Raw genomic sequence first — 56785 nt, 5'->3', positions numbered from 1 at the left:
CCAACCCGCGCGACCGCGCGGTCGATTGGGAGAGCGACATTGTCCAGAAATTCCGTGGCGATGGGAGCGTCACCGAGTTGGTCGGCGAGCGTGACACGCCAACCGGCCGCATGCTCTACATCGCGCGGCCAATCACCATCACGGACCCGGCGTGTCTAGCCTGCCACAGCGTTCCCGCGGCGGCGCCCGCGTCGATGATCAAGATCTACGGCGACAGCAACGGCTTCGGCTGGAAACATATGGAAACCATTGGCGCACAGGTCGTCTCGGTACCCATGTCGCTGCCGCTGGCCAATGCTCGGCGCACCTTCGCGACCTTCATGATTTCGCTGGGGAGCGTCTTCCTGGCCACTTTCGTGGTCCTCAACCTGATGCTCTCGCTATTGATCATCCAGCCGATTTCGACGCTCTCGGCGGCAGCCGACAAGGTGTCGACGGGGGACTTCGACGTCCCCGAGTTCCCGGCGCAGGGTGGTGATGAAATCGGCGTGCTGGCCAACTCGTTCAACCGCATGCGCCGCAGTCTGCAAAAAGCGATCAAACTGATCGAATCCTGAACGCGGAGTGGCCAGGCCATGACTATCCCGGAACGCATCGGCAAGTACGAAATTCGTCGCGAGCTCGGCAAGGGCGCGATGGGCACGGTTTACGAAGGTTTTGACCCGGTCATCGAGCGCCCGGTAGCGATCAAGACGATTCTTGCCGAGTACCTGGCGAACGTCGAAGTGGATTCGGCGGTGATGCGCTTCAAACGCGAGGCGCAAGCCGGCGGCAAGCTGCATCACCCGGGAATCGTCGGCGTCTACGAGTTTGGCGAGGACGAGAAGATGGCGTTCATCGTCATGGAGTACGTGCAGGGGAAGGAGCTGCGCAAGCTGATGCGCGAGCGCGGGCGCTTCGAGTTGATCGACGTCTTCGAGGTGATGAAGCAACTACTCGCCGCGCTCGACTATTCGCACAAAAGCGGCGTCGTGCACCGCGATATCAAGCCCGGCAACCTGATGGTGCTCAGCGGCATGAAAATCAAGGTCATGGACTTCGGCGTCGCCAGGGTCGAGAGCTCCTCGCTTACCCGGGTTGGCTCGGTGGTCGGGACGCCGACGCATATTGCTCCCGAGCAGCTGCTCGGTCTGCCCACCGATGGTCGCTGCGACCTCTGGGCGGCCGGGGTGATCCTCTACGAGCTGCTTACCGGACACGGGCCATTTGTCGCTGAAACGCCGGTTACGGTGATGCACAAGGTCCTCCACGCCGACCCCGCGGCGCCGTCGTCGATCGTCGCTTCGCTGCCGCCCGCCTTCGATGCGCTCGTCGCCCGCGCACTGGCGAAAAAGCCGGACGAGCGCTACCAGAGCGCGCGCGACTTCGCTGGCGCCCTGGTGAGCGCTTTCCTGAAGAGCCGGCCGGGGAGCGCAGCCGGGCAAGTGGCGGAGAAACCCGCGCGCAGCCTTGCCGTTGACAGCGCGCCGACGGCGCCGCAGATGACGCTGCCTCCGGAAACTCTGGCCGAGATCGAGTCGTCGCTGGTCAAGTCTATCGGCCCGCTGGCCAAGCACCTGGTGCGCAAGAGTGCCGCGCACGCCAGGAGCGTCGAGGAATTCAATACCGAGCTGGCGGACAATATTCCCGAGGGTAGCGAGCGCTTTGAATTCCTCAGACGCATCGAGCGGCTGGAGAAGGCACCGTCTGCGTCAATCCCGCCCGTAGCCGCCAAGTCGCCCACGACAAGCACGAGTCCTGCCGACACCACAGCAGCCCAGACGGCCGGGGTCGTCTTCGACCCGGTGATGCTTGCCACCGCCGAGAAGCGCCTCGCGCAGTACGTCGGGCCGCTCGCCAAGGTGCTCATCAAGCGGGCGGCCAACGATTCCGGCGACCTCGGGGAACTGTACCGAAAGCTCGCCGAACATATCGACTCGGAACGCGAACGTGGCGACTTCCTCAAGGGTCTCGGCTAGCAGCGCTTAGCCGCGGGTAGCGCCTGCTGCCCGCAGCTGCCAGCTAGCGCGTGATCGGCTTGTAGCGAATCCGCTTCGGCTTGGCGGCCTCCGCGCCAAGGCGGCGGATTTTCTCTTCCTCATACTCGTGGTAGTTGCCGTTGAAGAAGGACCATTGCGATTCGCCTTCGCAGGCCAGGATGTGCGTGCAGATGCGGTCAAGAAACCAGCGGTCGTGTGAAATGACCAGCACGCTGCCGGCGAATTCGAGCAAGGCGTCTTCGAGGGCGCGCAGCGTTTCGACGTCCAGGTCATTCGACGGCTCGTCGAGCAGCAGGACGTTGCCGCCAGCGATCAGCGTCTTGGCCATGTGCAGGCGACCACGTTCACCGCCGGAGAGCTGGCCGACCCGTTTTTGCTGATCGGAACCCTTGAAATTGAAGCGGCTGATGTAGGCCCGCGCCGATGTTTCGTACTTGCCGACGGTGAGCACGTCGGCGCCCCCCGAGATCTCCTCGAAAACGGTCTTCTCACCGTCCAGGCAATCACGGCTCTGGTCGACATAGGCGAGTTTGACCGTGCTGCCAATTTCGACTTCGCCGGAATCAGGGGTTTCGGCACCGATCAGCATCCGGAAGAGGGTGGATTTGCCGGCCCCGTTGGGGCCGATGATGCCGACGATGGCACCGGGCGGGACGCTGAAGCTGAGCTTGTCGATCAGCAGGCGGTCGCCAAAGGACTTGCTGACCTCCTTGAACTCGATTACCTGGTTGCCCAGGCGCTCGCCGACCGGGATGAAAATCTCCTGCGTTTCGTTGCGCTGCTGGTATTCGACGCTGCTCAGTTCGTCAAAGCGCGACAGCCGTGCCTTGCTCTTGGCCTGGCGTGCTTTTGGGCTTTGCCGTACCCATTCCAGTTCCTGTTTCATGGTCCGGATGCGGCCTGCTTCCTGCTTGGCCTCGGTTTCCAGGCGTGCTTCCTTCTGCTCCAGCCAGCTCGAGTAGTTGCCTTTCCAGGGGATGCCCTGGCCGCGGTCGAGTTCGAGAATCCACTCGGCGGCGTTGTCGAGGAAGTAGCGGTCATGGGTGACGGCGACCACCGTGCCCGGGAAGCGCACCAGGAACTGTTCGAGCCACTCCACCGATTCCGCATCGAGGTGGTTGGTCGGCTCGTCGAGGAGCAGCATGTCCGGCTGCGAGAGCAGCAGCTTGCACAGCGCTACGCGGCGTTTTTCGCCGCCGGAGAGTTTGCCGATCTGCGCGTCCCAGGGTGGCAGGCGCAGTGCGTCGGCGGCCAGTTCGAGCTGGCTGCCGACGTCTGAGCCGGCAGTGGCCAGGATCGCCTCCAGGCGGGCCTGTTCCTCGGCCAGCTTGTCGAAATCGGCATCGGCTTCGCCGTACGCGGTGTAGACCTCTTCCAGCTTCGCTTGCGCCTGGAAAACTTCGCCCAGGCCGGATTCGACTTCCTGGCGGACCGTCGCTTCCGGGTCGAGTTCGGGCTCCTGGGCCAGATAGCCGATCTTGAGGTTGGGCATCGGCGTCGCTTCGCCGATGATGTCGTGGTCGAGGCCGGCCATGATGCGCAGAACCGTCGATTTGCCCGAGCCGTTGAGACCCAGGAGGCCGATCTTGGCGCCGGGGAAGAAGGAGAGCGAGATGTCTTTGATGATCTGGCGTTTGGGCGGGACGATCTTGCCCACGCGGTTCATCGTGAATACGTATTGAGCCATGGCCTTGCGTGTCAATCCGAAGGTGGAAAAGCGGTCGGCAGGCACCCGCTGAATGGCGCCCGAAAGGCGCAAGTCTACCCGAGACTGACGGCCAGTGGCCGGTGAAGCGTCATACGGCGCAATCGAAACCCTGCCATAGACCAAACACAGCTACCGCCGCAATAGTTTATGCAGCCAAGGCGCCCGACTGCCGCCCCCGCCCGAGCGAGCGCCGTTTTCACGCCCGCGCGCCGCTTCTAGCCCCTCGCCCCTCGCCCCTCGCGGGAGAGGGGTTGGGGAGAGGGGGCAGGGGCCTACGCAGCCCTTCTTAATGTGAAAGTCGCGCAAGCGACTCGCGAAACTCCCTTCTCCCCTCGCGGGAGAAGGGGCAGGGGAAGAGGGAAAACGGTCATGACTTTCATGATCTGAGGTGTATCGATTGTCATAACCGTTAGCCGCGATTACTTTTCCACAAAAGCCCGCTCGATCACATAGTCGCCCTGCGCGCCAATGTGCGGCGAGACTTCGAATCCGCGGCTATCGAGCAACTCGCAACAATCCTTGAGCATTGCCGGGCTGCCGCAAAGCATGGCGCGGTCCTGAGCGGGGTCAAAAGGCGGCAGGCCAATGTCGGAAAACAGGCGGCCACTATTGACCAGGTCGGTGATCCGGCCCTGATTGCGAAATGCTTCGCGAGTCACCGTCGGGTAGTAGATCAGCTTGTCGCGCACCAGATCGGCGAAGAACTCATGCTGCGGCAAATGCTTCTCGATGAAGTCGCCGTAGGCCAGATCGCGCTGCCAGCGAACGCCGTGGATCAGCACCACTTTCTCGAAACGCTCGTAGGTCTCGGGGTCCTGAATCAGACTGATGAATGGCGCCAGACCCGTGCCGGTGGAGAGCAGGTAGAGGTTCTTGCCGGGGCGCAGATCGCGCAGCACCAAGGTGCCGGTCGGCTTGCGGCTGACGACGATCTCGTCGCCGATCGCCAGGTGCTGCAGCTTCGAGGTCAGCGGGCCATTGGGCACCTTGATGCTCAGGAACTCGAGGTATTCGTCATGGTTGGCGCTGGCAATGCTGTAAGCGCGCGTCAGGGGGCGCTGCTCTCCCTGCGGCAGGCCAATCATCACGAACTGACCATTGATGAAGCGCAAGCCGGGATCGCGGGTGGTGCGAAAGCTGAACAGCGTGTCGTTCCAGTGATGAACCGAAAGGACTTGTTGGGCGGAAAAGGTGCTCATCGTTCTTGACCCCAGTGTGCGGTTGATGAAGGCCATGGTATTTCCCTGTGTTATATTTGTAAAACAGATTTTCTCAATAAACTATATCTAAATTGTAGATATGCGATTCACTTTGCGGCAAATCGGGGTTTTTGTGGCGGTGGCCCGGCACGAGAGCGTTTCACGTGCCGCCGAAGAGTTGTCGCTGTCGCAGTCAGCGACCAGCACGGCGCTCGGCGAACTCGAACGGCACTACGACACGCAGCTCTTCGACCGCCTTGGCAAGGCCCTGCGCCTGAATGAGCTCGGGCAGGCGCTGTTGCCGCAGGCCGTCGAGCTGATCGAGCGCGCGGCGGCGATCGAAAGTGGTCTTGAAGGCCATGCCGGCTACGGCAAACTGCAGATTGGTGCGACCCTGACCATCGGCAACTACCTGGCAACCTTGATCGTCGCCGACTTCCTCACTCGTCATCCCGAGAGCAGCCTGCATTTGAAAGTACACAACACGGCGACGATCGTTGACCAGGTGGCGCGCCACGAACTCGATCTGGGTCTCGTCGAAGGCAGCTGCCGGCACCCGGAACTGGTCGTTGAACCCTGGGTGGCCGACGAACTGGTCGTCTTCTGTGCTCCCTCGCACCCGCTGGCCAAGCAGGCTTCGGCGACGCTGGCGGAACTGGCCGACGAGGCCTGGATTGTGCGTGAGCCGGGCTCCGGGACACGCGAGACTCTCGATCAGGCGCTGCGCCATCAGCATTCGCCGCTCAAGGTTCGGCTGGAACTCGAGCACACCGAAGCCATCAAGCGCGCGGTCGAGTTCGGCCTCGGCATTGGCTGCATTTCACGCCTGGCGCTGCGCGAGGCTTTCCGGCGCGGCAGCTTGGTGGCCATCCAGACCCCTGAACTCGATCTGCAGCGGCATTTCCATTTTCTATGGCACCGCCGCAAGTTCCAGACCGCAGGCATGCGTGAGTTCATCAGCCTGTGCCGAGCGATGACCGCCGGCGTCGAGCGCAGCGATCAGATCGAGTGGTCGTTCATTCCTTGATCAGGTCCCGGGACACCTGCATTGAGGTGAGATTTCGCCGTTGAACCATCCGCCAAAGGCGTATAAAATTCCGGGCAATGGAATTCATCGAGACCCCGGTATTCACCCGCTTGCTTGCCGATCTATTAACGGACGACGAGTACGCTGGCCTTCAGAATGTGTTGGTTGAGAAACCGGAACGAGGCGACATCATCAAGGGTGGCGGTGGAATCCGCAAGTTGCGCCGTGCCCTGCCCGGACGTGGCAAGAGTGGCGGCGTCCGGGTGATTTACTACTGGCTGTGTGAAGATTGCCAGATCTACATGCTTTTGATCTACCCGAAGTCGAGAAAAGACGATCTCACCGACCGCGAAACCGCTTTGCTACGCGAATTTGTCAAGGAACTGTAACGATGGAACAACCTTTGTTCGATGATCTGGTGCAAAGCTTGAAAGAAGCCAAGGCGATTGCTCGGCGGGAAGCACCTGCTTCGCGGCGGTTCACAGTGACGCCACCGGATGTGAAGGCAGTCCGCGAGAAAATTGGCCTTTCTCAGAGCGAATTTGCCCGCCTGATGCGAGTCAGCATCAAGACACTGCAAAACTGGGAGCAACACCGCCGCAACCCTACAGGCCCTGCTGCTGCCTTACTCAAGATCGTGCTGACCGCGCCGGATGTGGTGCTAAAGACCTTACACACCTGATTCTCGAAACTCAGCCCTCGTCGTTCCACTCGTCGAGGCGAACCCTGGGTGGCCGACGAGGCCTGGATCGTCCGCGAACCCGGCTCCGGGACACGCGAGACTCTCGATCAGGCGCTGCGCCATCAGCATTCGCCGCTCAAGGTCCGCCTGGAACTCGAGCACACCGAAGCCATCAAGCGCGCGGTCGAGTTCGGCCTTGGCATTGGCTGTATTTCACGCCTGGCGCTACGCGAGGCTTTCCGGCGCGGCAGCCTGGTGGCCATCCAGACCCCTGAGCTCGATCTGCAGCGGCATTTCCATTTTCTATGGCACCGCCGCAAGTTCCAGACCGCAGGCATGCGTGAGTTCATCAGCCTGTGCCGAGCGATGACCGCCGGCGTCGAGCGCAGCGATCAGATCGAGTGGTCGTTTATTCCCTGATCAAATTCGCCGGCGCCGCGGAGTCTGCGGATGCTGAAGCCGCCTTTTCGTTGCCAGCGAGCTCAACCAAGCAGTCGAACTCCGGGTCATGAACCAGCAGCACGGGATCCTGGTCAAGTTGGTGACTCAGCCCTCAGGAGAACCAAGGATGCTTCTCACAAATCTCTTGTAAACACCCGGCGTTGATAACTCTTGAATGATTTTTCCGCGCCGCTGCCAGAGTGATCGCAAGCGAGATTTCACTTGGCGCAAAAAATTGATAGTCCACAAGGCCGATCGATTATCCAGATCAAGATGAATCAGGTATGGTTGGATGTTGGGTCGCTGGCCGGCGGAAATATCTATTTGCTCCGGCACATGAAAGTCAAGTAAGGTATTCGCCAAGGCCAAATATTGCCGTAATGCCTTGCCGTGGCCGTGGCTTTCAAACCGGTTCCTGATGTTTTTCCAGTCAATCCGCTCAGCGTACACTCGACTGGCGAGTGCGAATTCGAACAATTGCCGTAGCGACACCGGTTCAAGGCCGCTCTTGGTATTGAACAGAAACGCGTGAATGATGTTGTGGGCAACAAAGTGGGTTGGCGAGGGCAAAAAGCATTCGCCACCACGCCACTTCATCGCAGTAGCTTCGCGATAGACTTCCTCGCTGGGAAGAAGCGCTGCAAATTCCAGGTGGACCGGGGAAATATGCAATTCAACGCGACTTGGCCAGTCGGCACTAACAACCGGAGGGTAGTGGTGATCGCCGCGGAAACCGACTGGGCTGGGAATTTCCCGCCCCTCGGTCGCCCTCGGTTTGTAACCAGCGCCAGCCAACTTGTCGATAATGTCCGGTAGTCGGTGAGCGGGAATCAGAATGTCCAGGTCGGAAATCATCCGCTCACCGGACGTGGGATAGAGTCCGCCGACAAGTGCCGCAGCGCCCTTGAGAAGCACCGGGCGAACGTCGATGCTGTTGAGCAGCCGTATGAAATCCGCCAGCTGATCTTCGCATTGAAGATTTCGATCGAGATTCAGCGTGTAGATGGCATCGAGATACTCGGCCACATCGGCTGGACAAGCAGAGAAAAGCCGTTGTTCACGCAGCGCCCAGCGTAGTTGCAAAGCGGCAAGATGGCCGCTGGAAGCGCGAAGCATCGTTTCCCACTCTCTCTGATTTGCCGGCAGGTCGGGTGGCGTAAGTGGCCTCCCAAATGCACCGGCCAAGCAACGGCCAAGAAGGCGGGACGCCGTTCTAGGGTTGGCTGGCAAGCAGAGCCTCGATGGTCTTCATGGCGCTTGGTAGTTCAGAATAACTCAGTTCGTAAGCCGGTGTCTGCTCGACAAAGCGAACGAATCTCGAGAGCTGGTCCGCAGTGGCCACGTCGCTCCCTGAAAGACAGGCGTGTGCATCGAGCAATTGGATCATCGTCTGAATTGGCGGCAGGGGTGTGAGCCGCGTTGGCTTTTCAGCGGAATATGCAGGGAATATGATCGCTGAGGGCGCCGGGCCGGCCTGTAGCGAGGTATAATTCCCCTGTGGATTGACAAAGCGCATTCTGCGACCGTAGCGATTAACTGTCGCAAGCTTCGACAACGTCGGGTAAAATGGCTCCAGAATTGTCCAGGCGCCAGCCTTTATCGAGAGGCACGTTGGCTGCGGGAGGATGTCCATTCCGTCTTCGCCAATGCCGATCAGATCATCTCCAAGATAGGCAAAGTCGTGTGCCGCTAGAAAACCGGTGAGGGTCGATTTCCCAACTCCGCTGCTCCCCGGCATAAGCAGGCTACGCCCCGCCCGGCTGACCGCAGCAGCGTGGAAAAGAGCCAACAAACGCTTGCCAGGATGTTCCAAACCAAGAAAAAGTTCGGCCAACTGTCGCGTCAGTTGGTTCAACATCTTGGATTCGGCAAGGATTTGCCCGCGAAAGGTTAACCGGTAAGCTGGGGCGCATCCCTCAATTAGCAGCACATCTGCGCCCTTGCTATTGCCGATGGCGCGATGCTGATAACGCAAGAAAGATGATTCGTCCAGCTCTTTGAGCGAAGACATTACTCTGATTCGGCTTTCGCCAAACCGGAATACGCCGCAGTCTACGACCCTGTTGCCACTAACGCTAGGAGCATCCGTGTGGCTCGGATCGGCCAAGCGTATGTCTGCACCTTCGTAGTCGTCGCGGGTATCAACATCGCTTAGGTCAGCAAGCAGCTTCGCGACATCCTGCGCAGCCTGTTTGTCAGAAATGCCGAAATGCAGAGCCAGAGCTCCAGCGATTTCACGCGCTTCGTAGCCTTGGCTCTTAAAATCCCAGACGATCTTCGCTGTTTCGTTAAGGATCAGGAGCCTGTCAGTCATTGGGTAATACAGAACCCATGAGTTCCCTAGGGGGCAGAGAATCGACTCCCGCAGTTGTGGCGAGGTTACACCGTCACGGCTTTGCCAAGCCAACCCGCGTCGACACTCCAAGGTGGCTATGTCATGCTCCTCTGCCCGTAGTTGCCATGTGAAGCTCCACATACAACAGCTCGCACACGCATTTTGTAACGCTGTGCGCATACCCTAAGAAATCACGGCGAACGAGGTGCGCACGCACGAGAAACCTCAGAATGTGCCTGCGCTCCTCTCGGGAACCGGGTACTAAACGGTTGCTTGCGACGGAAAATGGTCGCTCAGCAGCCTCTTGGATCCGTGCAGGAGTCGACAGCGTAAGCAGTGTTCGACTTGGTTGCTGCCAGAATGGCAAGCACGGCAGGAGCCGCGTACACCGCGTGCTTGCCGACAATCGCCAGTGCCTCACGACGGTTCATCCGAGTCTCGCCATCTGCACTATTGATGGTGTGAGGAGTGGCTTCATCGAGCTGCTTTTGATCTGCTTCCATTATTAAATCCTCTCGGAAAAGATAACAAACCGGGTTTCTTGCAATCATAAAGTGTACATACTGCGAATTTCCTATCGAGCCCCGACCTTTTGGATCGTAGCGAAGGGCCGCTTCCGAATAAGCATGATTCGTGCCATATCTCTACAAAAAGCCTGTAATGCTCTGAGTTAAAAGAACAATTTAGACTTTTTCGTCAATTTTCGGAGAACGAGCAAACCTGGGGGTGTAAAGAAAACCGACACTGTGACTCGTGGCTCAGGCAAATTTGGGCTGCGAAGTTGCTTGGTCGCAGCCGTTTCCGTTTGCTGTTACCTCTCCGCCCGTGTTGGCTGGTGTAGCGTAGGGTTGCATCCCTGAGGAGTGGTGTCGGGTTTTTGTGGCCAGTCCGAAGGTGGTGCGCCGTAGCACTGTTTGAATTGGGCGTGTCGGAAAATTTTACACATCCCCCGGCAGGTGCCTTCGGCCATAAGTCTTAAATCCCTTTAAATCAATCTGCAGCCGCTGCTGGCGTAAATATTGCTTAATACTATAGATCAGCCGTCACGCGTGGAGCGGTGAATGGTCCTGATCTTCGCATACTTATTTTTGGAGCACGAAGATGACTAATAGCATAATTGCCCTGTTCAACTCTCTGCTTCCCGCCAATGCGCAAGAAACCCCCTTGGTGGAGAGCGATCGCTTCTATAACTATCACCTCTATCCTGTATGGGGTGTGCCCAGTTACTTCAACGTGAACGTCGCAAGTGGTGGCTTGATCAATGGGATGTATGATGCTTGGTGCCTCGATCCGGTTGGAAGTATCTCCCGTGGTACGATTTACCCGGTCACTGTGTATTCAAGCTATTCAGCGTACGGCTCGATAGACGGCGTCCTTCCGTCAGGGCAAGTAGACCTTGACTTGGACGGTTACTACGATAGCCTCCAGGCTGTCAACTGGATATTCAATAATATCGTTGAACCAGGAAACGTTGTGCTGGAGCCGTCTCCATCTAGTGCGTTCACTAATTCCTACAGCTACAACATTGATGGTGTCGCTGGGAATGAAACATTCACCTCAGGCGATGTACAGTGGGCGATATGGAAGGTGCTTGGCGCTCCACCAGCAGAAATTAGCGCGGGCCTGGGTTCTTTGATAGATTACGATCATTCGGGAGTGATGGCCCAGAATATCGCGAATCTCGCTATCGCGGAAGGCGTCGCCTTTGTCCCTGTGGCTGGCCAGGACATTGGTATCATCCTCTCGCCGGGCGGCAATAATCCCAGTCACCAGCCGACCATCATTGAGGTCAAGACGGCAGGAATCGGCGACACGGTATTTGCCGATTGCAACCTTAATAACGCATACGATATTGGGGAAGGCATCAATGGCGTAACTGTCAAGTTGTTGGCTGATACCGATGGCGACGGCGATTTCGAGGTGGTGGCCACCACGGTGACGGGTGACAATCCGAACACTGCCAATGTCGTAGAGACGGGTTACTACTTCTTTGGGCCCCTGTTGGCTGGTCCCACTTATGACTCTACGGGTGGGCCTGGTTCCGGTATTACTTACCAAGTGATGGTGGACACCAGCACCTTGCCGCAAAATGGAGCGGGCTGGACGAACGTCGTTGATCCTGACGGCGGCAACGACAGTATGTCTACCGAAACGCTGACGCCGGGCGAGGTTAACCTCGCTCAAGACTTCGGCTACCGGTCGCCGAACTACGCGCCGGTCTGCATCACCTACGATTTCTCCGGCAACTCTTCTACCGACGGCCTGGATGGTAACTCACGCGTCTATACTGACGCGGGCTCTGGCGTCTCGGTGACGGCAACCGCATGGAGTCGTCAGGACAGTAGCGGCAACTGGGCCGAGGCTTATCTGGGTGCCTATGGTGGCGGAAACGGCGTTACGGATACCAGCGAGGGGAGCGGCAGCGGAAACCGCCACACTGTCGACAACGTCGGCGGACGCGACAACTATGTGGTTTACCAGTTCTCCCAGTCCGTCATAGTGGACCGCGCTTACCTGGGCTATGTCGTGGACGACAGCGACATCTCGGTGTGGATCGGCTCATCAGCGATCCCGATCAACAACGTGAATGATGCCTTGCTGGCCAGCATGACGTCGTACGAGAGCAACAACGCGTCTAACGGCAGTTCGCGCTGGGCCGATTTCAACTCTGGCGACGTGAGTGGCAACGTGCTGATCATCGCCGCCAGCGTCGAAGATAAGACGCCCGACGACGAGTTCAAGATCGAGAAGCTGAAGGTCTGTACTGCGGTTAACTGCGAACCCGAGCAGCCAAAGGCCTCTATCGGCGACCGGGTCTGGCTGGACAGCAACGGCGATGGGCTTCAGGGCAGCGACGAAGCGGGTGTCGCTGGCGTAACGGTGAAACTGCTGAACAAAACCGGTGGCGAAATCGGCAGCACGACTACTGACAGCAATGGCTACTACCTTTTCAGCAATCTGACCCCTGACGACTACGCCATAAAGGTGGTCAAGCCCGTCGGCTACACTTTCACGACGAAGGATGCTGGTAACAACGACGCCAAGGATTCGGACGTCGACACCGGTAGCGGCCAGACAGTCTCTACCCAGCTGACTGCTGGCGAGAACGACCTCAGCTGGGACGCCGGACTGTTCAAGAAAGCGTCGGTGGGCGACAAGGTGTGGGACGACATGAACCACAACAATATCCAGGATAGCAGCGAGCCCGGTATTGGCGGTATCAAGGTCAAGCTGCTGGATGCCGTCACCGGTGCCACCGTCGCTTCTACCACCACCAACAGCAGCGGCAACTACCTCTTCAGCAACATTAACCCGGGCACCTACGTGCTGGAATTCGACAAGGGGAATGTTCAGTACTACCAGTACAAGCAGTGGAACAACATGAGCAACTGGAAGTGGGCGGTCCAGGATACCGGAAGCAACGATGCCGTCGATTCGGACGTGGCCGGCGACGCGACGGCGAAGACCAACGTCAGCAAGACAATGGCCTTTAGCCTGGTGTCGGGCCAGAACGACATGACCCGCGACGCCGGCATTACGCCGATCGTGATCGACCTCGACGGCAACGGCATACAGACCGTCAGCCGCGCCAACTCGACAGGTACCTTTGATCTGTTTGGTAACGGCAACGCGGTGCAGTCGGGCTGGATCTCGGGAGGTGAAGGTTTCCTGGCGGTCGACAAGAACGGCAACGGGCAGATCGACGACATCAGCGAACTGTTTGGCGGCACGGCCAAGGGCGCGGGCTTCGCGCAACTGGCGAGCTACGACAGCAACGGCGATGGCCTGGTCGATGCCGCCGATAGCGACTTTGTGAATCTGCTGATCTGGCGCGATGTTAACGGCAACCATCAGTCCGATGTCGGCGAGCTGATGACGCTGGCCGAAACCGGGGTGGCGGCGCTGAATGTCGACTTTAGCGAGCTGCCTTTCCTCGACCGAGAGGGTAACCTGCACTTCGAGCGCAGCAGTGCCACGATGGCCGACGGTCGCACGGTAGATATGACTGACGTGTATTTCAACGTGGCCGCGGATGATGCGGCGGCTGCCGGGGTCGTTCTGCCGGGTCTGGCCGATCTATGGCACGAGGGCTGGTCCGTTGGCGGGGACAGCGACATCTACTTCGACGCTGCGGCAAATGATGGCGCAGCAGCGGCGGAAGTGCCGGTCAGCGATCCGGGCTGGATGTTCGCCTAGGCGGTGGCAATCGTCGTCCGATAGCGATGGCCTGCAAGGCTAGCCGGGCTCGGATGACGGTTTTCGTGGCGCCGCCCGTGCCGAGTTTCCAACCGTCGCGGAGAAGGTGATCTGGCCAAAGCAGGTCTGACTTGAGGGGGCGCCCAGAGCGCCCCCGTTTTTTTTGTTGCGTGCGCCAGGGGCAGGGCGAACGCAACAAAAAAGCCGCCCGAGGGCGGCTTTTTTGTGCTGCATCTACCTGATTCCTGGAGAATTCTGGTAGGCGCGATTGGAATCGAACCAACGACCCCCACCATGTCAAGGTGGTGCTCTAACCAACTGAGCTACGCGCCTTCGTCAAAGTCGGTACTGCTGAACTTCAAGGAAGGCCGCATTATACGGTGCTGGAAAATCAAGTCAAGCGCGCTGATGCTCATTGATGATCATGGATGGCCGAAAAGTGGCAAGGGCAGCAAACGGCAGCAAACCTAGCCGCCCGATTCAGCGGGCGACCGGCGTCTCACTCCCCGATTACGTCGGTATTGGCCGGCGGCGTGAAGCGGAACAGCGACGGGGCGAGTTGCGGGTTGCGTTCAATACCTGCGAAGACCAGCGAGCTGGTCTGGCCGAGGCTGTCGAGCAGGATCATGGCGCGCAGTTCATCGCCGGCAAAGCCGAGACTGACCTTCTCAAAGCCGCTGTCGGGCGCTTTGGGAATGGCCTCGACCCACTCCAGACCATCGCGCTGGCCGGCTTCGTGCAAGCTGAAGTCTTTTTCGATGCGGCTGTCGCCAGCGAGTAGTGCCGCCGGCGTCCCGCCCAGGGTAGGGCCCGCTTTTCTGACCGTCACCTGGCGCAGATCGGGGTCGTGGATCCAGATCTTCTCACCGTCGCCGACGAGCAACTGCGCGTACGGCTTGTCGATCTGCCAACGGAATTTTCCGGGGCGTGAAATGATCATCACGCCGCTCGATACCTGCCCCTGCCGCCCGTTCCTGGCGACGACGGTTTGCGCGAAATCGGCGCGCACGGTGCGCGTCGAATCGAGAAACTGGTGCAGTTTATCGATCGCGCCAGCGTTCGCCAGCGGCGCCACGAGCAGGCAGGCGCCTGCGCACAGGCTGCGCAGCACGCGGGGGGGCAGCAGCGGGATTCGCGCCATCATTCGCCTTCCTTGCGGGCCAGGACTTCGCGGCCGCCGCGGGCGTCCATGGCGGAAACCAGGCCGGCTTTTTCCATGGCTTCGATCAGTCGCGCCGAGCGGTTGTAACCGATGCGCAGGTGACGCTGGACGAGCGAAATGGACGCTCGGCGGTTCTTGAGCACCACTTCGACCGCCTGGTCATAGACCGGATCGGCTTCGCCATCGGTATCGAGGCCGCCGCCTTCGCCACCGCCATCGCCGTTAGTGTCGCCACCGGCGCCAGTCAGCACGTCTTCCAGGTATTCCGGTGCGCCTGCCTTCTTGAGATGGTCGACGACGCGATGCACTTCCTCGTCGGCGACGAACGCGCCATGGACGCGCGTCGGATAGCCGCTTCCCGGGGCCAGATAGAGCATGTCGCCCTGGCCGAGCAGGGCCTCGGCACCCATCTGGTCGAGAATCGTGCGCGAGTCGATTTTCGACGACACCTGGAAGGAGATGCGGGTCGGGATGTTGGCCTTGATCAGGCCGGTGATCACGTCGACCGACGGCCGTTGCGTTGCCAGGATGAGGTGGATTCCCGAGGCGCGCGCTTTCTGGGCCAGGCGGGCAATCAGTTGTTCGACGGTCTTGCCGGCAACCATCATCAGATCGGCGAGTTCGTCAATGACGACAACGATGTGCGGCAAGATCGACAGCGGCTCAGGGGTATCCGGGGTCAGCGAGACCGGGTTGCTGAGCTTTTCGCCATTTTTCTCGGCGTCCTTGACGCGCTGGTTGAGTCCCGCCAGGTTGCGCACCCCGATCGCCGACATCAGCTTATAGCGCTTATCCATTTCCGCGACACACCAGTTGAGGGCGTTGGCGGCCTGCTTCATGTCCACCACGACCGGCGCCAGCAGGTGCGGGATGCCTTCGTAGATCGACAGTTCGAGCATCTTGGGGTCGACCAGGATCAGCCGCACCTGATCCGGCTCGGCCTTGTAGAGCAGTGACAGGATCATCGCGTTGATACCCACCGACTTGCCGGAGCCGGTGGTACCAGCGACCAGCAGGTGCGGCATCTTGGCGAGATCGACGACCACCGGCTGGCCAGCGATATCCTTGCCGAGCGTCATCGTCAGCGGCGAGTGCATGTCGTGGTATTCCTTGCTGGCGATGATTTCCAGCAGGCGTACCATCTGTCGTTTCGGGTTCGGCAGTTCAAGCGCCATCGACGACTTGCCGGGCAGTGTTTCGACGACCCGCACCGAGACCAGCGACAAGGAGCGCGCCAGGTCTTTTGCCAGATTGAGAATCTGCGCGCCCTTGACGCCGACTGCCGGCTCGAATTCGTAGCGCGTCACCACCGGCCCGGGGTAGGCGGCAGTGACGGTCACCTGAACGCCGAAATCGGCCAGCTTGCGCTCGATCAGGCGCGAGTTGTACTCGAGCGTTTCGGGACTGACGCGCTCACTTTGCAGCGGCGCCGGTTCGAGCAGGTGCAGGGGCGGCAGCAGGCCGCCGCTGACCGCCTCGGGGAACAGCGGTGCTTGCCGTTCGCGGTCGATCCGCTTCTCGACCTTCGGCGGCAAGGGCGCGCCAGCAATGACCGGTTCGCGCCTTTCGATGAGGATCGGTTCATGCGTTTCGACGCGCTTCTTCTCGACCTCGACGACGGCTTCGCGTTCGCGAGCGACTTCACGGCCGATGCGGCGGTCCTGCCAGCGCTCGAAGACGCGGTGGACGGCCAGCACAGCACGTTCGAACAGCGCACCGATGCCCTCGGCGGCGGCCAGCCAGGAGACCCCGGTGAAGATGCTCCAGCCCAGCGCCAGCAAGGCGGACAGCGCCAGCGTCGCGCCCGTGTAACCAAGATTGCGGACTGTGAACGCCGCCAGTTCGATGCCGATCATGCCACCCGGACCGACGGGAAGCGGTGCCTTGACCGTGTAGAAGCGCAGGGTTTCCAGGCCGCTGCTGGCGATGACCAGTACCAGAAAACCGGCCAGGGCGATGTACAGCGGCCGCCGATCGACGGGTCGCTGCCGGTTCAGACGTCGGTAACCCCACCACACGAAGACCAGCAGCAGAACAATCCACCACCAGGCGGAAAGGCCGAAAATGTAGAGCATCAGGTCGGCTAGCCAGGCGCCACTGCGGCCGGCCGGGTTGTGCAGCGTCGTCGTGTAGGCGGCGTGCGACCAGCCCGGGTCGTCGGGGTTGTAACCCCAGAAGGAAAGCGCCAGAAAGCTGGCGATAACGATCAGGATCAACCAACGCGATTCTTCCAGGAGGAGCGCGATTTTCTCGGGCAAGGGACTCGGCGTTCGCGCGGTATAGGAGATTCGGCCGGCAAGTTTGTTCAGTAGAGCCATTGGGGCGATTGAATGCCTGGTGAGTGGTAAGTGTGCTGCTTTGTCTGCGTCTTACGGACGGGCAGCGGCCGCGCCCGGGGCCGGTACGCGCTTTTCAAGGATCACGATGCGGCCATCTTCAACGCGGAAGTATCCCTGATTTTCGAGATCCTTCATCACCCGGCTGACCATTTCACGCGAGGCGCCAATCATCTTGGCGATGTCCTGCTTGGTCAGGCGACGGCGGATGATGCGCTCGCCACGCTCTTCTTCCGAGAAGTCGAGAAGCAGCTTGGCGACGCGGCCGTAAACGTCCATCAGCGCCAGGCTCTCGATATTGCGGTCGGCCTCGCGCAGGCGCCGGACGAGGCTCTTCATGATATTCAGGCAGAGATCGAAGTTCTCGGCCAGGCAACGCTTGAAGTCGTTCTTGGTGATCACCAGCAATTCGCAGGTCTCGGTGGACATCACGTCGGCCGAACGCGGGCTGCCATCGATCAGCCCCATTTCGCCAAAGAATTCACCTGGCCCAAGCAAGGTCAGAATCACTTCGCGTCCTTCTTCGTCGCTGTTAAGTACCTTGGCGCCACCGCTGATCAGCACGTAGAGCGAGTCGGTGCTGTCGCCCGCGCGAACGATCGTCGTCAAGCGAGGAACGCGGCGTTGGAAGGCGACCTTGGCGATCTGTTCGAGTTGCGCATCCGGTACACCGGCAAAAATCGGAATGCTGTGCAGCAAAGTCAGGCTTGGTCCTCGCCTGGGCTGCTCGACCTGAGTGTTCATGAGGCATTCTCTCGTCAAGTGAAGTGATTTCTATCAATGGCTTGCGCGGCGATTATAAGGCACTTTGCAGGATTCCCAAGCAAACGCGCGACAAACTTGGCGGCAGAACACGCGGCGTTGCCGGTTATAATTTTTGCGTCACCCACTACCCGAGCCCATAAAGATGACCGAAGCAACCCGCCATTGCCGCCTGCTGATCCTCGGCTCCGGCCCTGCCGGCTATACGGCAGCCGTCTACGCTGCCCGCGCCAACCTCAAACCGGTGCTGATTACCGGCTTGGCGCAGGGAGGGCAGTTGACGACGACGACCGACGTCGACAACTGGCCGGCCGACGCGCACGGCGTGCAGGGCCCCGAGCTGATGCTGCGCTTTGAGGAGCACGCGCGTCGCTTCGACACCGAGATCATTTTCGATCATATTCATACTGCCAGGCTGACCGAAAAGCCGCTGACGCTGATCGGTGACTCGGCTACCTATACCTGCGACGCACTGATCATCGCCACTGGCGCTTCGGCGCAGTATCTCGGCCTGCCGTCCGAAGAAGAATACGCCGGTCGCGGCGTTTCCGCTTGCGCGACCTGTGACGGCTTCTTCTACCGCGAGCAAGCGGTGGCGGTCATCGGTGGTGGCAATACCGCTGTCGAAGAGGCGCTGTACCTGGCCAACATTGCCAGTCACGTCACCCTGGTGCACCGTCGCGACAAGCTGCGCAGCGAGAAAATTCTGCAGGACAAGCTGTTCGCCAAGGAAAAAGCCGGCAAGGTCAGCATTCGCTGGAACTGCACGCTTGAGGAAGTGCTCGGCGATCACTCCGGTGTCACCGGCATGCGCATCAGGGACAAGCTGACCGACAGCGCAGAGGACATTCCGCTGATGGGTGTGTTCATTGCCATCGGTCACCGACCGAACACCGAGCTGTTCACCGGCCAACTGGAAATGGAAGGCGGTTACCTGATTACCCAGTCGGGACTGAAGGGAAATGCCACGGCGACGTCGATCCCCGGCGTCTTTGCTGCGGGCGACGTGCAGGATCATATCTATCGGCAGGCGTGCACCTCCTCGGGCAGCGGTTGCATGGCAGCGCTCGATGCCGAGCGCTATCTTGACAGCCTCGGCCTGGCCGGCTGAGGCCTCGCAGCGTCGCGTACGACACTCCCTTCGCGAGGGGGTAGGGCCGGCACCAACAGGATTTTTTGCAATGACTCAGCAACAGCTACCGAGCAGCGAGGATTTGGCCGCTTTTCTGGCCGCGGTTGACGGCGCGACACCGCTGTCCAAGCCTGATCGGGTAAGCTTTGAAGCACCGAAACCCAGCCCACGCCCGCGTCAGCTGGAGCGCGACGAAGCGGCGGTGCTCGCCGAGCTGCTGCAAGCGCCATTGGCCATCGACGACTGGCTCGCTCTCGGCGATGCCGACTCCTTCCTGCGTAGCGGCCTGCCGCGGACATTGTTGCGTGACCTGCGCAGAGGCCGCTGGAGCATCCAGGAGCATGTCGATTTGCACGGCATGAACCGCCATGAAGCGCACCAGCAGGTGAGCCTTTTCCTCGCCGAATCACTCGCTTCCGGCAGGCGCTGCCTGCGCATCGTACACGGCCGTGGCCACGGTTCACCGGGTCGCGAAGCGATCCTGCGCCAGCTGGTCAAGGTCTGGTTGGGTCGCAGCAAGGATGTGCTGGCCTTCTGTCACGCGCCGCCCTGCGACGGCGGCGATGGCGCCCTGTGGGTGCTGTTGAAAGCGGCCAGCAAGCCGCGCTGATGTTCCTCAGATCGCCGATTCGTCGAGTTCGCCGGTGCGAATGCGCACCACCTGTTCGACCGTGGTCACGAAAATCTTGCCGTCACCGATCTTGCCGGTGCGCGCCGCCTTGACGATGGCGTCGATGGCGCCTTCGACGACGGCATCCGAAACAACGATTTCGATTTTCACCTTGGGCAGAAAATCGACCACGTATTCGGCGCCGCGGTAGAGTTCGGTGTGTCCTTTCTGGCGACCGAAGCCTTTGACCTCGGTCACGGTCAGGCCGGTGACGCCAATTTCCGACAGGGCTTCGCGTACTTCATCGAGTTTGAATGGTTTGATGATGGCTTCAATTTTTTTCATGGCCTTTGCTCCCGGGAAAGTCGTAAAGAAATGCTATCAGAAATAGGGCATCGATAAGTGATCACTGCGATCATCGCTACCGACGATCAGTAGGGGTCGCGGTAGCGATTGGTGATCGGATAGCGCCAGTCCTTGCCGAAACCACGTTGCGTGACGCGAATCCCGATCGGTGCCTGGCGTCGCTTGTACTCGCTGATCTTCAACAGATGCACGACGCGCCGCACGTCCGCTTCGGCGTAGCCGCTGGCGATGATTTCGCGCGGACTGATGTCTTTTTCCATGTACGCGGCAACGATCGCATCGAGCACTTCGTACGCGGGCAAGCTGTCCTGATCGGTCTGGCCGGGCTTCAACTCGGCCGACGGCGGACGGCTGATGATCAGCTCGGGGATCACCGCGGAGCGCGTGTTGCGCCAGCGCGACAAGCGGTAGACCCAGGTCTTGGCGATGTCCTTGATGACGGCAAAGCCGCCGGCCATGTCCCCGTACAGAGTGCAGTAGCCGACTGCCATCTCCGACTTGTTGCCAGTGGTCAGGACCAGCGAACCGGTCTTGTTGGAGAGGGCCATCAGAATCATGCCGCGGATTCTGGCCTGGAGATTTTCTTCGGTGGTATCCGCGGGCAGGCCGGCAAACTGATCCTGCAGCAGGCTGGCCATGGTCTCCATCGCCGGCGCGATGCCAATTTCGTCGTAGCGTACGCCGAGCAGGCGGACCATTTCGCGGGATTCCGAAAGGCTGATCGCCGCCGTGTACGGGGAGGCCATCATCACCGCGCGCACGCGGTCGGCACCGAGTGCGTCGACGGCGATGGCCAGCGTCAGGGCGGAATCAATGCCTCCCGAAAGGCCGATGATGGCGCCCGGGAAGCCGTTCTTGCCGAGGTAATCACGCACGCCGAGGACCAGCGCCTGATACACCTCGGCTTCGATGCACGGCGCGGCAACGATGGTCCCCGGCTGTGGCTCGCCGTCGACGATGTCGACGATGGCCAGAGCTTCCTCGAACTGCGGTAGTTGGCAGCAGAGCCTTCCCTGCGAGTCGAGAACGAAGGAACCGCCGTCGAAGACCAGTTCGTCCTGGCCGCCGGCGAGGTTGGCGTAGATCACCGGCAGGCGGGTACTGGCGATACGCTGGCGGAGGACCTCGGTACGTCGCTCGCGTTTGCCGATGTGATAGGGAGAGGCGTTGAGGACCAGCAGGATTTCGGCGCCCGCCTGGCGGGCCAGATCGGCGGCGCCGGCCTCCCATACGTCGGCGCAGATATTCACGCCGCAGCGCACGCCCTTGAGCGTCAGCACGCACGCGCCTGCGCCGGAATCGAAATAGCGTTCTTCGTCGAATACCTCGTAGCTCGGCAGCCGCTGCTTGTGGTAGGTGGCGACGCGCGCGCCGTCGCTGATCAGCGTCGCCGCGTTATAGCAACGCTCGCCGCGCCGTTCCGGATGGCCGACGAGAACGGCGATTCCCGTGAGCTTGGCGGCCAGGGCGTCGAGTTCGATTGCGCAGGCGGCACAGAAATCCTCGCGTAGCAGGAGATCTTCAGGCGGGTAGCCGGAGAGCGCCAATTCCGGCGTCAGCAGTAAGTCTGCTCCTTGTTCTCTGGCGCGTTCGGCAAAATCGAGGATACGCGCCGAGTTGCCGGCAAAGTCGCCGACCGTGGCGTTGATCTGGGCAATGGCAATTCTGAGAGACATGGGCACAGGCATCAGCGAAAGGGGCGCTTGCGCGCCCCTTGATCAAAGTAAGGTAAGGACCTGCTCAGAAGTTCGGTTTGTCTTTGGCATCGTTGAAGCGCTGCACGCCCTCCATGATTTCCTTCTTGGCCTCGTCGACGCCTAACCAGCCGGCGACTTTGACAAATTTGCCGCGCTCCAGATCCTTGTAGTGAGCAAAGAAGTGCGCGATCTGGTCCAGAATGACCTGCGGGAAATCGCGCGGCGACTCGATGTCGCGATACATCTGCGTCAGGCTGTCCACCGGAACCGCCAGCAGCTTGCCGTCCTGACCGGCCTCGTCTTCCATGGCCAGCAGGCCGATCGGCCGGCAGCGGACGACGACGCCCGGGGGCAGCGCAAACTGGGTCACCACCAGGACGTCGACCGGGTCGTCGTCGCCCGCGATGGTGTGCGGGATGTAACCGTAGTTGCAAGGGTAATGCATGGCCGTAGACATGAAACGATCGACGAAGACCTGTCCGCTTTCCTTGTCCACCTCATACTTCACGGGATCGGCATGCATCGGGATTTCGATGACGACGTTGAAATCATTCGGGAGTGCTTTGCCCGAGGGCACGCGATCTAGGCCCATGTAAGTTCTCTCTGCTGGTTGTGGGAGGGGTCATTATACGCGCCAAAGTTGCGGCGGGTGTTCCCCGAAGACATTGGCGTACCGCTTAGTGTCAGACGGTGGCGGGACAATGGCCGCAGCGCCGCCCAGGCGGGAGCGCGCTCGCCGTCAGACGACACCGGCCAGCTCCTTGGCCTGGTCAGAATTGGCGGCCTGGCGTTGTTCGAGCTGTTCCAGCCAGCCGAGCACGGCCGCGGCACAATCGCTCCAGTGCTCGTCGAGAATCAAGGCGTGTCCGGTAGCAGCCACGATCTGTAGTTCGGCGTTCCAGCGCCGGGCGAGCGGGCGGACCAGCTGCGGCGGAAAAACCGTGTCGAGTTCGCCAGAGACGACCAGTACCGGCTGCGCAGGTGGCGGCTTCGGGGACCATCGCCAGCAGCCGAGGAGGGCCAGGTCGCAAATCGCCCGTGCCGATTCCGGCTGCACCAGTTGTGCAAAGCGCAGCAGCGTTTCCGGCCGTGTCGTCGGCGAAAAATAGACTTCCTTGATCATGTGCAGGGCGGTCGCACTGACCCTCCCCCTGGTTACATTGACGACTTCGCCAAGGAACTTCGGGTATTTCAGCAACAGTTTCGTCGCCGACTCCAGGGTGCCGTTAGTCGGCACAGGCGCCAGCAGGACAGCGGCCGCCACGAGCGATTGTTCAAGGAGGCGTTCGGCGATAAAGGAACCCATCGAATGCCCGATGACGATCGGTTGTTGGTCGAAGCGGGCGACGATCTGCTCGGCGTCGGCGAGATAGTCGTCGAGGCTCAGGGCATCCAGATACTCGCGCCCGTCGCTGCCGCCGTGGCCGGAGAAATTGAGGGCGTGGCAATCGTAGCCGTGGCTGGCGAAAAATGGCAGGAAGTGGGCGTCCCAGGAGCGCGCATCGACATAGCCACCGTGCAGGAAGAGCAGCGGTGGACGGTTTGCCGGCGAAGGGGTAGGCGGTGGGCGATGAATGGTCTGCAGAATGGGCTGCCTGGGGCTACGAAGCGGGGTCATGGGTGGTCTCCGGAAGCAAGCCGACACTATAAGGCCAGATCGCGTTGCCACGGCCAGGGTATTGCTGCGTTGCCACGCTGGCAATGGCGTGGCGCAGGCGTGCCCCGCCAGTCGGACCGCCCGCCGAGCGCTTCCGGCGTGCCCGCCGGAATGCGCACTGCCGGTGCAGGGAAACGGTCATGGCCTGCATCATCAGTGGTGTCTCGACAGCTCATGACCCTTAGGCTTATGATATTCGCAGGATGTTGCCTGAGGCTTGATCTGAAATGACTCATAGCGCTGCCGCACCTCCCCCGGCGAGCAAGGCCTCCAAACCGACGGCGGTGTTCGGTAAGGGTCAGGCTGACAATCGTGCGCTCGCTTCCGCCGTAAATCCCTATCCTGGCCTCGCCGCCTTCACACCCGAAGCGCATCGACTTTTCTTCGGGCGCGACGAAGATAGCGAACGGATTGTCGGGCGCCTCGCCGAATCGCGCTTGATCAGCGTCGTCGGTCGTTCGGGCACCGGCAAATCTTCACTCGTTGCCGCTGGTGTCGTGCCGCGCCTGGCCGCGCTTCACGGCCAGCTCGGCTATCTGCGTTGCGAGCCGCAGGGCAGTCCTTTTCGCCAGCTTGCCGAAGCGCTTTGTCGCGAATTCCCGGTAGCCGACACGGCGGCCGATCAGCAGGCCATCGATCGCCTGCGGCGCGCGCTGGCGGAAACCGGTGAGTCGAGAGCGTCGGAAGACCGCCTCACCGCAGCCAGCATCGATCTGCTGCGCCAGCGGAAGCATCCCATGCTCCTGCTTTTCGACCAGTTCGAAGAGTTATTTACGCACACGCCGACTACCTGCGCGCGCCGCTTTCGTAAGCTCTTTGGCTCATTGCTCGACATGGAGGGCTTGTTTCTGGCGTTGACGCTACGCAGCGAATTCACCGTTCGCCTGATGGAATGGCTGGGCGAAGATCTGTTTCGGGCATCCTTGGTAAGCCTCGAAGCGGTCACTGGCGAAGAGCAGTTGCAGGCAATCATCAACGGCCCGGCGCAGGCCTGCGGGGTGCCGGTGCAGGCCGAACTGCTTGCCACGCTGCTTGTCGCGGCGGGAGCAACCCGGGGCGCGCTACCGCTGATCGCCTTGACCCTTGAACGACTTTTCGAGCAGCGTGACGCCGAGCAGGGACTGACCCTGCAGGCCTATGAACGCATGGGTGGGCTGGCGAGCATTGTCGATAGCGCGGCCGCCGGTATCGAACGTTTGATCGACAGTGAGCCAGCACTCGAACTCGCTTGCGCCCGCCTGTTTGCCGAGTTGGCAACGGTGGTCGACGAGGTGCCGACGCGGCGTACGGCCGAGATTGCACCCCTGCGCGCCGACAGGCAGATCAGCCGGCTGGTCGATGCCTTGCGTGGGCAGGGCTTTCTCTCCGACCCGGACGATCAGCACGTCGAGTTAGCCCACGAGACACTGCTCATCCACTGGCCGCGCTTGCGACAGTGGTGCGGTCGCTATCGCGACAGCCTGGCGCTGCGCCGGCAGGCGAAAATGGCCGCCAGGGAGTGGTGGCCGCTTGTTGCGCAAGCGGCCGCTTTGACGCCTGGTGACCGGCCTGGAAGCGATTCTCTCCTCTGGGGTTGGCAGCGGCAAAAGCCGGTGCTGCTGGCGCTGCTTGACCTCAGTCACCGCCTGCCGCTGGCCGATCCCGACTTTTGCGATCCCGGCATCGCGGCATGGCGCACGCTCGCTGCCAGCCTGGACAAGACTCTGCACCGCTTTCTGCGACCCGAACCGCTGCTCTTGCTCGATGAGTTGGCCAGTGACAAGACGCCGCATCATCGCCGCGAAGAGATCGGCCTGCGTCTCAATCAGATGGGCGATCCACGCCGTGGCGTCGGGCTGACCAGCGCAGGCTTGCCGGATATCGTATGGATCGACATTGCCGGCGGAGGGGAGGTGACGCTCGAAGGCCGGGCCACCGAGGTCTTCGTGGTGAAGCCGCTGCGCATTTCCAGGTACCCGATCACCTGGCAGCAGTACGGCGCTTTCCTGAGCGCTGAGGACGGCTATCACGACCGCCGCTGGTGGCGAAAGCTGGTCCAGCGCAAACAACCGGGCGACACGCGTTGGGGTTTCCAGAACCACCCGGCAATCAACATCGCCTGGAGCGACGCCGTCGCCTTCTGCCGCTGGCTAAGCGAACACTGGCAACTGACCGGTCCGGAGACCCTTCGCCTGCCCACCGAATGGGAGTGGCAGTGGGTCGCGCAGGGCGGCGTCATGAAGCGAAAATACCCCTGGGGCAGCGACTGGAACCCGGCCCGTGCCAACAGCCACGAGAGCGGTACCAGCAGGACCATGGCGGTCGGCATGTATCCGCTGGGCGCGCCCGACGGAGAGCTGCTTGCCGACCTCGCCGGTAACGTCTGGGAGTGGTGTCTGAACGAGTATGACCATCCTGCCAACACGCAGATCGGCGGCGACATCTCGCGCACCCTGCGTGGCGGATCATGGCTGGATTTTCCGGGTGACCTGCGGACGGGAAAGCGTGAAGAGTTCTCGCCCGACGACCGTGATGGCGACATCGGTTTCCGGGTAGTTCTGGCGCCGCCACTCGAATAGATCGAGTCGTTCGCAGACAAGGAATAGGCACCTGTGGGCCGGCTTTCCGGCCGCGGCGTCGGAGAGGGCGCACTCCTGGTGACCGCCACCCACCTCTTCGTGCACACTGGCGAGCCAGTTTGCTTCAGACGGCCTCAAGCGGGCGGTGAGCGATTGCGCATCTCGACGGCGCGGATGGGTGCCCTCTGACGACGTCGATTACAATGGCGGAATAGTTGCAAACATTCATCTCGAGACTTCTCGCCGCTGGAGCCAGCCGATGATCATCGTTCTCTCACCCGCCAAAACCTTCGATTTCCAGACGCCATTGACGCTTGACGAGCATTCCCAAGCGCAATTTCTGGAGCAGTCAGAAGTCCTGATCGCTCGCCTGCGTGAGCTGTCGCCGGCGGCGATCGCCAGTCTGATGAAGATCAGTGACAAGCTCGCAGCCCTGAATGCAAGCCGCTACGCCGAGTGGACGCAGCCGTTCACGCCGGACAATGCCAGGCAGGCAATCCGGGCCTTCGACGGCGATGTCTACGCGGGCTTTGACGCCGAGACGCTGTCGCTGGCCGACCTGCAGTTTGCGCAGCAGCATGTGCGTACGCTTTCCGGGCTCTACGGCGTTCTTCGTCCACTCGACCTGATCCAGCCCTATCGGCTGGAGATGGGCACGCGACTGTCCAATCCGGCCGGCAAGGACCTCTATGCCTTCTGGGATGAGCGCATCAGCGACGCTCTCAACGCAGCCCTGAGCGAAGCGGGTGCGTCGGTGCTGGTCAATCTTGCGTCGGAGGAGTACTTCAAGGCGGTCAAACCGGAAAAGCTGTCGATGCCCGTGCTGCGGCCAGTCTTCGAAGATTGGGGAAGCGGCAAGTTCCGCGTCGTCAGCTTCTACGCCAAACGCGCACGCGGGCTGATGGCACGCTTTGCGATCGTCAATCGCCTCACCAAGCCCGCCGGCTTGAAGGATTTCACGGTTGGCGGCTACGCCTTCGCCGCCGATGCCTCCAGCGACAGCGTTTGGGTTTTTCGGCGTGGCCAGTAGCCCAAGCGGGTGCTCGCCGACGCTGCAGCAGGCAAGCACGCCGTGACTAAGGGTCACGACTTTGATGATCTGAGGTATCTTCTCGACGTGTCATGACCATCAGTACTGCTGCCGCCGTAGCGCTGACAATCGCGCACGATGGCGCTGGACGACGGCGGCCGGCCAGCCTGAGCAACTCGCGGTCGCGGGTAATCAGCAGATCGGCGCGGCAGCGCAGCGCAAGAATCAGGAATTTCTGATCGTCGGCGTCACGGCAGCGTGGTAGCCGATAGGCCTCGACATCCTCGACTCCTTCGGGTTCGCAAAGCGTCACGAAGCGACGGTAGCGCGCGAGCAAGGCCTGTTGCGCCGCGCCATCGAGAGAAAACTGCGGGTAGGTGGTGACGCGTTCGAGTTCGTCCAGGCACTGCCGATCACTGAAGCACTGCAGCGAGCCGTCATCAATGGCTGCGCGCAGCAGCAGCGCTTCGGGATCGGCGAAGTGCAGGAGGTCGATGATTACGTTGGTGTCGAGGACCGCGCGCATGCCGTTAATGTGAAAGTCGCGTATGCGACTCACGAAACTCCCTTCTCCCCCTGCGGGAGAAGGGCCGGGGGTGAGACGGGGAATTCGGGGAGCATGCTCCCTGCCCGGCGAACGATTCCGGCGTGTAAGCCGGAATGCGCACTGCAAGTGAGAGGGGGGCGGTCATGACTTTCATGATCAGGGGTGTCTCGACACGTCGTTACCGTCAGCCGAAGCGCCCTGCGTGCTGCTCGCTGGCCGCCCCGGCCACGCCAACCGCGTGCGCGGCGATTGCCAGACACGCAGTCAAGCCCGGCGATTCGATGCCAAACAGGTTGACCAGCCCGGGGATGCCGTGTTGCGCCGCTCCCTGGATCAGAAAATCGCCTGCCGGCGCGCCGGGTCCGACGATTTTGGGACGAATTCCAGCATAGGCCGGCGTCAAGGCCTTGTCCGCCAAGCCTGGCCAGTAGCGGCGAATCTCGGCATAGAAAGCGTCGGCGCGGCGGGGGTCGACGCGGTAGTCGAGTTCGCCGATGGTCTGGCCTGGCGTCGGCTGCGGCAGCCACTCGACGTCCGGGCCGAAGCGTGCCTGGCCGCCGCGATCGAGCGTCAGGTGCACTCCCAGGCCGCCGGCCTCGGGCAGCGGATAAACCAACCGCGAGAACGGCGCGCGCCCGCTCAGCGCGTAGTAACTGCCCTTGGCGTGGAAGTTCGCCGGGATCAGCGCTTTTGGGAAGCCGGCCAGCGAAGCGGCCACCTGCGGCGCCCACAGGCCGGCGGCGTTGATCACCAGTCTGGCCTTGAAGCGCAGGCTGTCGGCGCCACCGCTCTCGAGCACCATGCCCGCCGCGTTCGCGTCAAGTGAACCGCGCTGCAGGGGACTGTGCAGCACCAGCGAAGCACCGGCGCCCTCGGCGTCGCCGAGCAGGGCCAGCATCAGGCCGTGGCTGTCGACGATGCCGGTGGAAGGTGAGAGCAGGGCCGCCGTACAGGCCAGATCAGGTTCGAGCGCGCGCGCCTCGGCGGCACCGAGACGCCGCAGGTCGTCAACGCCGTTGGCCTCGCCCTGCTGCTGCAGCGCTGCCAGCGGGCTCTCCTGGGCTGCCGAGGTGGCGGCGATCAGCTTGCCGCAACGTTGGTGGCTGATCGCGTGCGTCGCGCAGAACTCGTAGAGTAGCTTGCGCCCAGCCACGCACAGCCCTGCCTTCAGCGAACCGGTCGGGTAGTAGAGCCCGGCATGGATCACCTCGCTGTTGCGGGCGCTGGTCTCGGTGCCGAAAGCCCCGTGGCGTTCGAGAATCACCGTCTCGAATCCGCGTCGGGCGAGTTCGCGCGCGCAGGCCAGGCCGACGACGCCGGCACCGATCACCACCGCTTCGATGCTTTCCATGGGTCGCTCTCCCGCTATCGAGCGGGCATTGTAAGCGCTGGCTGTCGCGCTTGCTCAGGCAGATCGGCTGGCCAGCGAAACTGTCGCTGGCTTGGCTGGCAAGCGCACCTGGATGCAGGTGCCTTCGCCGTCCGCACCGCTGGCGACGGTGATCGAACCGCGGTGACCACCAACCGTCTCCCGCGCGATCGCCAAACCCAGCCCGCTACCGGTAGCCGGGGCGTCGGGCAAGCGATGAAAACGCTCGAATACGCGTTCGCGCTCGTGCTCGGGAATACCGGGGCCGTTGTCGGTGACGTCAATTTCGACGACGTCACCGACGCGTTCGCAGCGCAGGGTGACCTGTCCGCCGGCGGGCGTGTATTTGAGCGCGTTGTCGACCAGATTGGCGATCAGCTCGCGGAGCAGCGTCGGATCGCCGGCCAGCGTCGAAATATCGCGCTGCATGCCGAAGTCGATCTTCTTCTCGTCGGCGATGCGTAGCCAGTCGTCCAGCATCTCGTCGATCAGCTTTGCCAGATCAACCGACGATGCATTCGCCATCAGATAGTGCGCTCCCTCGGCGCGGGCCAGCGCCAGTAACTGATTGGCCAGGCGAGTGACGCGTTTCACCGACTGGCGCAGATTCGCGGCCACCGTCTGGTCGGTCTGCTGGCTGCGCAGCAGCTCGATCTGGACTTGCAGACCGGCGAGTGGTGTGCGCAACTGATGCGCGGCATCCTGCAGGAATTTCCGTTGCGCGGTGTGCGCGTCCTGCAGGCGCGTCAGGAGTGCATTCAGCGCTCGCACCAGCGCGTGGATTTCCAGTGGCACCTGGTTCAGATCAACCGGGGCGAGATCCTCGCCGGAACGCTCGGCAAGCTCGGACTGCAGGTGATGCAGCGATGCCAGGCCGGAGGTGATTCCGTAGCGCACGACGGCGGCGATGGCGGCGAGCACCAGAAACACCGCCAAACCGAAGCCGAGCAACAGATCGCGAATGGCCGCACGGCGCTTGCCCAGTGTTTCGGCGACGGTGACGTAGATGCCTTGGCCGTCGACAACCGGGTGGAAACGCACCCCGCGTATCGATTGATCACGGAACTGGGCGTCAAAGAACGAGATTCTCGACCCCGTGGCGGTGGCACCAGCGCTCGTCGAGGTCTCCACAAACGGTGTCGGCGAGCCGGCCGCAGTGTCGCTTTCGGAAGTCTCCGGCGGTGGCAGATCGGCGTCTCCGGCGATGATTCGGCCGAAGTCGTCGCGCACCCGGAAGTAGATGTCGTCTACCGTGTCGGTGCGCAGGAGCGCTTCTGCCTCAGGCGACAGGGCGATGGTGACCTCGCCATTTTCCACCCGGGCCCGGTTGGCGATGCCGTTCGCCAGGTTCGACAGGCTCTGGTCGTAGGCACTGCTGACCACTTTCTCGGCCGCTCGATAGCCGAATACTCCACCCGTCAGCAGGGCGGTGGCGATCGGCAGTACCAGCGCGCGCAGCAGACTGCGCGGGAGACTGGTACCAGCCCGCCTTGTGGTCGCGCCGATCTCGCTGCCTGCTTCTCCGGAATTGCTTGCAACTCCTGCCTTGCTCGCGCTAGTGGTTTGCATCGCGCCGCGTCTTGTTGGCCACACCGCCGGTGACTTCCAGACGGTAGCCGAAGCCGCGCACGGTGCGAATACTCAGGCCAGCTGCTTCCAGCCGGCGGCGCAGGCGGTAGACGTAGACTTCCAGGGCGTTGACACTGCCATCACCTTGCAGCCGTTCCTTTGGCACCGTGTGCCCGTCAGCCGCGGCAAGAGTGCTCAGCAGATCCCATTCACGGCTGGAAACGATCAATGGCTGTTCTGCCAGCGAGGCGAATCGCCCCTGCATGTCCATCAACAGCGGGCCAAACTCGATTCGCCGGGCAACGCTATTGGCACCACGACGCGTGGTCGCTCGCATGCGCGCGGTCAGTTCGGCGAGTTCGAAGGGTTTCGACAGGTAGTCGTCCGCACCGAGGTCCAGCCCGTAGATTCGATCGTCGAGGGCATCACGTGCGGTAATCATGATCACCGGCAGCGCTTGGCGGCGCTCCCGGATGCGGCGCACGATTTCGTAGCCGCTCAGTCCTGGCAGGCCAACATCGACGAGAACGATGTCGAAGTTCTTTTCCTGCAACAAGCGATCCGCTGCCATGCCATGGGCTTCAACGACAACACTGTCTCCTTGTCCGGCGAGGAAGGTGGCAATGCCATCAGAGAGCTCCGGATCATCTTCTATCAACAGGACAAGCATCAAGGACCTCAATGGGCAGGCGGGCAAAGACAAGGGTAAGGGAGCGCGGCCCTCCCCGGAAACATGCGTAGGGCATCGCGCTGGCAAGCGCCGCGTCAGCGATTGTACGCGGCGAACGCGGCGCGGACCATGTGCTGTTATGCGCACCAGCAGCGCCCCGCGCAAGTCGGCCAGGCGAAATCGATCAGAACACCAGCGGTCATTTTAAGGACCTGTTAAGAGTTTGCTAAGAATCGTGTAAGTAACTGTTAATAAACGAGAAAAAATAACCTATGTAAGCCCGGCGTAAGTTCGGAGGCCTACCTTCGCCGCGGCAGTCAGCGTGAATGATTCGACAAACCGTTCCCCTCCGAGGAGGCAACATGAAAGACGACGACCTGGTTGTGCGTATCGCCGCCAACCCGAAGTACAAGAAACTGGTGAGCATGCGCTCGACCTACAGCATCGTCATGACCGTCCTGATCATGGCTATCTACTATGGATACATTCTGCTGATTGCCTTCGACAAGGAGTTTCTGGCAAGGAAGCTGGCCGATGGCATGGTCACTTCGATCGGTATTCCGATGGGCGTTGGGGTCATCGTTCTGACCATCGTCATCACCAATATCTACGTCCGCCGTGCCAACTCCGAGTTCGACGACCTGACCGCCGAAATCATCCATGAGGCCCATCAATGATGATTGCCAAAACCATACGCAACAGCCCGGTGATCCTGCTTGGCTTGCTGATCGCCGGTGTCGCCGTGGCTGCTGGCGGCGATCTCGGTACCACGGTAAAGCAGGAAACCAACTGGGTGGCGATCGCCATGTTTGGCGCCTTCGTGGTAATGACCCTGTTCATCACCAAGTGGGCGGCAAGCAAGACCAAAACGGCGGCTGACTTCTACACCGCCGGTGGTGGCATTACCGGCTTCCAGAACGGTCTGGCGATTGCCGGCGACTATATGTCTGCCGCGTCCTTCCTGGGAATTTCCGGCCTGGTATTTGCTAACGGTTTTGACGGCCTGATCTTCTCGATCGGCTGGCTGGTCGGCTGGCCGGTGATTACCTTCCTGATGGCTGAGCGACTGCGCAACCTCGGCAAGTTCACCTTCGCTGACGTCGCTGCCTACCGTTTCGCGCAGACGCCGATCCGCATCTTCGCGGCGTCCGGTTCTCTGGTCGTCGTCTGCTTCTACATGATCGCGCAGATGGTTGGTGCGGGCCAACTGATCAAGGTGCTCTTTGGTCTCGAGTACCAGTACGCAGTGATCATCGTCGGCGCGCTGATGATGTGCTATGTGTTGTTTGGCGGCATGACGGCAACCACCTGGGTGCAGATCATCAAGGCGATCATGCTGCTTTGCGGCGCAAGCTTCATGGCCCTGGCCGTGCTCTGGCAGTTCAGCTTCAATCCCGAGGCACTTTTCGCCAAGGCGGTTGAAATCCACACCAAACACGATGCCATCATGGGGCCTGGTGCGCTGATCAAGGATCCGATCTCGGCGATCTCGGTCGGCATGACGTTGATGTTCGGCACCGCCGGTCTGCCGCACATCCTGATGCGCTTCTTCACCGTTCCAAGCGCCAGAGAGGCACGCAAGTCGGTGGGCTGGGCAACCACCTGGATCGGCTACTTCTACATCCTCACCTTCATCATCGGCTTTGGCGCGGTCGTCCTGCTCACCCAGGATCCCGGTGCGTACTACGTCGATGGCGATCTGGCCAAGGGTTTGAAGGGCGGCGGCAACATGGCGGCCATCCACCTGGCCAACGCCGTCGGTGGCAATGTCTTCCTCGGCTTCATCTCCGCGGTCGCTTTCGCCACCATCCTGGCCGTGGTTGCCGGTCTCACGCTGTCCGGCGCCTCGGCGGTGTCGCACGATCTGTACGCGACGGTGTTCTGCAAGGGCAAGGCGGATTCGGCTGCCGAACTGCGCGTCTCGAAGATCACCACCATCTGCCTGGGCATCATCGCCGTGATTCTGGGTATCGCCTTCGAGAAGCAGAACGTCGCTTACATGGTGATGCTCGCTTTTGCCATCGCCTGCTCGGCCAACTTCCCCGTGCTGTTCATGTCGGTACTGTGGAAGGACTGCACGACCAAGGGGGCTGTTGCTGGTGGATTCGTCGGTCTGATTTCATCTGTTGGCCTAACCATCGTTTCGGCGTCGGTGTGGGAGGCTGTCCTGGGCAATCCGAAGGGCTCGGCGTTGTTCCCATACTCATCGCCGGGCCTCTTCTCGATGTCGGCGGCTTTCCTGACCATCTACCTTGTTTCCAAGATGGATACCAGCAAGCAGGCGCAGCTCGAACGCTCGCTTTACCCCGCGCAGAAGGTTCGCTCGGAAACCGGCGTCGGTGCCGCAGGTGCGTCTGGTCACTGAACTGCAGTCAGGCGCTCGTTGAACGGCAAGACGGCCCGCGTTTCGCGGGCCGTCTTTTTCGTGAACCCGGCAGGCCGCGTGCCCGGTGAGTCAAGTTGGTGAGGCAGCGTGCTCAGGGTTGCCGCGTGCTGCCGCGCATGCGTCGCTGATCTACATTTTGCCCGCTGTGCGTTGAATCGCTACACTGGCGGGGTGCTGCAGCCTGGCGACGAATGTGGTACCAATGTCGGCCAACGCCTTGCCAAGCCGACCGACGAGAGAACGCGACCGCCACGACGCAATAACGAGAGAACGCATGACCATGACCCTCCCAGCCAACGCCAGCCACGAACAAGCCATCGCCGCAACGCGGCACTGGCTGGAACGGGCGGTGATCGGCCTCAATCTCTGTCCTTTCGCCAAGGGAGTGCACAGCAGGGGACAGGTGCGCTACGTGGTCAGCGATGCGACGGAGGACGAGAGCCTGCTCGCCGATCTGGAACGTGAGCTGCACGCCTTGGTGGCCGTGGCGCCGGATGAGATCGACACCACGCTGCTCATCCACCCGCGGGTGCTCAACGACTTTGAGGACTTCGTCGCTTTTCTCGATCTGGTCAATGTAGTGCTCCGAACGCAGCAACTCGAAGGCATCCTGCAGGTCGCCAGTTTTCACCCCGCCTACGCTTTCGCCGAGACCGACGCCGACGACATCACCAACTGCACCAATCGCGCACCATTCCCGACCCTGCATCTGCTGCGCGAAGCCAGCCTCGACCGCGCGGTCGCCGCTTTTCCCGACGCCGCCTTGATCTACGAGCGCAATATGGAGACCCTGCGCGAACTCGGCAGCGACGGCTGGCAGGCGCTTGGCGTCGGCGCGCCGGCGGGCGAAGGGAAGTAGGTCGCCGATGTCAGCGCCACGCATCGAACTGCGCGAGAGCGAAGTCGAGTTCATTGCCATCCGCGCCCAGGGCGCCGGCGGCCAGAACGTCAACAAGGTCTCGAATGCCATTCATCTGCGCTTCGATATCGCGGCCTCTACGTTACCCGAGGAAATCAAGGAGCGCCTGCGGCAGCTGCGCGATCAGCGCATCAGCGCCGACGGGGTGGTGATCATCAAGGCGCAGGCGCACCGCAGCCTGGACCGCAACCGCCTCGACGCGCTCACCCGCTTGCGCGAACTGATCGCCCGCGCGGCGTTCATCCCGACGCCGCGGCGCCCGACCCGGCCGACGCGCGGCTCGCAGATCAGGCGCGTCGACAGCAAAGTGAAGCGCGGCGCGGTGAAGCTGCGGCGTGGGCGGGTCGACGAGCACTGATCGATCATCAGCATGGCCAAGAAGGGAGCCGCAATGTTCATTTGCCATTCAGCAGCGAGTGCCAGCGCATGACGCCCGCCGATGTCCTCGCTTTCTGGTTCGAAGAGACAAGGCCAGCGCAATGGTGGGCCAAATCCGCCGACTTTGACCGCCTGATCGAGGCGCGTTTCGGTATTCTTCTCGCCGCGGCCAGCCGTTGCGAGCTATGTGCCTGGCGCAGCAGCAGCGACGGCCGCCTGGCCGAGATCCTCGTCCTCGACCAGTTTCCACGCAACATCTTCCGCGATCGCCCGCAATCCTTCGCCACCGACGCGCTGGCGCTGGCCCTCGCCCAGGAAGCCGTCGCCGCCGGCGCCGACAACGCCATCGACCCGGCGCGCCGGGCCTTCCTCTACATGCCCTACATGCACAGTGAGTCGCCGCTGATTCACGCCCGGGCAGTCGAGCTCTTCGCTGCGCCGGGAATGGAGAACAATCTCGCCTTCGAACTGCGCCACCAGGCGATCATCGACCGCTTCGGCCGTTATCCGCACCGCAATGCCATCCTCGGGCGGCAGTCGACCCTGGACGAGATTGAGTTCCTGAAAACGCCGGGGTCGGGGTTTTAGGCGATTGCCGGAAAAGAACGTACCAGATTGCGCCGGATTTTCGGTCGGCTTCAAGGCGCGACAACAGGCGCATAGTCGAACGATGTAACTGTTGTCGCAACACAGAAGACGGGCGAAAAGACAAGCAAGATGGTATGTTCTTTGACAGAAATCGCCTTAAGTGGACGCGTTAGCGCTGGCCAAGGAAGGTAGCACTGCGCGTATCGGTTTTCGCATGCCGCTCTGCTGGCCCGAGAAATTACAAATCTATTTCAGCGCCTCGATGCCGGCACCAAAATTGATATGGAACACGGTGCCATCGAGTACCAGTGCCGGTACCGACTGGACGCCAGCGGCTTCGGCTTCCTGGACACGTGACTTGCTCTCGCCGAGGTGGACGACCTCGACGTCGTAGCGTGCGGGATCAAGTGCCTTGGCCAGGTTTTGTTCGGCAGCGACACAGACCGGGCAGCCGGCGTGATAAAAGGTGGCATTGGTTTTCATGATCGTTTACTCCTGAGTGGATCGGGGTTCGTGCCAGAAGCACACGATCATTGTAGGTAGGGATCTGGTACTCCAAAAGCAGGCACTTTTCGGTGCCCCGGTAACTTTCTGGTGTAAATCATTGGCCATGAACGAAATAAATAATTCATCTCGATCGGCGCCATCGCTCTACCGCCACCTGGAAGAAGTGGTGGGTTGCAAATGGTCGGTGTCCGTCCTGATGGCCATTGCCGAGGGTGTTTCACGGCCCGGTGGTCTGGAACGTCGCGTTGCAGGAATTTCGAAAAAAATCCTTTCCGAGCGCCTGCGCAAGCTGACTTCATACGGCTTGCTGGACAAGCAGGTTTTTCCGGAAGTACCGCCGAGGACCGTCTATTCACTGACATCGAACGGCCACAAACTGATCACTATCATCGCTCAGATAAAATCCCTGGATGTTCAAATGGCCAGTGATCGATAGCGCGCGTTGCCGCTGGAATGGCGTGCGGGCTGCTGTGGCGCCCGCCGCGTTCCCGACGAGGCTTTCGCAGCAAGCCTGAGCGCTGCGATGCCCTTATACTTTGCGAGGGCCCGCAAGGAGCGCGCGCCGGCAAGCGAGGAGGGAAATAGACATGGCTTACCAGCAGAGTTTTGACGTTCATAGTCGTGGTCGCGGCAGCATCGAGATTACTGCCGAAGTGGCGCGGATCGTTCGCGCTGCGGGGATGCCGATCGGTCTGGCGAACATTTTTGTCCAGCACACCAGTTGCTCGGTGGTGTTGACCGAGAACGCCGATCCCTCGGTGCGCCGCGATCTGGAAACACTGGCGGCGCGCTGGGCGCCCGATGGCGACGCCGCCTACCATCATGACAGCGAGGGCGACGACGACATGGCGGCGCACGGGCGCAACATCCTGGCCGGCAGCTCGGTGAGTGTGCCGGTCGGGAGCGGTACGATGCTCCTCGGGACCTGGCAGGGGATCTACCTCTGGGAGCACCGCACGCTCGCGCACCGCCGTCGGGTGGTGGTCACGGTCGTCGGCTGATGGCTGCTACACTCGACCGTTTTATCGTCTGGCGACTGGAAGAGGGATAGCAATGAAACTCGGATTCATCGGCCTGGGTATCATGGGGCGCCCGATGGCGCTCAACTTGCTGGGCGCGGGGCATGAACTGACCGTCTGGGCGCGTCGTGCCGAGTCGATGCAGCCCCTGCTCGACGCCGGCGCCAGGGCGGCTGACAGTCCCGCCGGGGTGGCCGGCGCGGTCGATTTGCTGATCTCGATCGTCGCCGACGCCCCCGACGTCGAGCAGGTGATGCTTGGCGAACAAGGCGTGGCCAGCGCCGCTCGGGCTGGGCTGGTGGCGGTGGACATGAGCACCATCCGCCCGGCAGCGGCACGCGACATCGGCGCTCGCCTGCGCGAACAAGCTGTCGACTTCCTCGACGCGCCGGTTTCCGGCGGCGAAGTCGGGGCCATTGCCGGCAGCCTGTCGATCATGGTCGGCGGTAGTGTCGCCGCTTTCGAAACGGCACGACCGGCTTTCGAGTGCATGGGCAAGAACATCGTGCATGTCGGCGATGCGGGGGCCGGGCAAGTGGCCAAGGCGGCCAATCAGATCATTACCGGCGCGGGTGTGCTGACTGTCGCCGAAGCGCTCAATTTCGCGGCCAGGAGCGGGGTTGATCCGGCCAAGGTGCGTGAAGCCCTGCTCGGCGGCTTTGCCTATTCGAAGATCCTGGAGAACCATGGCCAGCGCATGCTCGACCGCAACTTCAAACCGGGCTTCAAGTCCTGGATGCATCAGAAGGACATGAACATCGTCATGCAGAGCGCGCACGAACTGGGCATGTGCCTGCCGGTGGCGGCGGCGACTGCGCAGATGTACAACGCGATGGTCGGTTCGGGGCTTGGCGAGGAGGATTCGGTCGCCATTCTCAAGCTTCTGGAGCGCCTGTCGGGCGGCGAAGACTGATGCACATCGGTTTCATTGGCCTCGGCGTGATGGGTCAAGCCATGGCGTTGAACCTCTTGCGTGGCGGCCATCAACTGGTGATCTGGGCACGCCGACCGGAGTCGCTGCAGCTGCTACTCGCCGCCGGTGCCGTCGCTTGTGCGACGCCGGCTGCCGTCGGCCAGCGTAGTGAAGTGGTCTTCACCATGCTCACGGCCGGTGCCGATGTCGAGCGTGTGGCGCTGGGGCTCGATGGCCTGGTCGACGGACTCGCCGCGGCTTCGCTGCTGGTCGACATGAGTACCATTGCGCCGGGCATGGCGCGCACGCTGGCCCAGCGCCTGGGCGAGCGTGCTATCGACATGCTCGACGCACCGGTATCCGGGGGTAGCCAGGCAGCCGTCGCTGCCAGCCTGGCAATCATGGTCGGCGGCAGGGCCGCGGTACTCGAGCGGGCGCGCCCGCTGCTGGCGCTGCTCGGCAAGACGATTGTCCATGTCGGCGACAACGGCGCCGGACAGGTCGCCAAGGCGTGCAATCAGATGATCATGGTCGGCGCGATTCAGGCGATTGCCGAGGCCTTGCACTTCAGTGCTGCGGCCGGTGCCGATCCGGCCAAGGTGCGCCAGGCGCTGGCGGGTGGTTCGGCCGGCAGCCGTGCGCTGGAAGCCATGGGCGGGCGAATGGTCGATCGCGAATTCGCCGCCGGCGTCGAAGCGCGGCTGCATCACAAGGACTACGGCATCCTGATGGACGAAGCGCATCGCCTCGGCGTGCCGCTGCCGCTGGCCGCACAGGTCTGGCAGCAACTCAATGCGCTGATGGCCATGGGCTGGGGGCGCTCCGACACCGCCTCGCTGCTGCGCGTTCTGGAAGCAAGCCGACGCGCTGCCGGATGAGACGATCTGGCCGTTGCCGGGCTGGCCTGGCTGGCAACGCTAGTCGACAGGGATGATCAGCTTGTCCCAGCCTGAGCCTTCTTCGTCGCTGTTGGCTTTCTTGCTGCGGGCAAGCGCTGCCAGGCGCGCTTCCATTGCGGCGATCGACTGATCGGTAAACGTGAGTTTGCGCCGGTCGCTACCGCAGCGGCGTTCAGGTGCACCTTGTGGGCGCTGCAGTTGCCCCTGGCGTCGGTCTGGCCCTCGTTGCGTGCGCATTTTTACTCACCCCTTGAAAATCGCGACATGATCGCCGTAGTGAAGTGGTACGCCGAAGGCCGTCCGCCATACCCCGAGGGCCCGTGTCCACTTTGCGCAACCGCCATTGCCGCGATGCGCAAGGCGATTACCGATAGTGTAATTGCGTTCATGCCGCTTAGCCTTCAGCATTATCCAGAAAACACCGCGTGAATACCAATCCGGTAAGCTTATGGCACGGATTTGTGGCTTATGACCTCCCTCTCCAGCGCCAGCCGCCTGGCTCGTCCTGCGGGCGACGGATCACACGCAGCATCGCACCGTGGCGTGGCAGTATTGGCGTGGCTCAGCTCCTACCCGCTGGCGCAGACTGGGCTGCCGCCGCTGTCTGTGCTCGCCCTTCGTCGTGAACCAGGCGCAAGCCGGCCGGCAAGGACTCGCCAAAAGCACGGCGTTCGTCGGCTTTGTCGAGTTCGACGACGTTACTGATCTGCTCGATCCAGTGACCATTGGCATTGATCGCACTCAGCCGCGCCACGACGCCCTCGCGGATGCTGTCGGGCAGGTCGCGTGAGCGATCGCCGGTCAGGCGGGCGAGTTGAGTGGCCGCGAAGGCGGCCGGCTCGACCTTTTTCCAGTCTACGGCCAGCAGGCCTTCGAGCCAGCGACAGGCGTCTTCGACCGCTACCACCTGGTGGGCACTGCCGTAGAGCGGTTGGCGCGCGCCGAGGCGGCCGAGGGCCCACCAGCCGAGTGGCTTCTCTGACCCACTGGCCAGGCTGTCGAGCAGCCAGTCACCAACTTCGATCTTGCGTTCGACCGGCAATCTTTCGAGCGAAGCGACCAGGCGCAGCATGTCGTCGTGGCTACCGCTGATCGGCGCCGGCTGGCGCTTGCGGGCTTTGACGGTCTCGGTTTGTAGCGCAGGCAGGAGTTCGGCGAGCAGAAGCTCTTGCGTCTCCGCCGCCAGGCCCCCGGCGGCACGCCGCCACAGCGTCCACCACTCGGACCAGTTCTGGCTCTCATTCACATACTGGATGCCTTGCGACAGCAGCGCAGTCAATTGCTCGATCCGCCAGTCGTCGATAGCGTCGCCAAGGCCCGGGCGCAGGCAGTAGCCAGCAAGGTTGAGCCACAGACGCTCGTGTTCCGGCGAGCGCCGCCGGCGTCGGGCGCGTTGCAGCAGGGCGTCGAAAAGGGCGCGCAGCAGCGGCATCTCCCAGTCGTCGCGCTTGCCGAGCAGATGTTCGAGTTGGCCGCGCAGGCGGCGCACTTCCTTGTTGTCGACGGCCTGCGAACGGCCGCCGAAAATATGTTCGATGGACTTCACCGCATCGGCGAAGCGCGGTGGCAGGACTTCGGACGAGGCCGTCGTCGCTTCGCCGTCGCTGCGTAACTGGAATTCGAGCAGCCAGCGACGAGCCGGGTTGTCGATGCTGACGCAGTGCAGTTCCAGGCTGCCGACTTCGGTGATCCCGGTGATCAGCTCCACACGCACTTCGCGCTGCGTGCTGCCTGCCTGTGGCTGCACGACGGTGGCAATCGGCGGCAGGCGGATGAAATCTTCATCGTCGAGGGAGGCGATTTGACCCGGCTGATAGCGCGTGTCGGCCACCGACGAGGCGAGATAGAAGCGCACCGGCTGACCCAGGCGCAGGCTGAAGGTACGTTCCGGCAGGCGGATTTCGTGCCCTTCCTCGCTGCCGCGCGGCAGGATGCAGATGCCGCGTCGCTGCTTGCTGCCTTCTTCGAGGACCAGGAAGTAGCTGCGCGCCGAGCCGCCGCCGATGCGTCGCCCGTGCCCTTGGCGGACCAGCGCGTAGGCGACTGCGCCGCGGGCCACGGCAATGTCCGGGTTGTCGTTGTGCAGCAGGCGCAGCGGCGTGCCGCGCCAGTCGGCGAGAGTGGCTTGCAGGCGCTCGCTCAGCGCCTCGGCACGAAAGACGCCGCCGTTGAAGAGCACGGTATCGGGTACCGGCAGGCGCGGTTCGGCCGGCGGCTGTTCGTCGCCCGCTTGCTGTACTGTTTGTTGGGCTTGCGGTTCTTGCGCTGCAAGCGGCTCTTCCGGCTCGGCGAGGGCGCGCAGTGCCGCCTCTTTGTGGCGCCTGAGAAATGCGGCGACATGGCGGGTGATCGCCGCATCGGCGGGGTAGGGCAGTCCGAATTCGACCAGCCCGGCGCGCCGCTGCAGTATCGGTTGATCGACGGCGACGCGCGGCATGAAGCCGTCCACGATCATGTTCAGCACTTCGTCGCGCTGCAACTCGATGCTGCGAGCGCCGCCGATCAGCTTGGCGCCGCCGCCGAGCAGGGTCAGCAAGACCGATTCGGGTGCGCCATGCGCCAGCAATTGTTCCTTGGCTGCCCGGCAGCGCGCCGTCAGCTGCGAAAAACGCGCCGCCGACAGCTTCTTGCCGCCACTCTCCGGCAGGCGTGACTCGACCAGGTGGGCCAGCGCCAGATCCATATTGTCGCCACCGAGCATCAGGTGGTTGCCGACACCGACGCGTGTCAGCTCCGGCTCACCGTCCTTGAACGCTACCTGAATCAGGGTCAGGTCAGTGGTGCCGCCACCGATGTCACAGACCATCAGCAGCCGCGTTTCGGCGAGCTCCGTGTCGAGGCTTTCCTGATGACGGAACAGCCAGTCATAAAACGCTGCTTGCGGTTCCTCGAGCAGACGCAGCCTGGGCAGGCCGGCTTGCCGCGCGGCTTCGACGGTCAGCGCCCGCGCCCCTTCGTCGAAGGAAGCGGGAACGGTCAGGATCACCTGTTGCTGTTCGAGGGGTGCCTGCGGGAAGCGGTGCCCCCAGGCGGCGCGAACGTGCGCCAGATAACTGGCGCTGGCGGCGACCGGCGAAACCTTGGCGACAGCGGCGTCCGCACCCCAGGGCAGGATAGCTGCCATGCGGTCGACCGAGGCGTGCGACAACCAGCTCTTGGCGCTGGCGACCAGGCGACCGGGAACCTGCGCGCCGAGTTCGAGGGCGAAGCGGCCGGTGAGGGCGAGTTGAGCGCCTTCGCCAAGGTCGCCACCGTCGCCATCATCGGCACTTTCGCCGTCGCCAACGCTGTCGCCGACTTTCCCGCCACCCGCCTCGGCCGGCCATGGCAATTGCAGATCGCCAGGGCTGAGCTCGCCGGCCGCCGGATGAAAGCGCACCGAAGGCAGTAGCGGCCGGGCGGCGACTTCGCCGGCGCCGACCAGTTGCTCGATCTCGAAAAGCTCGACCTGCTGCCCTCCGGGCGCGGCATAGGCGACGACGGTATTGCTGGTTCCGAGATCGATACCGACGATGTATTGCTGCTTCACGGCCCTCAGTCCGTCGCGTTGGCGACATCGCCGGCACTACTGCCAGCGTCGCGCGCGTCAAACTCGACTTTCCAGCGCTCCGGGCCATCGTGCGGCAGTGCTTCGAGTTCGAGCGTGCCGGCCTCGGTAACGCGCGCGTGCAGCTTGACGCGGACCACTTCGCCGTCGGCGCGACCTGCGGCGGGCAGCGTCGTCTGGATCTCGGCGAGTTCCTGCAGTTCATCGGGTTCCCAGTCGGCGAGCAAGGTGCCGACCTGATCCTGGCGGCGAACCGACGAGCCGAAGAAGCGGAAGCGTACCGCTTCGCCGACGACCAGCCCGAACTCCTGCTCCGGAAGCGCGGCGTCGCTGCCTTCCTCCATGCCGAACGGCGCCAGGCACAGCGCCTGCACCGGTGGTTGCATGCCGGGTACTGCCGGCATCACCGATTCGATGGCCACATAGTAGGAACGCGCCGTGCCGCCACGGATGCGCACCCCCTGGCCGCGGCGCACGTAGCCGTAGTAGGCACCGCCACGGGCGACGGCCAGATCGAGGTCGGCGCCTTCGAGCGGACGGGCCGGTGGCGCGCCTTCCGCAGCGAGCCAGGAGTTGATCGTCGCCAGGGTGCGCTCGGCGAGCAGTTCCGACTTGAAGACGCCACCATTGAACAGCACCGCCGTCGGATGCAGGAAAGTCGCGCCATCCGGCAAGGTACCGGTGAAGCCTTCGAGATCGGCCGTCGCGGCGACCTGGCGAGCCAGGAAAGCGGCCAGGTGACGGGTGATCGCCGCGTCGTGGGCATAGGGCAGGCCGAGCTGTGTCAGACCGGCGCGACCGCGTACCTGCGGACGGTCGCCGATGGCGGCGTTGGGGAAGAAGCCTTCCAGCAGGGTGGCAGTCAGTTCGGCGCGCGTCAGTTCGCTACGCAGCGAGCCGCCGATCAACTTGGCGCCGCGGCTGGCGATGATCAGCGGCACTTCGCTGAGCGAGGCGTCGTTGAGCAGTGCTTCCTTGGCCGAGCGGCAGGAATGGGTCAGCGCTCGCAGCTGCCAGGCGTCGGTCTTGATGCCCTGGGCGCCGAGCTTGCTGGCGACGGCGAAGGCCAGGGCCAGATCCATGTTGTCGCCACCGAGCAGGATGTGCTCGCCGACCGCGACCCGGTGCAGCTCGAGGACGCCATCGCGTTCGAGAACGGCGATCAGCGAGAAGTCGCTGGTACCGCCGCCGACGTCGGCGACGAGGATGATCTCGCCCGGCCGGACCTGCTTGCGCCAGCTGCCGGCGCTTTTCTGAATCCAGCTGTACAACGCCGCCTGCGGCTCTTCGAGCAGGATCATGTGTTTGCAGCCGGCCGCCTTGGCTGCTTCGGCACTCAATTCGCGTGCCGCCGGATCGAAGGAAGCCGGGATGGTGACGACGATTTCCTGCTCGGCGAAAGGCGCCTCGGGGTGGGCGTCGTCCCAGGCGGCGCGCAAGTGGCTGAGGTAGCGCAGCGAGGCTTCGAGTGGCGACAGGCGTGCCACTTCCGGCGGTGCGTCGTGCGGCAGGATGTCGGCGCGCCGGTCGACGCCGGCGTGGCAGAGCCAGCTCTTGGCACTCGACACCAGCCGTATCGGCGTCGCCGCACCGCGGCTGCGCGCCATTTCACCGACGGCATAGTCCTGCTCGGCGGTCCACGGCAGGCCGAGGTCACCGGGCGCCAGTTCGCTGGCATGCGGCAGGTAGATGAAAGACGGCAGCAGTCCCGGCGACTCGACCGAACCGGGGGCCGTCAGTTGTGGGATCGGCAGTACGTCCTGCGCGACGTTCTCGCCGTCGCTGTTGGCGATGTCGACGTAGGACAGGGCGCAATGGGTGGTACCGAGATCGATACCAATGGAGAATTTTGCTTCGCTCATAGTTCAACCTCCGCCGGCGCGACGATATGTAGATCGTGGCTGCCGGAAAGTTTGGGCAGGCGGGTTTCGACAACCCGCCAGCCGCGGTGGGTGATGTGGCCGTTGAAGGGCGGCTCGCCGACGACATTGCCGGTGATGCGAATCGCCGCAGCGTCGAAGCCTTCCGGCAGGGTAATCGCGCTGCCTTCGTCTTCCTCGCGCACCGGGTCGATGCTGAAATTGTCGACCAGCACTTTGCGACAGCCTTCATGGACCAGGCGGGCGGCCGCGCCGACATCGGCGTCGGGATAGGCGGCGACATCCTCCTGGATGAAATCGATGAAACGGGCCTCGCGCTGCAAGAGGCCGAGAAGTTGCAGGGCGCCGTCGGGCGCCGCTTCCTTGAGTGCCGGCGCCGCGGGCTTCGCCGCGGCGGTCGCCGCTGCCGTGCCGTTGGCTTTCTTGCGTTGGCGCTCGGCCAGCCGCAGCGCCTGGACGCCGCCAGCGAACTCGCTATTGCCAATAATCTTGAAGAAGCAGGCGATGGCAATGCCGATTCTGCTGAAAAAGTGTGGATTCTTTGGCTTCATGGATGGGTCCTGGTATTTGCCGCCGCAGCGGCTCGGTGACAGGCTTCAAGACCCGGCCGGCAGCGCCAGGGCTGGCTGCTGCTTCGCGCCGGGTGTTGAGAAAGTGCGTAAAGAGGGACAAGGAATGGCAGGGCATTTCTTCTGGCTTGCGCATGGTAGCCATGGTCGCAGGGGTACGCAACGTCGGGCAGGAAGTCTGCCCAGGCGCCTGGCGCTGGACATTGTCCATCAGGCGGCTATGTTGCGGTGCAATATAAACCATTTTGGCGATTTCGGGTAGATGCCGCCGAGGCTGCGTCATTCGGCAAGCCGCTGTCGCTTGCCGCCTTCTGCGCCTTCCTGAAAGTGCGCGGGCACTGGTGCTGGCCGTCGACGACATCGAACAGTCGCTGAAGGTTGTCGACCTGGTGGGCGATCATTTCCCGACACTGGAAATCGTCGCGCGGGCGCGCGACGTGATCCACTGGAAGCAGTTGCGTGAGCATCGGGTGATGCGGGTCGAGCGCGAGCGACAGAAGGAGCCACCGGTGGATCGCTGAACGGGCGAACTTTTAATGTGAAAGTCGCGCAAGCGACTCACGAAACTCCCTTCTCCCCTTGCGGGAGAAGGGGCAGGGGAAGAGGGAAACGGTCATGACTTTCATGATTTGGGGTGTCTCCACGTGTCATGACCGTTAATGTGAAAGTCGCGTATGCGACTCACGAAACTCCCTTCTCCCCTCGCGGGAGAAGGGCCGGGGGTGAGACGGGGAATTCCGGGCGCATGCGCCCAGCCCGTCGAACGATTCCGGCGTGCAAGCCGGAATGCGCACTGCAAGTGAGAGGGGGGGCGGTCCTGACTTTCATGATCAGGGGTGTCTCGACATGCCATGACCGTTAGCTACCCGCCCCGCGCATCGTCGCTGCGCGGGGTAATTCTAGAGCGTTGTGTGAACGTCCCGGGCAGCAAGGGACAGTTGATCAAGGCGTTCCTCGACGCAAACGCATTGATTCAATGTCTGCAGCCACAAGGGGAGGCTGGGGCTTACGCTCTTCCAGTAGAGCGGGATCAGCAGACCGAAGCCTGCGCGTTTGTTGCGGAGCCTGGCGATGTTCAGTTCTTCCTGGCACTCAGGCGAGGCAAAATATGCCGGGCTGAGGATGGACACGACCTTTCGGCAGCTCTCGATGGCTCGATCGATGTCGTCCTGGTAGGACTTGCCTTTCTGGATCGAGTGGCGAAAATCGAACACCGTCGCCGCTTGGTCGATTGCCGCGAGTTCGCGCTTGAACGCGTCGGCGGCGTTTGCATTGTGGCTGCTGAAGCTCAGAAACACATCGTAGTATTGGGCAACTGGCGGCGGGGTGCTGAGGGATGAGCCGGGTGTCCGTAAGCCATGGCCGCCCTGGCCGACCTTTTCCATTAATGCCACCAATGCTGGCATGCGACCTTGATCGTGTTCGAAGATCATCAGCTCGGAGATGGGCAGGCCACGGCGCATCCATTGAATCGATGCGTCCAGGAGTGAGCCCATCATCACCAGCGGTGACCAGCGTTGATCGCCCGAACTGAGAATGGGCATCGCTACGCGTCTATCCTCTTCATCGGACAGGAAGGGAAAAAGGCCGCGAAACAGCGCTCCCACCGCCTCGGGAGGGCTGCCGAGCTCGCGGGGCTCGAAGACAGCGAGACGCCGCGCGCCGCGCCATGCAGAGTGATCGGCGAGTTCGTGAGAGAGCCAGAAGCCGGATGTGTGGCGCAGATCGACGGCTTTGTGTCGCGCCAGTTCCGCCACCGACACACCACTTCTCTGTAGTGCGCCGATCAGGGATGTGGGAGTCGGGACATAATCGTCGGGAAAGGCGGAGGCGACGAGAAGATCGACCGCATCCTTGAATCCTAGCTCGGTGAGGTCGCCGTGAACGAGTGATATCACCCGCTCGGTTTGACCGTCAAACACCTTGATCGCATGTACTGTTTCCATCGCAGCCTCCGGGTTTCCTGTTGACCTGAATCGGCTCTGAATCAGATCTTTCACTAATCGACCACGGTGCCGTTGTCGCTGGCCGTTCCCGTTCCAGCTTTTTACGATACCGCAGACCCCTTTTGCTCAGCGCACTTATACACGCGCCTCGTTGTGAGCGATCCTGCTAACACTTATCGACTGACGGACTGCGGCTGAGTTCGCCGCGCCGCCCTCGCCTGCGTAGGCGGCGACCATCAAGTGACATGGGTCCAGTGCGGGTGGATCGACGAGCTGGAGGTGAAAAGAGCGGCGCATGTCGGCAGCAAGAAGTGCTTGGGCGAGGGAGCGGGTGCTTGGGGGTTTTCCCCTATCCCCAACCCCTCTCCCGCAAGGGGCGAGGGGCTTTTTGTGTGGCGGGCGGGCGGGTGGTGCTGACGTGGCTTGCTCAGGCGGGCGCGACTTGGATCAGGAGTTTGCCGAAGTTGCGCCCTTCGAGGAGGCCGATGAAGGCTTGCGGAGCATTTTCCAGGCCATCGACGAGGTCTTCGCGGAACTTGATTTGGCCGGCTTTCAGCCAGGCGCTCATGGCGGTGAAGAACTCGCCGTAGCGATCGCCGTAGTCGTCAAAAATGATGAAGCCCTGCATCTTGATGCGTTTGACCAGGAGGGTGCGGGTGAGCTGGCCGAGGCGGTTCGGGCCGGTAGGCAGTGCCTGGTCGTTATAGTGGGCGATCAAGCCGCACAGGGGGATGCGTGCGCGCACGTTGAGCAGTGGCAGCACGGCATCGAAAACCGCGCCGCCGACATTTTCGAAATAGATGTCGATGCCTTGCGGGCAGGCTTCGGCAAGCGCTTGTGGCAAGTTCTCGCCGTGGTGATCGATACAGGCGTCGAAGCCGAGTTCGTCGATCACGTAGCGACATTTCTCGCTGCCGCCAGCGATGCCAACGACACGGCAGCCCTTGAGTTTGGCAATCTGACCGACCACTGCGCCGACGGCACCACTCGCCGCAGCAACGACGACGGTCTCGCCCGGTTGCGGGCGGCCGATGTCGAGCAGGCCCATGTAGGCGGTGAAGCCGGGCATGCCAAGCACTCCCAGGGCCAGCGACGGTCGTGGCATGGCCGGATCGAGCCTGACCAGCCCGCGGCCATCGGAAAGTGCGTAGTCCTGCCAGCCGGAGTAGGCGAGAACCAGGTCGCCCGCGCGAAAGTCGGGATGCTGCGACGCTTCGACGTGTGCCACGGTGCCCCCCGGCATGGCTTCACCGATACCGACCGGCGCGGCGTAGGAGGGTGCGTCGCTCATGCGGCCGCGCATGTAGGGATCGAGCGACAGGTAGAGCGTGCGCAGCAGCAGCTGGCCGTCGGCAGGCTGTGGGACTGGCGCTTCGTCGAGGCGGAAATTGTCGCTGCGCGGCGCGCCGACGGGGCGCGATTCGAGGACGATGCGCCGATTGCGGGCGCCGTTCTGGCCAACTGGCGTGTTCATTCACAGGGCTCCTTCGAGAATTTTCCGGCTCACCGCCAGGTCGATGTTGTGCTGCTCGCCGATGGCGGTCATGCCGTGCGCTTCGAGCTGGGCGAGCAGGGGAGGGATCGCTTCGCGCCCCAGGCCGTAAGCGGCGAGACGGGTGTTGACGCCGAGCGACTCGAAAAACTGCGCCGTACGCTCGATTGCTTCGTCGATGCGCTGCTTCTCGTCGCCTTCCGTGATCTGCCAGACGCGGGCCGCGTATTGCAGCAACTTGGAGCGCTTGTGCTCGCGCTGCACATTGAGCAGCGAAGGCAGGACGATGGCCAGCGTACGCGCGTGGTCGATGCCGTGCGCGACGGTCAACTCGTGGCCGATCATGTGCGTAGCCCAATCCTGCGGCACGCCGGCACCGATCAGCCCGTTCAGCGCCAGCGTGGCGACCCACATCAGGTTGGCCCGCACATCCGCATCTTCTGGCGTGGCCAGTGCCTGTGGTCCGATCTCGATCAGCGTCTGCAGCAGCCCCTCGGCGAAACGGTCCTGGGCCATGCCGCCAACCGGGTAGGTCAGATATTGCTCGACAATATGCACAAAAGGGTCGACGACGCCGTTGGCAATTTGCCGCGGCGGCAAGGTATAGGTTTTTGTCGGATCGAGAATCGAGAATTGCGGGAAGACGTGCGGGCTCATGAACGCCAGCTTGGCCTGCGTTTCGCGGCGCGTGATCACCGAGCCGCTGTTCATTTCCGAACCGGTCGCCGGCAAGGTCAGGACGCTGCCGAAGGGCAGGGCGCTGTCGACGTTCTGGCCGTGGCCGAGCAGGATTTCCCAGGGATCGGCAGGAAAGTTCACGGCCGCGGCGACGAACTTGGTCCCGTCGATCACCGAGCCGCCACCGACGGCGAGCAGGAAATCCAGTTTTTCACGCCGGATCTGCGCGACGGCGCGCATCAGGGTTTCATAGCTCGGATTCGGCTCGATGCCGCCGAACTCCTGCACCCGCCGCTCGCCGAGCGCTGCCCGGACCTCGTCGAGAGTACCGTTCTTCTCGGCGCTGCTCCCCCCATAAAGAATCAGCACGCGCGCGTCGCCGGGAACGAGGTCGGCCAGGCGGGGAATGCTTTCGCTGCCAAAGACAATTCTTGTCGGGTTGTGAAAGTCGAAATTGAGCAATTGTTTCTCCTGAATTAGACCGCTCGTCCAGTGGCCGCGGCGATGCCATCAGGCCAGGTTGAAAGGCGTGTGCCGCTACCGAGCCTGGCCTGAATTGGACCGTGTCGGCAGGCCAGCTTGTGTCCAGGCTTCCATGCCGCCGCGGTACCACAACACATTCCGGTAGCCCAGGTTGATAGCGCGCAAAGCCGCGTTGTAAGACATCCAGCAGTTCACGCCTTCGCAGTAGAGCACCAGTGGACGCGACTTGTCGCCATTGGCAATCGTCTGCAGATACTCACCAAACTCGCGCTGCGTATGGTCATTGAACGTGCCGCCTTGTGCTGCGGGCACCACGGAAATCGCATCCGGCAGCGCGGACTGAGCACCATAGACATCGAGTAGCAGTACACCGGACTGTTTGTCTTGCAGCAGTTTCCGCAACGCCTGCGTGGCAATGACCGACCCGCCGGGGATTTCCCTGGGCGTCGGACCGTGCAACTGATGACTGGGCTTGAGCTCTTTTGTTGGCGGGATTCCGAAGTCCTGAGTCTCATCGATCCCCGCGCGCGGCAAGTTGCCGGAGGAGGCCGTGGCGTCGCCAGGTCCACGGCCGGTTTCTGAACGAGTGGGCGCGACTGGCGCCGGCGCTTGCTCGCGCGGTGGTATGGGTGGACTATCGAAAGTGTTCTGGGCAGACGAGACAGCCGCATGCAGCGTCGTAACAGTGAACAGCAACATCCGCCAGGCAGAATACGTCTTGCTCGGTTTCATGGCAGGCGCTCCAGTTGAACACCGTTCGTCGGTGCGTAATTTGGGTTGTCGGTGGAAATATAGCGGCCGTCACCAACACGCCAAACGTAATCGTTATGGATGGTGGCGCGAACCGGCGTGTTGCTGGCCGGGTCCTTGTAGGTGTTGTATTCGCCAATACCTTCCAGGGTGCGCCGCTGAATGCGATCATCGGTTTCCTGAGTGCTTTTCCAGGTGTTGGAGTAGATCTGCGAGACCTCACTAAGTGTCTGTTGGCGAATCTGCGAGCGATCATTCGCACCCTTGAGATTGATTTGTGCCATTCGATCGTTATGCCATTTGGTGATGCCCATGGATTGCTCCCTGGCGATGCGATCGGAAGCCTCACGAGTCGCTTGCCCCCACCTATCAACCCATTGTTTTTTCGCTCGCATCGAGTTGCGCAGACGTTCGCCGAGAGCGAAATCCAACTGCCCGTCAGGCGCGTGCTGGGCGTAGATATTGGTGGTACCGGCGACGATGTTGCCCTGCATTTCCGAGAAACTGATGGTGGTGATCAAGGATTCGCGAAATTCTCGCCCATCCTGAGAATAGCCAATCAGCATTTGCCCGGCCTCATAGTGCACCCGGGCACCGCCCGGGCCTGGCGGGTTCTTCGGCATCGCCTCCACAAGGTCGGGACGATCACGGTACTGGAGAATCCTGGCGCGGCCAGCATGGCGCTGATTGACCACCATACCGAGATAGGCGCGCACCGAGTTGATAGGCATGGGTGCACAGGGGTTGAACTGGATTTCTGTGCCCTGCACCTGCCAGTTATATCCAGGCCGGATTTCGAATCCCTGCAGACCATCGCGCGAGGATGCCTGCCAACTCATGCGCATCATGTTGCCCACACACTGGCTGTTGCGGTCCCACGTAACGCCGCCACGCGTTACCCAGTCTTCCGGGATGCGCACGGTACCAACCTCCATCGGTTGATTGAATCCCTGGTTATCCATGATCGTGACCTCCTGCCATCCCTTGCCGACGGATTCTCGCTTCGCGCCTTGCGGGTCCACCGGACTGGCAACGCCGAAAGCAGCGCTGCTTTCGGCGCCGGCTTGCGTGGACACTGCGGCAAAAACCAGCGCTGTCGCGAGAAAAATAGAGCGTATGCGGTAGATGTTCATCAACATGCCTCCAGTAGCTGACAGCGAATAGTAAGTTGTATGCAATATCGTGAGGGGCTCGGGAGGTCGATCACTTGCCGGCAGGTCTTCTCGAACATCGCGACGCCCTTGCCATCGCCGGGCTTCTCCTCAGCAGTCTTGTGTGATTGTTACCCTTCAATATTCGCCTGCTCGCCGCTGATGCCGAAGACCTGTTGACGAAGCCGGAATAGTTCGTCGCGGGCAGCGGCGGCTTTCTCGAATTCGAGGTTCCTGGCGTATTCGAGCATCTCTTTCTCGATTCGCTTGAGTTCGCGCGCCAGTTGCTTCTCGCTCATGGCTTCGTAGTTGGCCTGTTGTTGCGCCGCCTTGAGTTCGCGGCGTGCGTCGTCGAGGTCGTAGACGCCGTCGATGATGTCGGTGATGCGCTTGCTGATGCCTTTCGGGACGATGCCGTGCTCTTCGTTGAAGGCGATCTGCTTGAGCCGCCGCCGTTCGGTTTCGGCGATGGCGCGGCTCATCGAGCCGGTAACCCGGTCGGCGTAGAGAATGGCGGTGCCGTTGATGTGCCGGGCGGCGCGGCCGATGGTCTGGATCAGTGAGCGTTCGGAGCGCAGGAAGCCCTCCTTGTCGGCGTCGAGAATGGCCACCAGCGAAACTTCCGGGATATCGAGACCTTCGCGCAGCAGGTTGATGCCGACCAGGACGTCGAACTTGCCGAGGCGCAGGTCGCGAATGATCTCGACGCGTTCGACGGTGTCGATGTCCGAATGCAGATAGCGGACGCGCACCTCGTGTTCGCTCAGGTACTCGGTGAGATCCTCCGACATGCGCTTGGTCAGCGTGGTCACCAGCACCCGCTCGCCGCGCCCGACGCGCAGGCGGATCTCGGAGAGCAGGTCGTCGATCTGGCTCGACGCCGGGCGAACGATGAGCACCGGGTCGATCAGGCCGGTCGGGCGCACGACCTGTTCGACGACCTGACCCTGATGTGTCTGTTCGTAGTCGGCCGGGGTGGCCGAAACGAAGATCGTCTGCCGTAGCAGGGCTTCGTACTCCTCGAACTTGAGCGGCCGGTTGTCGAGCGCCGAGGGCAGGCGAAAACCGTAGTTGACCAGGTTCTCCTTGCGCGAGCGGTCGCCCTTGAACATGCCGCCGACCTGGGGGATGGCGACGTGCGATTCGTCGATGAACATCAGCGCGTCGGCTGCCAGGTAGTCGATCAGCGTCGGCGGCGGCTCGCCGGGCTGGCGCCCCGAGAGGTGCCGCGAGTAGTTCTCGATGCCCTTGCAGAAGCCGAGCTGGTCGAGCATTTCGAGATCGAAACGGGTGCGCTGCTCGATGCGCTGCGCCTCGACCAAGCGACCTTCGGCATGGAAGGAGGCAGTGCGCTCGGTGAGTTCGCGCTTGATCGCCTCGATGGCACGCAACACCGTGGCCCGCGGTGTCACATAGTGCGATGAGGGGAAGACCGTGAAACGCTTCAGCTTTCCCTGCAGATGGCCGGTCAGCGGGTCGAAGAGCTGCAGACCGTCGATTTCGTCGTCGAAGAGCGAAATGCGGATCGCCTGCTCGGCGTGCTCGGCGGGAAAAACGTCGATGACGTCGCCGCGAACACGAAAAATGCCACGGTGGAAGTCGGTCTCGTTGCGCTCGTACTGCATCTCGACCAGGCGCTTGATCACTTCGCGTTGATCGATGCGGTCGCCGACACGCATGGTGAGGATCATCTTGTGATATTCGTCACGGTCGCCGATGCCGTAGATGCACGACACAGTGGCGACGATCACGCAGTCGCGACGTTCGAGCAGGCTCTTGGTTGCCGACAGACGCATCTGCTCGATGTGCTCGTTGATCGACGAATCCTTCTCGATGAACAGGTCGCGCGCCGGAACGTAGGCCTCCGGCTGGTAGTAGTCGTAGTAGGAAACAAAGTACTCGACGGCGTTGTCGGGAAAAAACTCGCGAAACTCGGCGTAAAGCTGCGCGGCGAGCGTCTTGTTCGGCGCCAGAACCAGCGCCGGGCGGCCGCTGCGGGCAATGACGTTGGCCATGGTGTAGGTCTTGCCCGAGCCGGTGACGCCGAGCAGGGTCTGGAACGAGAGTCCGTCTGCCAGTCCGGCGAGCAATTGCTCGATCGCAGCGGGCTGGTCGCCGGCTGGCAGGAAGGGCTGATGGAGGAGGAAGGGACTGCCCGCGAAGCTGACCACGGGGTGCTTCTTTTCGGGCGAATGAAGGGCAGCTGACATGCTAGAATTTTACGTTGTTTCGGGACTGGCCAGCGTTGCGCGCGCCGCTTGGCCGAGTTGTCCGGAAACAAGTTTCTTTTTACGACGTTTCGTTTCTCCCTGAAGTCTGACGTCTCTTGACGCCTGCTGCGCGGGCTCGACCAAGAGAGGCGCAGCTCAGCAACCGGCCAACTTAGGAAACATCCATGACCGCCTCGCTTTTCGCCGCCGTTGAAATGGCTCCCCGCGACCCGATTCTCGGCCTCACCGAATCATTCAACGCCGACACCCGGTCGACCAAGGTCAACCTTGGCGTTGGTGTGTATTTCGACGACAACGGCAAAATCCCGCTGCTGGCGGCTGTCAAAGCGGCCGAGAAAGCACGCCTGGAAGCCATGCCCCCGCGCGGCTACCAGCCGATCGACGGTCTTGCGGCTTATAACCAGATTGTCCAGAAACTGCTCTTCGGCGCCGATTCGGCCCTGCTCGAAGCGGGCAAGGTAGCGACCATCGAAGCGCTCGGCGGCACCGGCGCCCTGAAGGTTGGTGCCGATTACCTGCGCCGACTGCTGCCCGCGGCCAGGGTTTACATCAGCGATCCGAGCTGGGAGAACCACCGCGCGATTTTCGAGTACGCCGGTTTCGAGGTCGACGCGTATCCCTACTATGACGAGGTGAGCCGTGGCGTCGATTTCGCCGCCATGAAGAGCGGCCTGAACAGCCTGCCGGCGGGTTCGATTGTCGTCCTGCACGCCTGCTGCCATAACCCGACCGGCGCCGACCTCAATCAGGCGCAGTGGCGCGAAGTGATCGACACGCTGAGCGCTCGCGGCCTGGTCGCCTTCCTCGACATGGCCTACCAGGGCTTCGCCGACGGCATCCGGGAAGACGCGCAGGTGCTGCAATTGTTTGCCGCATCGGGACTGCAATTCCTTGTTGCCAGCTCGTTTTCCAAGTCCTTCTCGCTCTACGGCGAACGGGTCGGCGCCTTGTCGGTGGTCACCGCCAGCCGCGATGAAACGGCGCGCGTCCTGTCGCAGGTCAAGCGGGTGGTTCGCGCCAACTACTCGAATCCGCCGACCCACGGCGGCGCCATTGTCGCGGCGGTGCTGGCCAGCGCCGAACTGCGCCAGATGTGGGAGGCCGAACTGGCCGAGATGCGCCAGCGCATCCTGGCCATGCGCGTCAGCCTGGTCGACAAGCTACAGGGCAGGGGCGTGAGCACCGACTTCTCCTTCGTCACCCGCCAGCGCGGCATGTTCTCCTACACCGGGCTCGATGTCGCGCAGGTTGACCGCATGCGCGACGAGTTCGGTATCTACGCGGTAGGCACCGGTCGCATCTGTCTGGCAGCGCTGAACACCCGCAATATCGACTACGTCGCCGACGCCATCGCCGCGGTTCTCTGACGCTTGCTCTGCGGCACGTGCAACGCCGGCAATGCCGGCGTTTTTTTTTAAGCGGCGCACGCGCATCACTCCTGCGTGTTCTCCAGCGCCTCGTTGCACGCCGTAGGGAAGCCATAAATTCCGGCTGGCGCGTGGGTTTTCGCGCTGCTCGCAGAATGGGGAATGCGGCAGCACACCAGCCCGCCCGTCATTGCGAGGAGGCGCAGCCGACGCGGCAATCCAGTTCCATCCTCTCACTATTTTTCCCGCCGCATTGACATCCTGACGACGCGAAAAGCCAAACCTCTGGATTGCCGCGTCGGCTTCGCCTCCTCGCAATGACCGCGGGTGGGAGATGCTTGCCGAAAGTCTCATCAAGAAGACAACACCACGCTAGTTGCTTTCCAGCAGCGGCGTCTTCAGCGAACCGCTGATCAAGATCGGAATGGTTGGATCGGCACGTCCCCGCATCTGCACGGCCATGCGGCCGCGCAATTGCAGATCGTTGTTCACCTCGATCTGACCGGTAGACTGCATCGTTCCTGCGTGCAGGAGCAGACGCGAGAATCGATAGCGCTCGGGGGTCAGGCTGATCGCACCGGTGAGTTGTTCGAAGCGGGTGGCGCCACCAAGCGTCGCCGGGTTGTCGGAAAAGCGGCGCACCGCCTCGGGAAGGTCGATACCTCCCAGGCTTCCCCTGTTTACCGTGAAGCTCCCCTGGGCGTAAATAGAGCGCGCGATGGTGGACCAGGTTTCGGAATTTGCCGAGAAGCGCAGATCGCCGGCAAGGTCACCGTCGAACTGTTCGCCGACTCCCAAAGCCGCGCCAAAACGCTTGGCGCTGATCCGTTCGAAGGCGATTTCGCCAGTAATTGCAGGCGGCCCGTCCCCGTGCAGAATGACTGTACCGCTGATGCGGCCGGAGAATATGCGTAAATCCATGTCCTTGATGACGAACCGTGGACCGTCAACATCTCCCGTGAAGCTGAAGGAGTCGAAGCGATACGGCGAATTCGGCGAGGGCCGCCAGGCACGCCCCTCCGCGGTGAGCGTCAACTGGGCGGCGGCTGGCTTGGCCTCGATCTGCAGGCTGCGGTCAGCAGACTTCAGCGACACTGACTCCAGCAGCCCATCCGCAGACAAGGCCAGCTCACCGCTCAAGTCGTCAAAGCCCAGCCCGGCGAAGCTGATGTTGGCATCGCTGATGGTTACGCGCTGCGCGCCAAATTTGGCAGACTCGCGAGCAGTGGCCGCGAACATTCGCGACAGGCCGGTCAGTGCTTTCGCCGACAGGTCGAGGTTGCGCAATTCCATTTCCGTGAAAGCGATTCTTGGTGAAAATAGCGTGCCGAGTTCTGGCCGGAGGCGCAGTTCGGCGATTTGAATCAGTTCCTCGCCAGCGGCGTTTCCGACGCGCACGTTGGCGAGCAGCAAGCCAGGCCGTGGATAGATCGTGACCCGCATTTCTTCGATACTAATTTTCTGGCCGGTAGTCTCCGCGAGCGCGCTTTCCACCGTCGGGAGATATCGCGAATAGGGAAAAAAGAAGGCCGTCAAGACCAGCAAAGCGCTCAACAAAGCGCTGCCGAGCATTGTTGCCATCGGCCAGGTCATGGCTAAGCGACGGCCCTGGAGCGACTTCAGATCGGGTCCTTCACCCTCCCTGGCATCGTCCGTCCCGCCGCCCAGCAGCGCCTTTACGCGCGCGACAAAAGACGACGGCGCCTGCTCAACAATGTTCTCCGGCGGCGCTGTTGGCGCCGCCGAGACTTCCTCTTCCTTGTTGAAGAAGACAGTGCGCGACTCGGGACCGGGTACGGAATTTCTCGGCGGTAAGCTGGGTGCGAGCGGCGGCGATGAGGTTGCCGCGAGTGAAAACCGCTTGGGGCTTTCTTCCGGCGCAGGAATCAGCCGGGTTACTTCCGCATCCGGTAAAGAGTGACGAGGGGGGGACCGTTCCGTTCTCTTGCCGAATGTCGAAAATTCGGACAAGGGCTGGGCAGTCCTGGCCTTGATCTGTTGTGCCAGCCGGCGGCCACGCGTCCATACCGAGTCCTCCTCGACCCGCCG

The 56785-nt window shown here is 62.2% G+C and carries 49 protein-coding genes, 1 tRNA gene and 1 pseudogene (2 of these 51 only partly in view); 22 read left to right on the top strand and 29 right to left on the bottom strand.

The window, feature by feature from the left end:
* A protein-coding gene (locus tag QZ648_RS02870; RefSeq protein ID WP_169065593.1) for a DUF3365 domain-containing protein crosses the window boundary here: on the top strand, positions 1 to 557 show its 3' portion. The gene continues 316 nt to the left of window position 1, outside the view; only the last 557 of its 873 coding nucleotides appear in the window; its start codon lies beyond the left edge, outside the window; the stop codon is at positions 555 to 557.
* Between the two features lie 18 nt (positions 558 to 575).
* Positions 576 to 1958 (top strand): serine/threonine-protein kinase, encoded by a 1383-nt coding sequence (locus QZ648_RS02865; RefSeq protein WP_169065594.1) that lies wholly within the window; start codon positions 576 to 578, stop codon positions 1956 to 1958.
* A 43-nt stretch (positions 1959 to 2001) separates the two neighbouring features.
* Here QZ648_RS02865 and ettA read toward each other — a convergent pair whose 3' ends face one another.
* Positions 2002 to 3666 (bottom strand): energy-dependent translational throttle protein EttA, encoded by a 1665-nt coding sequence (gene ettA / locus QZ648_RS02860; protein ID WP_291996045.1) that lies wholly within the window; start codon positions 3664 to 3666, stop codon positions 2002 to 2004.
* A gap of 440 nt (positions 3667 to 4106) precedes the next feature.
* Positions 4107 to 4886: a ferredoxin--NADP reductase gene (locus tag QZ648_RS02855; RefSeq protein WP_291996135.1), complete on the bottom strand. Its 780-nt coding sequence runs from the start codon at positions 4884 to 4886 to the stop codon at positions 4107 to 4109.
* 100 nt (positions 4887 to 4986) lie between these two features.
* On the opposite strand from QZ648_RS02855, the gene QZ648_RS02850 reads away from it, so the two are divergent.
* The 4 genes and pseudogenes from QZ648_RS02850 to QZ648_RS02835 all read left to right on the top strand — a co-directional run.
* Entirely contained in the window at positions 4987 to 5913 is a 927-nt protein-coding gene (locus QZ648_RS02850) for a LysR family transcriptional regulator (RefSeq protein ID WP_291996044.1), read from the top strand.
* A gap of 77 nt (positions 5914 to 5990) precedes the next feature.
* Positions 5991 to 6302, top strand: coding sequence for a type II toxin-antitoxin system RelE/ParE family toxin (locus QZ648_RS02845; RefSeq protein ID WP_291996043.1), 312 nt, complete (start codon positions 5991 to 5993; stop codon positions 6300 to 6302).
* A gap of 2 nt (positions 6303 to 6304) precedes the next feature.
* The gene (gene nadS, locus QZ648_RS02840; protein ID WP_291996042.1) at positions 6305 to 6595 is read left to right on the top strand and encodes a NadS family protein; all 291 of its coding nucleotides are present in this window, start codon (positions 6305 to 6307) and stop codon (positions 6593 to 6595) included.
* A gap of 48 nt (positions 6596 to 6643) precedes the next feature.
* Positions 6644 to 7015: pseudogene (locus tag QZ648_RS02835) on the top strand (LysR substrate-binding domain-containing protein); the annotation flags it as partial.
* 126 nt (positions 7016 to 7141) lie between these two features.
* Here the strand turns inward: QZ648_RS02835 and QZ648_RS02830 are convergent.
* The 3 genes from QZ648_RS02830 to QZ648_RS02820 all read right to left on the bottom strand — a co-directional run bounded on the left by QZ648_RS02830 (position 7142) and on the right by QZ648_RS02820 (position 9874).
* Positions 7142 to 8221 carry a nucleotidyltransferase family protein gene (locus tag QZ648_RS02830; RefSeq protein ID WP_291996134.1) on the bottom strand — a complete coding sequence of 360 codons (1080 nt, stop codon included), beginning with the start codon at positions 8219 to 8221 and terminating at the stop codon, positions 7142 to 7144.
* Positions 8222 to 8249: 28 nt separating this feature from the next.
* Positions 8250 to 9512 (bottom strand): PqqD family peptide modification chaperone, encoded by a 1263-nt coding sequence (locus QZ648_RS02825; RefSeq protein ID WP_291996041.1) that lies wholly within the window; start codon positions 9510 to 9512, stop codon positions 8250 to 8252.
* 152 nt (positions 9513 to 9664) lie between these two features.
* Positions 9665 to 9874: a hypothetical protein gene (locus tag QZ648_RS02820; protein ID WP_291996040.1), complete on the bottom strand. Its 210-nt coding sequence runs from the start codon at positions 9872 to 9874 to the stop codon at positions 9665 to 9667.
* 598 nt (positions 9875 to 10472) lie between these two features.
* Between QZ648_RS02820 and QZ648_RS02815 the strand changes: the two genes are divergently transcribed.
* A complete protein-coding gene (locus tag QZ648_RS02815; protein WP_291996039.1) occupies positions 10473 to 13568 on the top strand; it encodes an SdrD B-like domain-containing protein in 3096 nt (1031 codons plus the stop codon).
* A 256-nt stretch (positions 13569 to 13824) separates the two neighbouring features.
* On the opposite strand, the gene QZ648_RS02810 is transcribed toward QZ648_RS02815, so the two are convergent.
* The 4 genes from QZ648_RS02810 to QZ648_RS02795 form a co-directional block, all read right to left on the bottom strand.
* Positions 13825 to 13901, bottom strand: a tRNA-Val gene (locus QZ648_RS02810).
* Between the two features lie 166 nt (positions 13902 to 14067).
* The gene (gene lolA, locus QZ648_RS02805) at positions 14068 to 14709 is read right to left on the bottom strand and encodes an outer membrane lipoprotein chaperone LolA (protein WP_291996133.1); all 642 of its coding nucleotides are present in this window, start codon (positions 14707 to 14709) and stop codon (positions 14068 to 14070) included.
* Positions 14709 to 17048, bottom strand: a complete 2340-nt coding sequence (locus tag QZ648_RS02800) for a DNA translocase FtsK (RefSeq protein ID WP_169066172.1) — start codon at positions 17046 to 17048, stop codon at positions 14709 to 14711. The genes lolA and QZ648_RS02800 overlap by 1 nt, the downstream gene beginning before the upstream one ends.
* A 51-nt stretch (positions 17049 to 17099) precedes the next feature.
* On the bottom strand, positions 17100 to 17810 hold the full coding sequence (locus QZ648_RS02795) for a cyclic nucleotide-binding domain-containing protein (RefSeq protein WP_211203684.1): 711 nt from the start codon (positions 17808 to 17810) through the stop codon (positions 17100 to 17102).
* A gap of 163 nt (positions 17811 to 17973) precedes the next feature.
* Between QZ648_RS02795 and trxB the strand changes: the two genes are divergently transcribed.
* Positions 17974 to 18939, top strand: a complete 966-nt coding sequence (gene trxB, locus QZ648_RS02790; RefSeq protein WP_169066173.1) for a thioredoxin-disulfide reductase — start codon at positions 17974 to 17976, stop codon at positions 18937 to 18939.
* Between the two features lie 70 nt (positions 18940 to 19009).
* Positions 19010 to 19570, top strand: coding sequence for a Smr/MutS family protein (locus QZ648_RS02785; RefSeq protein ID WP_291996038.1), 561 nt, complete (start codon positions 19010 to 19012; stop codon positions 19568 to 19570).
* 6 nt (positions 19571 to 19576) lie between these two features.
* Here the strand turns inward: QZ648_RS02785 and QZ648_RS02780 are convergent, their stop codons facing one another.
* The 4 genes from QZ648_RS02780 to QZ648_RS02765 all read right to left on the bottom strand — a co-directional run bounded on the left by QZ648_RS02780 (position 19577) and on the right by QZ648_RS02765 (position 23251).
* Positions 19577 to 19915: a P-II family nitrogen regulator gene (locus tag QZ648_RS02780; protein WP_291996037.1), complete on the bottom strand. Its 339-nt coding sequence runs from the start codon at positions 19913 to 19915 to the stop codon at positions 19577 to 19579.
* An 86-nt stretch (positions 19916 to 20001) separates the two neighbouring features.
* Positions 20002 to 21612 carry an NAD+ synthase gene (locus QZ648_RS02775; RefSeq protein ID WP_169066175.1) on the bottom strand — a complete coding sequence of 537 codons (1611 nt, stop codon included), beginning with the start codon at positions 21610 to 21612 and terminating at the stop codon, positions 20002 to 20004.
* A 64-nt stretch (positions 21613 to 21676) separates the two neighbouring features.
* Positions 21677 to 22225 carry an inorganic diphosphatase gene (ppa, locus tag QZ648_RS02770; RefSeq protein ID WP_291996036.1) on the bottom strand — a complete coding sequence of 183 codons (549 nt, stop codon included), beginning with the start codon at positions 22223 to 22225 and terminating at the stop codon, positions 21677 to 21679.
* Between the two features lie 147 nt (positions 22226 to 22372).
* Positions 22373 to 23251 (bottom strand): alpha/beta hydrolase, encoded by an 879-nt coding sequence (locus QZ648_RS02765; protein WP_169066176.1) that lies wholly within the window; start codon positions 23249 to 23251, stop codon positions 22373 to 22375.
* 266 nt (positions 23252 to 23517) lie between these two features.
* On the opposite strand from QZ648_RS02765, the gene QZ648_RS02760 reads away from it, so the two are divergent.
* Both QZ648_RS02760 and yaaA read left to right on the top strand, forming a co-directional pair.
* Positions 23518 to 25848: an SUMF1/EgtB/PvdO family nonheme iron enzyme gene (locus QZ648_RS02760; protein ID WP_169066177.1), complete on the top strand. Its 2331-nt coding sequence runs from the start codon at positions 23518 to 23520 to the stop codon at positions 25846 to 25848.
* Between the two features lie 259 nt (positions 25849 to 26107).
* Positions 26108 to 26878: a peroxide stress protein YaaA gene (yaaA, locus tag QZ648_RS02755; protein WP_169066178.1), complete on the top strand. Its 771-nt coding sequence runs from the start codon at positions 26108 to 26110 to the stop codon at positions 26876 to 26878.
* A gap of 46 nt (positions 26879 to 26924) precedes the next feature.
* Here the strand turns inward: yaaA and QZ648_RS02750 are convergent, their stop codons facing one another.
* The 4 genes from QZ648_RS02750 to QZ648_RS02735 all read right to left on the bottom strand — a co-directional run bounded on the left by QZ648_RS02750 (position 26925) and on the right by QZ648_RS02735 (position 31033).
* Complete coding sequence (locus QZ648_RS02750) at positions 26925 to 27437, bottom strand: putative toxin-antitoxin system toxin component, PIN family (RefSeq protein ID WP_291996035.1); 513 nt, start codon at positions 27435 to 27437, stop codon at positions 26925 to 26927.
* A gap of 172 nt (positions 27438 to 27609) precedes the next feature.
* The gene (locus QZ648_RS02745) at positions 27610 to 28776 is read right to left on the bottom strand and encodes an NAD(P)/FAD-dependent oxidoreductase (protein WP_169066179.1); all 1167 of its coding nucleotides are present in this window, start codon (positions 28774 to 28776) and stop codon (positions 27610 to 27612) included.
* A 54-nt stretch (positions 28777 to 28830) separates the two neighbouring features.
* Positions 28831 to 30363, bottom strand: coding sequence for a sensor histidine kinase (locus QZ648_RS02740; RefSeq protein WP_291996034.1), 1533 nt, complete (start codon positions 30361 to 30363; stop codon positions 28831 to 28833).
* A complete protein-coding gene (locus QZ648_RS02735; RefSeq protein ID WP_169066181.1) occupies positions 30350 to 31033 on the bottom strand; it encodes a response regulator transcription factor in 684 nt (227 codons plus the stop codon). Before QZ648_RS02735 ends, QZ648_RS02740 begins: the two co-directional genes overlap by 14 nt.
* A 362-nt stretch (positions 31034 to 31395) precedes the next feature.
* Here QZ648_RS02735 and QZ648_RS02730 point away from each other — a divergent pair, with 362 nt between their 5' ends.
* The 5 genes from QZ648_RS02730 (at position 31396) to QZ648_RS02710 (ending at position 35304) form a co-directional block, all read left to right on the top strand.
* Complete coding sequence (locus QZ648_RS02730) at positions 31396 to 31710, top strand: DUF485 domain-containing protein (RefSeq protein WP_169066182.1); 315 nt, start codon at positions 31396 to 31398, stop codon at positions 31708 to 31710.
* Positions 31710 to 33398 (top strand): cation acetate symporter, encoded by a 1689-nt coding sequence (locus QZ648_RS02725; protein ID WP_169066198.1) that lies wholly within the window; start codon positions 31710 to 31712, stop codon positions 33396 to 33398. Before QZ648_RS02730 ends, QZ648_RS02725 begins: the two co-directional genes overlap by 1 nt.
* Before the next feature lie 295 nt (positions 33399 to 33693).
* Entirely contained in the window at positions 33694 to 34278 is a 585-nt protein-coding gene (locus QZ648_RS02720; RefSeq protein WP_169066183.1) for a DUF1415 domain-containing protein, read from the top strand.
* A 7-nt stretch (positions 34279 to 34285) separates the two neighbouring features.
* Positions 34286 to 34696, top strand: a complete 411-nt coding sequence (gene arfB / locus QZ648_RS02715; RefSeq protein WP_291996033.1) for an alternative ribosome rescue aminoacyl-tRNA hydrolase ArfB — start codon at positions 34286 to 34288, stop codon at positions 34694 to 34696.
* A gap of 68 nt (positions 34697 to 34764) precedes the next feature.
* A complete protein-coding gene (locus tag QZ648_RS02710) occupies positions 34765 to 35304 on the top strand; it encodes a DUF924 family protein (RefSeq protein ID WP_291996032.1) in 540 nt (179 codons plus the stop codon).
* A gap of 246 nt (positions 35305 to 35550) precedes the next feature.
* Here QZ648_RS02710 and QZ648_RS02705 read toward each other — a convergent pair whose 3' ends face one another.
* On the bottom strand, positions 35551 to 35787 hold the full coding sequence (locus QZ648_RS02705) for a thioredoxin family protein (RefSeq protein WP_169066186.1): 237 nt from the start codon (positions 35785 to 35787) through the stop codon (positions 35551 to 35553).
* A 127-nt stretch (positions 35788 to 35914) separates the two neighbouring features.
* Between QZ648_RS02705 and QZ648_RS02700 the strand changes: the two genes are divergently transcribed.
* From QZ648_RS02700 to QZ648_RS02685, 4 genes are all read left to right on the top strand, one after another.
* Positions 35915 to 36247 carry a helix-turn-helix domain-containing protein gene (locus QZ648_RS02700; RefSeq protein WP_291996132.1) on the top strand — a complete coding sequence of 111 codons (333 nt, stop codon included), beginning with the start codon at positions 35915 to 35917 and terminating at the stop codon, positions 36245 to 36247.
* Positions 36248 to 36398: 151 nt separating this feature from the next.
* Positions 36399 to 36812 carry a secondary thiamine-phosphate synthase enzyme YjbQ gene (locus tag QZ648_RS02695; RefSeq protein WP_169066187.1) on the top strand — a complete coding sequence of 138 codons (414 nt, stop codon included), beginning with the start codon at positions 36399 to 36401 and terminating at the stop codon, positions 36810 to 36812.
* A gap of 52 nt (positions 36813 to 36864) precedes the next feature.
* Positions 36865 to 37743, top strand: coding sequence for an NAD(P)-binding domain-containing protein (locus QZ648_RS02690; RefSeq protein ID WP_291996031.1), 879 nt, complete (start codon positions 36865 to 36867; stop codon positions 37741 to 37743).
* Complete coding sequence (locus QZ648_RS02685) at positions 37743 to 38621, top strand: NAD(P)-binding domain-containing protein (RefSeq protein ID WP_291996030.1); 879 nt, start codon at positions 37743 to 37745, stop codon at positions 38619 to 38621. The genes QZ648_RS02690 and QZ648_RS02685 overlap by 1 nt, the downstream gene beginning before the upstream one ends.
* Before the next feature lie 39 nt (positions 38622 to 38660).
* Here QZ648_RS02685 and QZ648_RS02680 read toward each other — a convergent pair whose 3' ends face one another.
* The 4 genes from QZ648_RS02680 to QZ648_RS02665 form a co-directional block, all read right to left on the bottom strand.
* On the bottom strand, positions 38661 to 38879 hold the full coding sequence (locus QZ648_RS02680; RefSeq protein ID WP_169066190.1) for a hypothetical protein: 219 nt from the start codon (positions 38877 to 38879) through the stop codon (positions 38661 to 38663).
* A 325-nt stretch (positions 38880 to 39204) separates the two neighbouring features.
* Positions 39205 to 42171, bottom strand: coding sequence for an Hsp70 family protein (locus tag QZ648_RS02675; protein ID WP_291996029.1), 2967 nt, complete (start codon positions 42169 to 42171; stop codon positions 39205 to 39207).
* 5 nt (positions 42172 to 42176) lie between these two features.
* A complete protein-coding gene (locus QZ648_RS02670) occupies positions 42177 to 44051 on the bottom strand; it encodes an Hsp70 family protein (protein WP_291996028.1) in 1875 nt (624 codons plus the stop codon).
* Complete coding sequence (locus QZ648_RS02665) at positions 44048 to 44620, bottom strand: DUF2760 domain-containing protein (RefSeq protein ID WP_169066193.1); 573 nt, start codon at positions 44618 to 44620, stop codon at positions 44048 to 44050. The genes QZ648_RS02670 and QZ648_RS02665 overlap by 4 nt, the downstream gene beginning before the upstream one ends.
* A 359-nt stretch (positions 44621 to 44979) precedes the next feature.
* On the opposite strand from QZ648_RS02665, the gene QZ648_RS02660 reads away from it, so the two are divergent.
* On the top strand, positions 44980 to 45159 hold the full coding sequence (locus tag QZ648_RS02660; RefSeq protein ID WP_169066169.1) for a hypothetical protein: 180 nt from the start codon (positions 44980 to 44982) through the stop codon (positions 45157 to 45159).
* A 378-nt stretch (positions 45160 to 45537) separates the two neighbouring features.
* Here QZ648_RS02660 and QZ648_RS02655 read toward each other — a convergent pair whose 3' ends face one another.
* The 6 genes from QZ648_RS02655 to uvrB form a co-directional block, all read right to left on the bottom strand.
* A complete protein-coding gene (locus QZ648_RS02655; RefSeq protein ID WP_291996027.1) occupies positions 45538 to 46584 on the bottom strand; it encodes a toll/interleukin-1 receptor domain-containing protein in 1047 nt (348 codons plus the stop codon).
* A gap of 427 nt (positions 46585 to 47011) precedes the next feature.
* On the bottom strand, positions 47012 to 48058 hold the full coding sequence (locus QZ648_RS02650; protein ID WP_291996026.1) for an NADP-dependent oxidoreductase: 1047 nt from the start codon (positions 48056 to 48058) through the stop codon (positions 47012 to 47014).
* Positions 48059 to 49216 carry an iron-containing alcohol dehydrogenase gene (locus QZ648_RS02645; RefSeq protein WP_291996025.1) on the bottom strand — a complete coding sequence of 386 codons (1158 nt, stop codon included), beginning with the start codon at positions 49214 to 49216 and terminating at the stop codon, positions 48059 to 48061.
* A gap of 75 nt (positions 49217 to 49291) precedes the next feature.
* On the bottom strand, positions 49292 to 49969 hold the full coding sequence (locus tag QZ648_RS02640; RefSeq protein ID WP_291996024.1) for a rhodanese-like domain-containing protein: 678 nt from the start codon (positions 49967 to 49969) through the stop codon (positions 49292 to 49294).
* On the bottom strand, positions 49966 to 51120 hold the full coding sequence (locus QZ648_RS02635) for a hypothetical protein (RefSeq protein WP_291996023.1): 1155 nt from the start codon (positions 51118 to 51120) through the stop codon (positions 49966 to 49968). The genes QZ648_RS02640 and QZ648_RS02635 overlap by 4 nt, the downstream gene beginning before the upstream one ends.
* 149 nt (positions 51121 to 51269) lie before the next feature.
* Entirely contained in the window at positions 51270 to 53348 is a 2079-nt protein-coding gene (uvrB, locus tag QZ648_RS02630; protein WP_291996022.1) for an excinuclease ABC subunit UvrB, read from the bottom strand.
* A gap of 185 nt (positions 53349 to 53533) precedes the next feature.
* Here uvrB and QZ648_RS02625 point away from each other — a divergent pair, with 185 nt between their 5' ends.
* Positions 53534 to 54736 carry an amino acid aminotransferase gene (locus tag QZ648_RS02625; RefSeq protein WP_169066640.1) on the top strand — a complete coding sequence of 401 codons (1203 nt, stop codon included), beginning with the start codon at positions 53534 to 53536 and terminating at the stop codon, positions 54734 to 54736.
* Between the two features lie 372 nt (positions 54737 to 55108).
* Here the strand turns inward: QZ648_RS02625 and QZ648_RS02620 are convergent, their stop codons facing one another.
* Positions 55109 to 56785: the 3' portion of an AsmA-like C-terminal region-containing protein gene (locus QZ648_RS02620; protein ID WP_291996021.1), read on the bottom strand. 252 nt of this gene lie beyond the right edge of the window; only the last 1677 of its 1929 coding nucleotides appear in the window; the start codon falls outside the window, past its right edge; the stop codon is at positions 55109 to 55111.

This window comes from Candidatus Accumulibacter sp. ACC012 (genome assembly GCF_907163155.1).
In the GTDB taxonomy this organism is placed as follows: domain Bacteria; phylum Pseudomonadota; class Gammaproteobacteria; order Burkholderiales; family Rhodocyclaceae; genus Accumulibacter; species Accumulibacter delftensis.
The sequence above is the reverse complement of the archived record's forward strand: the minus strand, read 5'-3'. Positions and strand labels throughout refer to the sequence as shown.

Excerpts from the sequence above, each read along its gene's own strand:
- QZ648_RS02665 (WP_169066193.1), bottom strand. The coding sequence starts at position 44,620 with ATGAAGCCAAAGAATCCACACTTTTTCAGCAGAATCGGCATTGCCATC.
- QZ648_RS02850 (WP_291996044.1), top strand. The coding sequence starts at position 4,987 with ATGCGATTCACTTTGCGGCAAATCGGGGTTTTTGTGGCGGTGGCCCGG.
- QZ648_RS02640 (WP_291996024.1), bottom strand. The coding sequence starts at position 49,969 with ATGAAACCGAGCAAGACGTATTCTGCCTGGCGGATGTTGCTGTTCACT.
- QZ648_RS02800 (WP_169066172.1), bottom strand. The coding sequence starts at position 17,048 with ATGGCTCTACTGAACAAACTTGCCGGCCGAATCTCCTATACCGCGCGA.
- QZ648_RS02720 (WP_169066183.1), top strand. The coding sequence starts at position 33,694 with ATGACCATGACCCTCCCAGCCAACGCCAGCCACGAACAAGCCATCGCC.
- QZ648_RS02730 (WP_169066182.1), top strand. The coding sequence starts at position 31,396 with ATGAAAGACGACGACCTGGTTGTGCGTATCGCCGCCAACCCGAAGTAC.
- QZ648_RS02785 (WP_291996038.1), top strand. The coding sequence starts at position 19,010 with ATGACTCAGCAACAGCTACCGAGCAGCGAGGATTTGGCCGCTTTTCTG.
- ppa (WP_291996036.1), bottom strand. The coding sequence starts at position 22,225 with ATGGGCCTAGATCGCGTGCCCTCGGGCAAAGCACTCCCGAATGATTTC.
- trxB (WP_169066173.1), top strand. The coding sequence starts at position 17,974 with ATGACCGAAGCAACCCGCCATTGCCGCCTGCTGATCCTCGGCTCCGGC.
- QZ648_RS02625 (WP_169066640.1), top strand. The coding sequence starts at position 53,534 with ATGACCGCCTCGCTTTTCGCCGCCGTTGAAATGGCTCCCCGCGACCCG.
- QZ648_RS02680 (WP_169066190.1), bottom strand. The coding sequence starts at position 38,879 with ATGCGCACGCAACGAGGGCCAGACCGACGCCAGGGGCAACTGCAGCGC.
- QZ648_RS02855 (WP_291996135.1), bottom strand. The coding sequence starts at position 4,886 with ATGAGCACCTTTTCCGCCCAACAAGTCCTTTCGGTTCATCACTGGAAC.
- QZ648_RS02765 (WP_169066176.1), bottom strand. The coding sequence starts at position 23,251 with ATGACCCCGCTTCGTAGCCCCAGGCAGCCCATTCTGCAGACCATTCAT.
- nadS (WP_291996042.1), top strand. The coding sequence starts at position 6,305 with ATGGAACAACCTTTGTTCGATGATCTGGTGCAAAGCTTGAAAGAAGCC.
- QZ648_RS02820 (WP_291996040.1), bottom strand. The coding sequence starts at position 9,874 with ATGGAAGCAGATCAAAAGCAGCTCGATGAAGCCACTCCTCACACCATC.
- QZ648_RS02740 (WP_291996034.1), bottom strand. The coding sequence starts at position 30,363 with ATGCAAACCACTAGCGCGAGCAAGGCAGGAGTTGCAAGCAATTCCGGA.
- QZ648_RS02700 (WP_291996132.1), top strand. The coding sequence starts at position 35,915 with ATGAACGAAATAAATAATTCATCTCGATCGGCGCCATCGCTCTACCGC.
- QZ648_RS02685 (WP_291996030.1), top strand. The coding sequence starts at position 37,743 with ATGCACATCGGTTTCATTGGCCTCGGCGTGATGGGTCAAGCCATGGCG.
- uvrB (WP_291996022.1), bottom strand. The coding sequence starts at position 53,348 with ATGTCAGCTGCCCTTCATTCGCCCGAAAAGAAGCACCCCGTGGTCAGC.
- QZ648_RS02815 (WP_291996039.1), top strand. The coding sequence starts at position 10,473 with ATGACTAATAGCATAATTGCCCTGTTCAACTCTCTGCTTCCCGCCAAT.
- QZ648_RS02735 (WP_169066181.1), bottom strand. The coding sequence starts at position 31,033 with ATGCTTGTCCTGTTGATAGAAGATGATCCGGAGCTCTCTGATGGCATT.
- ettA (WP_291996045.1), bottom strand. The coding sequence starts at position 3,666 with ATGGCTCAATACGTATTCACGATGAACCGCGTGGGCAAGATCGTCCCG.
- QZ648_RS02760 (WP_169066177.1), top strand. The coding sequence starts at position 23,518 with ATGACTCATAGCGCTGCCGCACCTCCCCCGGCGAGCAAGGCCTCCAAA.
- QZ648_RS02795 (WP_211203684.1), bottom strand. The coding sequence starts at position 17,810 with ATGAACACTCAGGTCGAGCAGCCCAGGCGAGGACCAAGCCTGACTTTG.
- QZ648_RS02710 (WP_291996032.1), top strand. The coding sequence starts at position 34,765 with ATGACGCCCGCCGATGTCCTCGCTTTCTGGTTCGAAGAGACAAGGCCA.
- QZ648_RS02725 (WP_169066198.1), top strand. The coding sequence starts at position 31,710 with ATGATTGCCAAAACCATACGCAACAGCCCGGTGATCCTGCTTGGCTTG.
- QZ648_RS02650 (WP_291996026.1), bottom strand. The coding sequence starts at position 48,058 with ATGAACACGCCAGTTGGCCAGAACGGCGCCCGCAATCGGCGCATCGTC.
- QZ648_RS02865 (WP_169065594.1), top strand. The coding sequence starts at position 576 with ATGACTATCCCGGAACGCATCGGCAAGTACGAAATTCGTCGCGAGCTC.
- QZ648_RS02670 (WP_291996028.1), bottom strand. The coding sequence starts at position 44,051 with ATGAGCGAAGCAAAATTCTCCATTGGTATCGATCTCGGTACCACCCAT.
- QZ648_RS02655 (WP_291996027.1), bottom strand. The coding sequence starts at position 46,584 with ATGGAAACAGTACATGCGATCAAGGTGTTTGACGGTCAAACCGAGCGG.
- arfB (WP_291996033.1), top strand. The coding sequence starts at position 34,286 with ATGTCAGCGCCACGCATCGAACTGCGCGAGAGCGAAGTCGAGTTCATT.
- QZ648_RS02635 (WP_291996023.1), bottom strand. The coding sequence starts at position 51,120 with ATGAACATCTACCGCATACGCTCTATTTTTCTCGCGACAGCGCTGGTT.
- QZ648_RS02705 (WP_169066186.1), bottom strand. The coding sequence starts at position 35,787 with ATGAAAACCAATGCCACCTTTTATCACGCCGGCTGCCCGGTCTGTGTC.
- QZ648_RS02780 (WP_291996037.1), bottom strand. The coding sequence starts at position 19,915 with ATGAAAAAAATTGAAGCCATCATCAAACCATTCAAACTCGATGAAGTA.
- QZ648_RS02775 (WP_169066175.1), bottom strand. The coding sequence starts at position 21,612 with ATGTCTCTCAGAATTGCCATTGCCCAGATCAACGCCACGGTCGGCGAC.
- yaaA (WP_169066178.1), top strand. The coding sequence starts at position 26,108 with ATGATCATCGTTCTCTCACCCGCCAAAACCTTCGATTTCCAGACGCCA.
- QZ648_RS02695 (WP_169066187.1), top strand. The coding sequence starts at position 36,399 with ATGGCTTACCAGCAGAGTTTTGACGTTCATAGTCGTGGTCGCGGCAGC.
- QZ648_RS02845 (WP_291996043.1), top strand. The coding sequence starts at position 5,991 with ATGGAATTCATCGAGACCCCGGTATTCACCCGCTTGCTTGCCGATCTA.
- QZ648_RS02745 (WP_169066179.1), bottom strand. The coding sequence starts at position 28,776 with ATGGAAAGCATCGAAGCGGTGGTGATCGGTGCCGGCGTCGTCGGCCTG.
- QZ648_RS02825 (WP_291996041.1), bottom strand. The coding sequence starts at position 9,512 with ATGTGGAGCTTCACATGGCAACTACGGGCAGAGGAGCATGACATAGCC.
- QZ648_RS02690 (WP_291996031.1), top strand. The coding sequence starts at position 36,865 with ATGAAACTCGGATTCATCGGCCTGGGTATCATGGGGCGCCCGATGGCG.
- lolA (WP_291996133.1), bottom strand. The coding sequence starts at position 14,709 with ATGGCGCGAATCCCGCTGCTGCCCCCCCGCGTGCTGCGCAGCCTGTGC.